The sequence below is a fragment of the Skermanella aerolata KACC 11604 genome (assembly GCF_000936425.1).
GTDB lineage: Bacteria > Pseudomonadota > Alphaproteobacteria > Azospirillales > Azospirillaceae > Skermanella > Skermanella aerolata.
This window is the reverse complement of sequence record NZ_AVFK01000014.1, coordinates 56,555-112,875: the sequence shown is the minus strand read 5'-3', so window position 1 is coordinate 112,875 and position 56,321 is coordinate 56,555. Positions and strand designations below refer to the sequence as shown.

Sequence of the window (56,321 nt, the reverse complement as noted above, 5' to 3'; positions counted from 1 at the left end):
CCATGCCGAAGGGTTCCGGCCAGTTGATCGGGAACAGCAGCGCCTTGGCGCCGCCCAGGAAGCCGCTCTTGTCCTTGTCCCCGATCTCGCCGATCAGATCGATCAGCGGATGGTCCAGCAGCGGCCGGATACGGTCGTGGAAGTAGTCGGCATCGGCCCGGTCCACCTTGGCGGCCAGTTTCAGCGGCAAGCCCGCCCGCAGGGCGATCCGGATGGCCTCGTCCGGTTGCTTCTCGGGCGATATCCGTCCCAGGAAGGCCAGATAGTCGCCGGGTTCGGTCGAGGGCCGGTAAAGTGCCGCCGGGACACCGTGATAGATGGTGCCGGCCCAGTTCGCGTCCGGCACCGGACGGCGCTGGCTGTTGGAGATCGAGACGACCGGCATGTCGTCGAACTCGTGGTAGAACGGATAAAGGTCCGGGAGATCCAGCCGGCCATGCAGCGTCGTCAGGGTGCGGTCGGCGAGATGACGAAACAGGGGAAACTGCACGCAATCCATATGAAAATGGAGGATGTCGAAGTCATCCGCCATGCGGCGGACGCGGTCGAGCATCAGCATGGTGCTGGCCGTAGGATCCGGGCAAGCCGGGTCGAGCCGGGTGGCGCGGAAACGGCCGGGCACCAGCGTCGCAGACGTTAACGAATCGGCACTGGCGAAAAGTGTGACGTCGTGGCCCTGGCGCACCAGTTCCTCGGTCAGGTAGGAGACGATACGTTCGGTTCCGCCATAGAGACGCGGCGGTACGCTTTCTGAAAGCGGCGCAATCTGTGCAATTTTCATAGGTTTATTTTCCTCTTTCTTTAGGCCAGAAGCCGATGGCGAAAGAGTGGCCTTTGGCCTGCCAAACGTATTTCCAGATGTTTCAACAAACCGAGTTGCCTATAACTCTCGGTTTTTCGTAACGATGAGCGTCACTATTCAGGCTGGTTCACCACCCGCATTTTCAGCATTCTCAAAAAATCCAATAGGAAAATTCACAGATGCTGCACCGCCACACAGCACAGTACACTCTTGGTCACAAAAATGGTTAAGAAAAAGTTAATTATTTGCATTGACCAGGAAACAAAATCCAGTCATGGGCATTCCTCGCATGTCGAAATTAACCATATTGGGGCTGGTTTTATGCATTTTAGCGGTAAAACGGGGGCGGTATCACGGCGGTCGCTGATCGTGGGCGGAATTTCCGCTGCTGTTCTGGCAACGATCAAACCGGCGGCGGCCGCTGTTGCACCCCTCAAGGACCGGACGCTTCATCTGTACCATCGCCAGACCGGCGAGTTTTTCAAGGAAACCTACTTCCAGGACGGTTTCTACGTGGTCGATGCCCTGGACCGCGTAAACTGGCTGATGCGCGACTGGCGTACCGACGAGACCAAGACCATCGATCCCGGGCTGCTGGACCTGCTCTACAATGTCGGAAACAACGTCGACGCGGCCAAGCCGTTCGAGATCCTTTCCGGCTACCGAACCCCTGAAACCAACGCCGCGCTTCGCCGTCATGGCGTCCGAACGGCGTCGCACAGCTACCACATGGTCGGACAGGCGGTCGATATCACGCTGCCGGGCGTCAGCCTGCGCAACATGCGGAAAGCTGCTTTGGCGCTCGGGCAGGGCGGTGTCGGCTATTACCCGAACAAGGGCTTCATCCACGTCGATACCGGCGACGTCCGCCAGTGGAACGGTCGCTGATCCGAGACGCGCCGGCTTTTACCGGCGCATCCCGTTTGGACCTGAATGTTTCCTTGTCGTTTCCTGATCAGGGAATGCGCAGGACCTGACCCGGATAGATCTTGTCCGGGTGCTCCAGCATGGGGCGATTGGCTTCGAAGATCCCATTGTAGCGGTTCGCGTCGCCGTAGAACTCCTTGGAGATCTTCGACAGCGTATCGCCCGACTTGACCGTATAGAATTTTGCCTGGGCTTGGCCCTGTGCCGGAACTGACGCCCCGCTTGCCGACGCGTCAGCGCCCTGGGTCGAGCCGTCGAGCGCCGCGACCGTCAACTTGTCCTCGACCTTGGCGACGCCATGGACGTTGCCTACCGCGAGCACGATCTTTTCGCGCAGTTCCTGGCTGGGAGCACTGCCCGAGACCGTGACGGTGTCTCCCTGCACATCGAGCGCCAGATCCTTGGCGTCCAGACCAAGCTTGGTCACTTCGGCCCGCAGTTCGTCCGGCGTCGGCGCATCGCTGCCGATGCCAAGCTTGCGGCCCGCTTCCTTCACGAAGTCGAAGAGACCCATGATCCGTTCCTTTTCTCAATTTAACCGTAAATGCAGCCTCCGGTGAGGCACAGGAGATGGAACATCGGGCATAGCGCTCCGGTTGCGCCAATTGCCTAAGATAAGTTTTTTAGGTCATAAGAGCGTCTGTCCACTAATCCTCCCTACGGTTGACCTATCTTTAGCCTTTTTGGTTACTTAATTTTCTCTCGGTAACGTATTATTAACCACATCGAGCAGGGCGTGGGGCGCCCAAATTTCCTGGGGGAACGAGATGGCGACGTTGCGGGGCGGTTCGGTGGCGGACAGACTTTACGGCACCAAGGGGAACGACGTTCTCTACGGCAACGGCGGCGACGACCATTTGGTAGGCGGCGCCGGGTACGACCAGCTTCATGGCGGTGCCGGCAACGACCGTCTGTCCGGCGGCGAGGGGACCAACGACCTTTACGGGGACAGCGGCAACGATACCCTCGTGATGGAGGAATACGGGCTGGTGTCGGAGTCCGCGTCGCTGTTCTCCGGCGGCACCGGCACCGACACGCTTCATATCATGGCCGGCAAGACCGAAGTCCGGACCGACCCGTTTTCGGACTCGCTCGATACCGCGCCGGCTCGCATCGCTATCGATCTCGACGACTATGGACCCGGCGGCTTCCTTTATTTCCAGGACAACAACCGCGCTCCCACAGTGTTCGAGGGCGCCGGCTCCTTTACCGGGATCGAGGCGTTCACGGTGTCGTCCAGCACCCGCCTGGACTTCTACGGCGGCAAGGACAACGCAACGGTGACGGGCGGCAATTACGCCGACCTGTTCCAGGGCGGCTCCGGCAGCGAGACCTTCAAGGGCGGCGGCGGGGCGGATGTCTTCTACATGCCCTGGAACGACCCTGCGACGAAGCTGGGCAACGACAAGATCGTCGGCTTCAACGCCGCCGAGGGCGACCGGATCATGAAGGCCTATTTCACCGGCGCCCATGGCATCGACCTGAAGACGACGGCGGTCGAGAAGAACGGCCATACCATCTTCACCAGCAGGACCGCCGACGGCACCGTGATCCACACGCTGGACGTCGACGCCGTGGGCCTGCCGCCGGGGACCTTCGCCGACCATGTTTGGGCGTGACGGATCAGACCGGCTTCGGGAACCGGTAGATCGTGGTCGAGCGGAAGACCTCGCCGGGGTTCAGCCGGGTCGAGGGAAATTCCGGCCGATTGGGAGAGTCGGGGAAGTGCTGGGTTTCCAGGCACAGCGCGTCACCCTGCCGGTAGGTCCCGCCGCCCGAGCCGACCAGCGTGCCGTCCAGATAGTTGCCGGTGTAGACCTGCACGCCCGGCTCCGTCGTCAGCACCTCCATGATGCGGCCCGACACCGGATCGACCACCCTTGCCGCCAGCACCGGCTGGTCTCCGCCCTGGTGATCGATCACGAAGTTGTGGTCGTAGCCGCGCGTCGTGACGAGCTGGGGGTGGCCGGCCCGAAGCCTCTCGCCGATCCGGGTTGGTGTGGTGAAGTCGAACGGGGTCCCCGCGACGGGGGCGATCTCTCCGGTGGGGATCGATGTCCGATCGACCGGCGTGTAGCGCGACGCGTTCAGCATCAGTTCGTGCCCCTCGATGCTGCCCGATCCCTCGCCGGCCAGATTGAAGAAGCTGTGGTTGGTCAGGTTGACCACCGTCGTCCGGTCCGTCTCCGCCCGGTAGTCGATGTGCAAGCCGTTGTCCGGCGTCAGCGAGTAGGTCACCGTCACGTCCAGCGTTCCGGGATAGCCTTCCTCGCCGTCGGGACTGCGGTAGGCCAGGACCAGCCGGCCGTCGCCGGCGGAGTCCACCCGCCAGAGCCGCTGGTTGAAGCCGCCCGGCCCGCCGTGCAGCGCGTTCGGCCCGTTGTTGGCCGCAAGCCTGACTTCCGTTCCGTCCAGCTCGAACCGGCCACCCGCGATCCGGTTGGCGTAGCGCCCGATGATGGCGCCGAAGTAGCGGCCCGGGACCGCGTAGTCCTCCAGCCGGGGCAGGCCGAGGACGACGTTGGCGAATTTCCCATCGCAGTCCGGCACCCGCAGGGCGGTGACGATCCCGCCGAGCGGGATGATCTCCACCTCGATCCCGCCGTCTCCGGTCAGGCGGTAGCGGTCCACGGCGGAGCCGTCGGCCAGGGTGCCGAACGGCTGCTTGTCGATGCTGCTGGCGGGCATGGTCGCGGCCTTATCCCTTCGCCGGGTCTTCGATCAGGATCGCCCGGAAGTCGTTGACGTTGGTCAGCGTCGGCCCGGTGACGACTTGGTCGCCCAGCGCCTCGAAGAAGCTGTGGCCGTCGTTGTCGGCAAGGCTTTCTTTGGCGCTGATGCCCTTGGCGGCGGCCCGCGCGATGGTATCCGGGGTGATGATCGCTCCGGCGACTTCCTCGGCACCGTCGATCCCATCGGTGTCTCCCGCGATGCCCCAGATGCCGGAACGGCCGTTGAGCGCCACGGCGGTCGCCAGCAGGAACTCGACGTTGCGTCCGCCCCGGCCCTTGCCGCGCACGGTGACCGTCGTCTCGCCGCCCGACAGCAGCACGCAGGGAGCGGGCAGCGGGTGGCCGTGCGTGGCGGCGGATGCCGCGATGCCGGCCATGATCTTGCCGACCTCGTAGGCCTCGCCCTCCAAGCTGTCGCCGAGCAGGAGCGGGGTCACGCCGGCCTTGCGCGCGACTTCGGCGGCGGCTTCCAGCGAGAACTGCGGTGTCGCGATCATCACGTTGGTCACGTCGGCCAGACGGGGGTCGCCGGGCTTCGGCGACTCTTCTTCGGCGCGTTCCAAGTGCTGCTGGACGGCTGGCGAGGGCTTGATGCCGTAGCGCTTCAGCACGGCGCGGGCGTCCTCGAAGGTCGAGGGATCAGGGACCGTCGGGCCGGAGGCGATGACCGAGGGATCGTCGTTCGGCACGTCGGAGATCAGCAGGCTGACGACCTTCGCGGGATGCGCCGCCGCGGCGAGCCGTCCGCCCTTGATCGCGGACAGGTGCTTCCGCACCGCGTTCATCTGGCCGATATCGGCACCCGAGGCCAGCAGAGCCTTGTTGACCGCCTGCTTGTCCTCCAGCGTCAAGCCGGGAGCCGGCAGCGCCAGCAGGGCGGAACCGCCGCCGGAGATCAGGCACAGCACCAGATCGTCCGGCCCGGCGCTCTCGGCCAGTTCCAGGATTCGCTGGGCCGCTGCGTGGCCTGCGGCATCCGGAACGGGATGGGAGGCCTCGACGATCTCGATGTGGCGGCAGGGCACGGCATGGCCGTATCGGGTGATGACCAGCCCCTCGATCGGGCCGGGCCAGTGGTCCTCGACCGCCTTCGCCATCGCGGCGGACGCCTTGCCGGCACCGAGGACGATGGTGCGGCCCTTGGGCGGCGGCGGCAGGTGCTTGGGCACGACCTTGTCGGGCAGCGCCGCATCGACGGCCGCATCGAACATCGCCCTCAGCAGGTCACGCTGCTGTGTCGCCATGATGAATTTTCCTTTCCCTTTGAAGATATGCCCGTTCGGGCTTTTTGGGCATCGCGGTCAATCCGTGCCGGTTGCGGATTGGGGCGCGGATGCGGGTGCCGGCCAGTCTTCCGCCATCAGGATCGTTTCGACCTCCGCTAGATGGGCGCGCATGGCGTCTCTGCCACCCACCGCGTCGCCGCGCTCCAGGGCTTCGAAGATCCTGATATGTCCGGCCAGTGCCGCTCTCTGATTCTCAGGAAGGCCGGTACGCCGGCTCAGGCCTTCGAAGATCGGCTCGAATGTGCTGTCCCAAAGCTGCTCCACGATGGCGGACAGCACCGTATTGCCGGTTGCGGCCGCGATGCGGGTGTGGAACAGCCGGTCGGCTGCCTGGACGCCCTGCCCGGCATCAATGCCGGCCCGCATCAGGTCGAGCGTCTCGGCGATCCCGGCCAGCACGCCGGCATGCATGCATCCGGCTGCGGTGAAAGCGACTTCCGGCTCGATCAGCCGGCGCGCCGCAACCAGCTCGAACGGGCTGGGGCCGATGTCGGGCGGCGCGAACGGCATGACGCCGCTGGAGGGAGCCTTGCGGACATAGGCGCCGGAGCCCGTCCGGACATCGACCAGACCGGCAATCTCCAGCGCTATCATCGCCTCGCGGACGGTCGGGCGGCTGACGCCGAGCTGGCGGGCGAGGTCGCGTTCCGGCGGCAGCCGGTCGCCCGGCAGGAACTCACCTTGCCGGATCAACTCGCCGAGCTGGCCGGCGACCTGCTGGTAGAGCCGCTGGGACGCGACGGTCTGGATCGGCACGGGATGCCTGCCGTCTCAGCCGGTTGTATCGTCGGGCGTCAGCGGCCCCGGCCGCTCGTCCTGCGGCGTGTAGTCCATGGTGACGAAGCTGCCGCCGTGGTGGCGCTGGGCGATCGGATCGAGCGGGTTGGGCTGCTTGAGGATCTCGGCGGCGAAGTCCTCCGCGTTCTGGGTAGGCTCGTAGCCCAGCCGCTCGGCGCCGGTATTGTCCCAGTAGCTGCGGGTATTGGCGGAGACGCCCCAGACCGTCAGGTAGCCGACTGAAGGTACCGTGATTACCTGCATGATCATGTGCAGGAAATCGTCGTGCCCTAGCCAGGTGCTGAGGTGGCGGAATTCCATGGGGCGCTCCTGGTAGGAGCCGATCCGGACGCTGATGCCCTCGATCCCGTGCTTGTCCCAGTACATCCGGGCCATCGCCTCACCCCAGACCTTGCTGAGGCCGTAGAAGCCGTCCGGCCGGAACTCGCAGTCGAGCCCCAGCGTCTCGTCCACCGTATGCATGCCGATGGCGTGGTTGGAACTGGCGAACAGGATGCGCTTGACGCCGTGACGGCGAGCGCCCTCGTAGACTTCGTGAAGGGCGCGCAGGTTGTTGTCAATGATTTCGGGAAGCGGGCGTTCGACGCTGGTGCCGGCCAGATGGATCAGCACGTCGACGCCCTGGAGCAGCCGGTCCACCACATCAGGGTCGCGCAGGTCGCCGTGGCAGATGTCCTCGCCCTCGACAAGCGGCTCAAGCGGCCTGGAGCCGCCGGCGGACCTCAGATCGACGCCGCGTTCCAGCAGTTGCGGACGCAGCACGCGCCCGATATTGCCGCCGGCTCCGGATAAGGCGACCTTCGTCATGTGGCAGTTCCCCCCATCCCGTTGTTTCGATTTTGCGGGGAGTGTCAATCATAAGACGACGAAGGTCAACCGGCTAAAAGGTCGGGTGGCCTGACCAATTTTGCCCGTAAAAAAGCCCTGTCCGGAACCGGTCCGGACAGGGCGACGACCGAAGCGTCCGTCAGATCTCCCGCTTGCTCATCTGGTCGGCAATGAAATCCGCCTGCCGGATCGCGAGGGAGACGATCGTCAGGGTCGGATTGCAGGCGGCCCCGGTCGTGAACTGGCTGCCGTCCGAGACGAACAGGTTCTTGATGTCGTGCGTCTGCCCGTTCTTGTTGACGACGCCGTCGCGGGCGTTGGCGCTCATCCGGTTGGTGCCGAGGTTGTGGGTGGAAGGGTAGGGTGGCGTGTGGATCGTGCGGGTGGCGCCGACGGCCTCGTACAGGGTCGAGCCCTGGCGGAAGGCGTGGTTGCGCATGGCGACGTCGTTGGGGTGGTCATCGAAATGGACGTTCGGGATCGCCATACCGAAGGTGTCCTTTTCGGATGCGTGCAGTGTGATCCGATTGGTCTCCTGCGGCATGTCCTCGCCGACGATCCACATGCCGGCCATATGGTCGTAGCCGTCCATCGCGGAGGTGAAGCTGCGGCCCCAGGCTCCGGGGTTCAGGAAGGCCGCCATGAAGGGCAGGCCGAGCGACAGGGTTTCCAGCTCGTAGCCGCCGGCGAAGCCGCGCGAGGTATCCAATTTGGCCTCGTCGCGGACGATGCCGGCCATGGTGGTGCCGCGATACATGTGGACGGGTTTTTCGAAGGTCGCGTAGACCGACCCGGTGGTGTGGCGCATGTAGTTGCGCCCGACCTGACCCGAGCTGTTCGCCAGACCGTCCGGGAACATCGAGGAGGCGGAGTTCAGCAGCAGGCGCGGGCTCTCGATCGAGTTGCCGGCGACCGCGACGATGCGGGCCTTCTGGCGGTGGACGTTGCCGGCCTTGTCGCCGTAGAGCACGCCGGTCACCTTGCCGGAAGCGTCGTGCTCGATCTTCAGCACCTGGGCGTCGGAGCGGACTTCGAGGTTGCCGGTGTCCTCGCCTTTGGGCAGTTCGGCGACCAGGGTCGACCACTTGGCGCCGGATTTACAGCCCTGGAAACAGAAGCCGATCTGTTGACACGAACCGCGGTTGTCCCGCTCTCGCGAGTTGATCGCCATGTTGCCGCTGTGGAATTCCTTGTAGCCCAGCGCCTTGGCACCGGCCGCCAGGACCTTGTAGTTGTTGTTGCCGGGCAGGCGCGGGATGCCGTTTGTCCCCGTGACGCCCATCTTCGACTCGGCCTTGGCGTAGTACGGTTCGAGTTCCTGGAGTGTGATCGGCCAGTCGAGCAGGTTGGCCCCGGACAGGTCGCCGTAATGGGTGCGGGTCTTGAACTCGTGCTCCTGGAAGCGCAGGCTGGCGCCCGCCCAATGGATGGTCGAGCCGCCGACCGCCTTGACGATCCAGGCCGGCAGGCCCGCGAAGTCCTTGGCGACCCGCCAGCTTCCCGAGGTGGTCCGCTTGTCGAGCCAACTTATCTGGGAGAAGGCCTCCCACTCGTCGTTGATGAATTCCTCCATCTCGACGCGTGGTCCCGCTTCCAGGACCACCACCTTGATGCCCTTCTGGGCCAGTTCGTTGCCCAACGTGCCGCCGCCGGCCCCGGAGCCCACGATCACCACGACGCCGTCGTCGTTGAGGTCGAATTTCGCAGCCATCTTTCCCGTTCCTCCCAACCGCCGTTTGGTGACTTGCTTGGTGACGCGCTTGTTTGCTCAGGCGTCTTTCAGCCAGTCGATGTCGTCGAAGCCGCGATGCAGGTAGCCGCCATGCTCGGCGGACGAGCCTTCGTAGCCGAACTTCGCCCAGACGGCCGGCTGGTTGTAGAGGGCCACGACCATGTCGCCGCGTACCTTCTGGAAGAACGGGGTGGTTTCCATCGTGCGAAGCACCGCGACCCGGTCGCCTTCTTCGTTGACGGCGGCGTAGGGCATCGCGTACTTGGCCTGGGATGCCGTGTTCAAGTCGGAGACGCCCTGCTCGAGCAACTGCTTGAGCGTGGCGTCGGCGCCGGCCTTGCCGTCATAGGCTTCAACGGCCTTGGCGTAGTAGGCGTCGCCCAGCCGGTCGTGGGGGTAGAGGTCGCGCGCCATCTTGACGAGCGTCACCATGGTTTCGGGCTTCAGGTGCTGGGTGGTCATCGCCCAGGCGCCGTTGGGATCGACCGTCACCGTAGCGCCGCCGGCGATGGCGGTAACGCCGGCGACGGCAGCGCCCGATTTCAGGAAATTGCGGCGGGTCACCTTGGCCCGCTTGTCGATGGTCCTCATGCGTGTCTCCTCCCTAGGGGGACGGGGTTCGGACTGCCTTGTTCGGCTTTGGTCTTGTTGGTTTTCGTCGATGGTGGTTCAGCGGTAGCGGCCATGCCGCTGGAGCACCTCCACCTTGTAGCCGTCGGGGTCCTGCACGAAGAAGAAGCGCGCCATCAGCGCGCCCTCGCGCATGAACTCCTTGATCGGGTTGGGATTGAGACCGGCTTCGGTGAAGCGTCGGTGCTCGGCTTCCAGGTCGTTCACGGCGACCGCGATGTGCCCGTAGCCGTCGCCTAAGTCGTAGGGCTCCGTACGGCCATGGTTGATGGTCAGCTCGACCTCGAAATCGGCCTCGCGGTTCCGCAGGTAGACGAGGGTGAAGCCGTCGAACTCGTAACGGTCGGCAGCCTCCAGCCCGAACGCCCTGGCGTAGAAGTCGCGCGACCTGTCCTCATCGATCACGCGGAACATCGCGTGGATGACTTTGGCCATTGTTTCGGACCCTCCCCCTGGTTTCGCCTTGGTTTCACGTCGCTTGTTTCAGGCGCTTCCGCGAAATCCTAGGGCGGCGAAACGGGGTGGTGGTAGTATCATGCTACTACAGCATCGATTTCCCTGGCCCGGCGCGCGGCCACCGCCGAGGCATGGGCGACGGGATCGCGCAGGTACAGCGCACAGGTTACGCGCAGCATGGATGCGAAATTGGGGATGTCGCCCTGGTGCTGAAGCACCTCGTCATGCAGCGTGCAGAGGAAACGCGACAGCGGGACGCCCTCGCGGGCCGCGATCTCTTCCAGGATCGCCCAGAACTCGGCCTCCAGGCGGATGCTCGTGGTGTGGCCGTGCAAGCGGACGGCTCGCGTCTCGCATTCATACGACGCCGGGTCCTGCATGACGAAAAGTCTGCACATGGTCTGTCTCTCTCCCATTCCGCCTCTTTGCCGCATTTTCAAGGATCGATGCGGTGGCTCTGTTTTGCTTGGGATTGATCATAAGCCGCTTTCGCGGACTTGCCATTAGTCCAAAACTACGAGGGAGGAGACAACAAAGGCTGACCCTTCCGGCTGCGTCGGAGAAGCAGGGAAAACGACTGCGACGATTCAACGCTGCTGACTTTCGTCAGCGTTCTTGAAACGCCCAGTATCCGGGTAATAGCATTACGGAAAATAACAGCCTCAGACGGCAGCAAGGCAAGTTTCTTTCCCGGCGCCGGACGCGGAAACACTCAGGGAGGGCAAGGAATGTATTGGGATCGCCTCAGCCAGGTTCAGAAATCCGTCCAGACCCCACAGGCGCTTGCCGGATTCGTGGTCATCTTCCTGAGCGTCCTGCTCAACGCCTTCTGGATCGACATGGCGATCGGAGGTTTCGGCCTGGTGATCGCCGCCGCCATGGGTGTGGTGGGTTTCGCGCTGTTTTACCGGGGCTGGACAGTGGATGACCGCTGATTGCCGGTGCGGGATGTCCATCGGCAAAAAGACCGCTTTTTCATCGCATTTTATCATAAAATAGCTGAATAGAAGAACGGTTGACGGGTTGATTTTCCAAGCTTTTCTCAACGGAATTACCAAGAATTCTTTTGGTTCTTTAAAGATCGTCAACTTGCTTTTTTAATTGGATATCTCCGAGCAGGTGAGAGATATTGAACGCTCCACTTCCGCTATAGGTAAGAATGGCGCGGCAATTTTCTCTCGTTTCTGACAAGGGCGGATCGTCCGGCCCTTCGGCACGATCCACGGGATCGCGGAGCGGCGCCGGAGCCAAGCCGCCGCTTCCCGTGCGCACCGTGCTGATCGTCGAAGATAATGCTTTCAACCTCAAGCTTCTGGACGACCTTCTCCAGGCGGCGGGTTACAATACCCTCAAGGCTACCGATGGGGAACAGGCCTTGAGCATGGCGCGCGAGTTCACTCCCGACGTGATCCTGATGGACATCGGCTTGCCGGACATGTCCGGTATCGACGTCACGCGCGAGATCCGCGCCAGCGGCGACCTGAAGGATATTCCCATCATCGCGGTGACCGCCTATGCGGCGCCGGAGGACGAGGCGGCTATCCGCCATGCCGGATGCGACGACTACATCGCGAAGCCGATCTCCGCGCCGGTGTTTCTGAGGATGGTTCGGCGCCATGCCAGTTTCAGGCTGGTCGATGGCGGAGATGATGGGGCGGGACTTGATCGGCGTCGGCCGTAGCAACAATCCCGATCCCCGCGAAGCCGGAGCCGAGGCGGCGCACCGGGCCGCCGACATGCTCCGTACCGCCGACGAACCGGCCTGGGTGCTGATGTTCTGCGGCGGCAAGCACGATCCCTCGGCCGTGCTGGCGGGACTGCGCTCGGTCGTCGGTTCGGTACCCGTCGTCGGCGGTTCCGCCGCGGGGACCGTCACGTCGGCCGGTTTCGGCTACAGCGGTTTCGAAGTCGCGGTCGGGCTGTTCCCGGCGACGCTGGGCCTGCCCGACATCCTGGTGGACGACGGCCTGCTGGAAGGCGAGGCGGCCGCCGGGCGGCGCCTTGGGGAAAGCCTGCGCGGGCTTGCCGGCGACGACCGGGTCGTCCTGCTGTTCTACGACAGCCTGGCCGCCACCGATCCGCCGAGACTGCATCCGGCCAGTCCGCTGGTCGATGGAATCTATGATGGCATGGGCGAAGGTGCGGGCGAGGGTGGACGCCCCTGCCGCCCGCATCTGGTCGGAGCCGGCGCCCTGACGGACATGAACCTGTCGGACGGGTATGTCTTCGATGGAACCAGACCGAAGAAGCACTCCGCCGTCGCCGTGGTGCTGCCGGCCGCGATAACGGCCGAGACGGCGATCCTGCACGGCTGCGTCCCGGTAAGTTCGTTCATGACGATTACCGACATCGATGGCGCCGAAGTGTTCGAACTGGATGGCAAGCCGGCCCTTGACGTCATTGAGACCATGCTTGGCATGGATATCGCCGATGACGATGGCCGGAACTTGTCTCTTATGGTTACGTTGGGTGAAAAGCATGGCGATCCGTTTGCCGATTACGACGAAAACCGCTATGTGAATCGCCTGATTCTCCAAGTGGCGTCGGATCGCCGGTCAATTACTTTGTTCGAGCCGGATTTTCGTCGCGGATCGGTCGTTCAGATCATGTCTCGCGACAATGGGTTGATGGTGCAGAGCGTTCGCGACGGCGTGCGATTGATGAACCGGCGGGTATCCGGCCAGCGTCCGCTGATGGCGCTCTATATCGACTGCGCAGGCCGGGCCAGCGCGCGGAGCGGTTCGGAGATCGAGGAGGCGGAAGTGCTGCTCGACGAGATCGATATACGGGCGCCTCTGCTTGGGTTCTATTCCGGCGTGGAGATAGCGCCGGTCGACGAGATGCGCAGCCGGCCGCTCGACTGGACAGGCGTGTTGACCGTTCTCTGCTACAACGGATGAGGGGCTGACGGACAGGGAATGACCGACCGCTCGACCGAGGACCTGGAACGCGAACTGGCTTTCTATCGCCGGCAATGCAACGACCTGGGCGCCAGGGTGCTGCGGATGCAGGAGGAACAGAGCCGCGCCCATCGGGAGGCCCGCCGGTCGCGCACCGCCGCCCGGCTTCTGCGCAGCGCCTTCGGCCTGGTGAACGTCGAGGCATCCGACGAGGCCATCGGCGACCGGATGCTCGAGATCGTTCTGGACAATCTGGTCTGCGACCGTGCCGCCATCCTGCGGCGGGACAGCCGGCAAGGGGGCTTCAGGATCGTCAATGCCCTCGGCTTCGCCTATCCCCGTGCCGTGGGCGAGATCCCGCTCGACGATCCGCCCGAATTCTTCTTCACGTCCTCGCGCGAGGCCGGCGACGGCATGGCGGCGGCGCTGGTCCAGGCGCTGGGCCTGCCCTACATCATGTGGGCCTACGATCCGGCCGCCGGCATAGCGCTTCTGCTCGGCAACCGGGGGGAGGCCAACGTGTCCCGCCCCTTCGGTCCCGACGACCGCGAAGTGGTGGAGGCGGCCCTGGGTGTCTTCGTCGATATCATGCAGCGCCGCCGGGTGGAGGAGGAGTTGCGGGTCGCCAAGATCGTGGCTGAGGAGGCCAACTCGATCAAGGCCGCGTTCCTGGCAAACCTCAGTCACGAACTGCGGACGCCGCTCAACGCCATCATCGGCTTTTCCGAGATCATCCGCGACGAGATGTACGGGATCGACTCCCGCGAGAAGTACCAGGAATACGCCTCCGACATCCATGAGAACGGGCAGCACCTGCTGAGCCTGATACAGGACATCCTCGACTTCTCACGTCTTCAGTCCGGACGTGCGACCCTGCGGGAAGAGAGCGTCGATCTGGCCCAGGCGGCGGGCGCCGCGATGGGGGCCGTCTCGACCATGGCACGCGAGCGCGGTGTCAACCTGACGATCGGCATCCGTCCCGGAATGCCGCCCATCCATGCCGATCCGACCCGGATCCGCCAGATCCTGATCAACCTGATCGGCAATGCCGTTAAGTTCACTCCGGCCGGCGGGCGGGTGGAGATCCGTGCCGGTCTTTCGGACGATGGCGGCGCCGTCCTTCAGGTGATCGACAGCGGCATCGGAATGGCGCCCGAGGATATTCCACGGGCGCTCGAACCGTTCTGCCAGTTGGAGAACACCTATACCCGGCGGTTCGGCGGCACGGGTCTCGGGCTTCCGCTGTGCAAGACCCTGGCGGAACGCCATGGCGGCACCCTCAGCATCGACAGCCGCCTTGGGGTCGGAACGACCGTGACGGTCCGGCTGCCCCAGCAGCGGGTTGCCGACGGGTCGGCATCGATCTTCTACCGAGCCTGACCCTGGCACGTGGGCTTGACCTGCGAAGCTTAGGCTTTACTTTGGGGAGTTCAGATGCGGGACGCCGTGCTGAGCGAGGCGAGGTTCTCGTCGATCGCTTGTCTCAGGCCCCAGGTCTCGATGTAGCCGAGAGGATAGGTCGGGCAACCGCTGTCGGCATCCTTCTGGCGGGCGTGGATGTAGTCGGTCCAGCGGCGCGATGCCGGCCGGCGATGATGGAAATCATGGCAGGGCGCATCGCCGACCAGCACGAAGACGCGGGCGAAAAGATGGACCGTCAGCATGGCGGCCCACCAGCCGGCCCAGGCGGCCAGACCGCTGGGGGTCATGGCGGATTTTTCGGGAACGGGGGCGCCGGGGAAGACGCCGGCGGTGGCGAGGCAGACGAAGGTCTTGCCGCGGGCATTGATCACTTCCTGTTCCGGAAAGCGGTGTTCGCACAAGGTCCTGAGCGCCGTCCCGACCTGGAGCAGGATAACGACCGGGATGAGCCAGACGACGGTCATCTGCACCCAGGTTTCCGTCAGCCATGTGACGTAGAACAACCCTCCCCAGGCCGCCCAGCCGATCAGGTTGTGGACCGTGGAATGGGACAGCAGGCACGACGAGATGCGGGCCAGCAGGAAACGCAGGTGAAAGAATGGAGAAACGAAACTGATCATGACGCGCCTCCACAGTACCGCCTTGGGGAGGCCCGGCCGCAATCCGGCGAGGTTCATCACGAACTGCGTGAACTCGTCCTCGTGGGTCAGGAGCTTGTTGGGACTGTGATGAAGCATGTGCTCGTGCTGATAGACGTCGAAATGCTTCATCAAAAGCAGGATCGAGATCGTCTCGCCGACACGGCGATTGGTCGAACGTTCGCGGAATACCGTGCCATGGGCGCAATGATGGAAGACGACCGCCTGTAGCTTGCCCATCCCGGACGACGAGAGGATCATCATGAAGGGCAGGGCGATCAGCCAGAAGCCACCCAGCTCGAGTGCCGCGAGGCTGAAGGCGACGCCTGCTATCAGGGCGGCGAAGGCCGTGACGACATGGTAATGGGAGGAATGCGCCTTGGCGGTTTCTCCCGGTGCCGGACGGGCCGTCAGCCAAGTAAGGAAAGGCTGCACGAATCCGGGTAGCCGGTGGTGCATTCCGGCCCTCGGATCGGCGAAACGGGCAGGTGCCCGCTCCGCCTGATCGGATGCGATCCGATCCTCTTTTGCGGAGATTTCACGTTCGTACGTAGCAATGGACATCCCATGTCTCCTTTGGGGTTTGATCCTATTGCTACAGATATTCTCCGAAAAAGAACAGAATCTACACTATAACTGACGATAAGGGGCCGATCGCGGGGGTTGTTCACTATATACCCCAAGTCATTAACGCGAATTGGAAATAATCGTACAATACAGTGTGGCGTACCGGATTTACTGGAAATTGACCGGAAACTTACTATCCGGCAAATGGCGGCACCTCCATGCCGGTGACTCCTGTTCCGGTGATGGCGAAGAGGCAGCCTGCGAGCGGATCGGGCTCTTCTCCGCTTTTTTGCAGGGAGGTCACGTAGATCACGTCGAGTCCACGCCCGCCGAAGGCGATCTTGGTCGGGGTGCGGCACGGCATCTTGACGGTCATGTCCAGCACGCCCTGCGGCGTGAAACGCAGCAGTTCCCCGCCGAAGATCCCCGCCATCCAGTAGCATCCGTCCGCGTCGCACGCACCGCCGTCGGGCCTTCCAGCCATGCCGTGGGTATCCACGAAAACCCGGCGGTTGCTTGGGGTGCCCGTAGCGGCATCGTAGTCGAATGCCCAGATGGTCCGCACCTTGGCGTTGCTGTCGGACAGGTACATAGTCTTGTTGTCGGGGCTGAAAGCCAGCCCGTTCGTGGTCCAGAGCCCATCGATCATGGGACGGCAGCTCAGGTCCGGATCGATCCGGTACAGCGTACCCTGCGGCTGGTCGAGCGGCGTGCCCATCCGCATCGTCCCGGCCCAGAAGCGGCCGGCGCCGTCGGTTGTGGCGTCGTTGAACCGGTTGTCCGGCTTATCCGCCTCCGGATCGAACAGGCGGGTCAGTTCGGCCGAAGCCGGGTCGAAGAAGGCAAGGCCGTTCCTCAGCCCCAGCAGCAGGCCGCCCCTGCCGCGCACTGCGATGGACCCGATCTCCTCGGGCATCGACCAGCTTTCATCCCGGCCCGAAGCCGGGTCGAAACGGTGGAGGGCCGGGGCTTCGATATCGACCCAGTACAGTTTCTGTTCGGCGACGGACCACATCGGGCTTTCACCCAGCTTGGCAGGCTCCGCCACGACGCATTCGACATTCATGCCGCTTCTCCTTTGCGAGTCAGTAGTTTAGGGTGCGAAGACTACGAGACGCCAAGTGCTTTCCGTATGGCAGGACCGCTTTCAGGAAACGGCCGGGCGACGGTTCACGAGGTATATCCCAAAGCACACCAACAGCATGGCGGCCACCATGGCACCGCTGATCCTCTCACCAAGCAGCACGCCGCCCGCGATCAACCCGAACAAGGGTGTCAGGAACGAGAAGGCGGTCAGCTTGCCGGCGGGATACGAGCTTATCAGCCAGAACCAGGTGAGATAGCTGGCGAATGCGACGATGACGATCTGGTAGGCCATCGAGGCCAGGACTGGACCCGTCAGAGCCGTAATGCCGCTTTCTCCCAGCGCCGCCGAGAGGATGGGGAGGGTGACCGCGGAAACGCCGAGCTGATAGAACAGCACCTTGTTCGGACTGATCGAAGCCAGCCGGGACGCCTTGATGATGACCGTGGTGGCGCCCCAGGCGACTGCACCCAGAAGGATCATCGCGTCGCCGATCAGTTCTCGGCTGGTCGGGAGCCGCAGGCCATCGGCGAAGGCGACCGCGACACCGGCGAAGGCGCAGAGCAATCCCAGCGCCTGGATCAGGCGCATCCGCTCGTTCGGCACGAAGAGGTGTGCGCCCAGCGCCACGATGAACGGAGAGGTATAAAGGAAGATCACTCCGCGCGAGGCCGTCGTGAACGTCATGCCGGTGAAGATCAGCAGGAATTCGACCGCGAACAGCAGGCCCGCCGCCAATCCGGGCCACAGCGAGCCGTCGCGCCCGAACAGCCGGACGCCGTTCCAGGCCGACCAGCCCCAGAGCAGGATCAGCGATCCAATCGACCGGATGCCGGCCTGGAGCGTGGGGGATATTCCCGGAATGGCGATCTTGATGGCGACCTGCTGGAGACCCCAGCACAGGCATAGAACCGTCAGCACCGCCATTGCGGTGCTGTCCAGATGATGTTTCGGCAAGACTACTCCGGCATGGATCGGCGAGGAACGAGCAGCACCGCGGTCATCCGCTGAACCACTTCGTCTTTTTGATTGTAGGTCAGGGTGCGGATGCGCACCGTGCCACGATCCGGCCGCTTGGTCGAGGGGCGTACTTCCAGTACCTCGCTTTCGATACGAAGATCATCGCCGGGGCGCGTCGCCTGCGGCCATGAGATCTCCTCGACGGTGACACCGATGAACCCGCCCGCCAGCTTGGTCTCTCCGTCCACGATCATGCGCATCGTCAGTGCGGCGGTATGCCATCCGCTTGCGGCCAGTCCGCCGAAGACGCTGTCCCTGGCGGCGACAGGGTCGAGGTGAAACGGCTGCGGGTCGAAGCGTCGGGCGAAGTCCACGATATCGGCTTCCGACAGCGTCAGCGGGCCGCCGGCGTAGCGGTCGCCGGGTTTCAGGTCGTCGAGCATGCGCATGGGTGAGTCACCTTCATGTAGTAAGTGTTCGTTGATGACGGGGAGTGTCTATATCGGGTACAGGAATGATGGAGTACCAAGAGAATGCTTTGATATTCGTTATTCCAAGAATTGACTTTGGCATCTCCTGACGGAAACTGATCAGTTGTGATGAATTTTTAATTCAGATCCTCAATCGAAATCTTCGTAACGCGGGTAATTGAAGTATCGCGCGGGTAACTGATACCAACGGCATTGCAGATTGACCGGTGAGTTCCGACATCTAACGCTTCAGACCGGTCAATGTTTAAGTAGCGCTCAAGCAAGTGACCCCTACGCCGCCTCGCTCGCGACCCGGGCGGGGGATGTCGGTTGCCGCCCGATCATCAGCGACATGGCGACCGCGACGAAGCAGGCAAGGCCGGCGAGCAGGAAGGCTTCCAGATAGCCGTCCATCGCCGTGCGCAGCACGCCGGCACCGAATGCCGCGACGGCGGCGCCGAGCTGGTGGCCGGTGAAGATCCAGCCGAACATCATCGGCGCCTTTTCCCGCCCGAAGCTGTTGGTGGCGAGCCGGACGGTCGGCGGGACGGTGGCGATCCAGTCCAAGCCGTAGAAGACGGCGAACAGGGACAGGCCGAAGAACGACAGGTCGAGCGCGAAGGGCAGCCACAGCAGCGACAATCCCCTCAGCCCGTAATACCAGGCCAGCAGGTAGCGGTTGTTGTAGCGATCGGACAGCCAGCCGCTCAGCGTCGTGCCGACCAGATCGAAGATGCCCATCATCGCGAGCAGCCCGGCGGCCTTGACCTCAGGGATGCCGGCGTCGAAGCAGGCCGCGATCAGGTGGGTCCCGATCAGGCCGTTGGTGCTCAGCCCGCAGATGAAGAACGTCCCGAAAAGCAGCCAGAAATCGCGGGAGCGCGATCCCTCGATCAAGGCTCCGAACGCCAGGGCGAAAGGATTCCCGGTCGGACGGGACGGCGCCGCCTCCATCTCCGTCTTGCCGAAGGGGGCAAGGCCGACGTCGCGGGGACGTTCCCGCATCAGCAGCATCACCAGCGGGACGATGACGAGGGCGGCGCAGGCGACGCCCAGGACGGCGGTGCGCCATCCCAGATCCTCCACGATCATGGCCAGCAGCGGCAGGAACAGCAACTGCCCGGTTGCCGTGCTTGCGGTCAGCATTCCCATGACGAGACCGCGCTGTTCGGAGAACCAGCGGTTGACGACCGTGGCGCCGAGGACGAGGGCTGTCATGCCGGTGCCCGTTCCGACCACCACGCCCCACAGCAGGACCAGCTGCCAGGGGGCGGTCATCAGCGGTGTCAGCGCCACTCCTCCCGCCACCAGCACCAGCGACATCACGATGGTCTTGCGGACGCCCAGGCGCTCCATGAAGGCCGCCGCGAAGGGACCCATCAGACCATAGAGGACGAGGTTGATCGCGACGGCGAACGAGATGGTGGCGCGCGACCATCCGAACTCCTGCTCGACCGGGAGGATGAGGATGCTCGGCATGGAGCGGATACCCGCCGCCACCAGAAGCGTGACGAAGGTAATCCCGGCGACGTACCATCCGTAGTGGATACGTCCGCGCGCCAGCCGGTCGGACAGGAAAGACATGGAAGAGCTCCGGGCGTTAACGAAGACTTGCGATGATAGAGACCGTTCTGTATCATCTGTCAACGAGAATTATCCGATGGGACTTATGCAGGACCAAGCCGCCAAATCCGCCCGCACCCGCATCCTCGAAGCCGCTGCCGAGCTTTTCTACCGCGAAGGCATCAGGGCGGTCGGCATCGATGCCGTCATCGCCCATTCCGGCGTCGCGAAGATGAGCCTGTATAGAAACTTCGCCGGAAAGGACGAGCTGGTCGCGGCTTTCCTGGAATATCGCGACCAGATCTATTGGACATGGTGGGACAAGGTGACGGCGCGTCATCCGGGCGATGCGCGGGGCCAGATCAGGGCGATCTTCGAAGCGGTCGGAAAGCGGACGGCCAACCTGGACTATCGGGGTTGCCCCTTCATCAATACGGCGGTCGAATTCCCGGACCTCGATCATCCCGGCCGCATCGTCGCCCTTGCCAACAAGCTCGAATTGCGCAAGCGCCTGGGCGGACTTGCCGAGATGGCCGGCGCCCATGATCCGGCCATGCTGGCCGATCAGCTTCTGCTCCTGATCGAGGGGACCTATGTCAGCGGCCAGACCATCGGGGCGGAAGGTGTCGGGCAAAAGGCGGCCGCAGCGGCGGCCACCGTCCTGGTGGAGGCGGCCTGCGCGGAGCGAAGAGCCACTGATTCTTAACTATAAATCAATGAAACGCCGTTAATCCTTCGATGAGGTGAAGCACGTCGCGCAGGATGGTTTGCGCGGCTGGACTATTGCGGGAGGTTGATAGGCTTGGATGGCTGGGCTGTTTGACCACCTGTCCAACATGATCGCCCGCTTCCGCGGCAAACCGGAGGTTTCTTCCGCTGCCGAAACCGCGTCGGTGGCGGCGCGCCGGCTGGGGATCGGAGGACATCCGGCACCGCCGCCGGTACCGGAAACCGAGTTCCGAACCCAGGACGGGCGTCCGTCCGGCACCCGCTCCACCGAAGGCGCCATCGCCGACCTGCGCCATGCCATGGCTGAAGCGGACAAGCGCCAGGCCCGGACCGATACCGACGCGGCGCTCCTGCTGGCGGTGCTGCTGACAAAGGGGCACGGCCTCAACCGTGCCCAGGCGCTTCAGCTTCATGACGACCTGATGCGTGGGAGCCTGCGGGAGGCGGATCGCAAGTCTTTGCGCGTTCTCTACAAATCCCTGCATGGCCGCGAGTTCACCTGCCGCGTCCCCGCGGCATTGATGGACTGAGTCTTAATCTAAAAGTATACACAAAAAAATCAAATATTTACCGGTCTGGAACGTTAGATGTCGGGCTGAAGAGGCCCGACCTACGCGAGCGTGCTTTTGCCCGAGGATGCTTTTGTAGGTCGGGCCTCTTCAGCCCGACATCTTTGCCGGAATTCACCGGTCAAGCTTCAATGCCGGCGGCATTACCCCTTGTTCCTGTCCCGGTCCTGTTTACAGCTTTGCAGGATCGCGCCGGACACCGGCCGTTCGATCTGAAGCCACTCCGGATGATGGCGTGCCGCGTGAGCCAGCATGGCAAGCAGGCAGTCGACCGCGTCTTCGGGCGTCAAGTTGCGCTTTCGCTCCAGCAGGACACGGATCGCGGCCCGATAGGCCTCACCAGGATCGGAGTTCATGCCCTTGGCACAGGCATAAGCGGTCACCACGGCTCGTATAAGCTCGTCCGAAGCGGTCTGCTCCATGGGCGCGACATCCCAGCTACGACATGTGGCGCAAGTTTGGCAGAAATATTAAAAAAAACTGAAGCACCCAATCGTACGTCTCCTGCCGGAGCGCGTACGCTTGGGGGAAGTCAGCTCACGCAGGCGCCCAGGCCGTCGCGGACGACGGTGCTCATCCGCTGCTGGATCACGTTGGCGCGGCTGGCGATGTAGCGGGTCGGCTTGGCCGGTGACCAGCGCAGCGGGTTGGGCAGGACCGCGGCCATTAGGGCCGCCTCGCGCCGGGTCAGGCCGGCGGCCGGTTTGCCGAAGAAGGCATGGGATGCCGCTTCGGCCCCGTAGATGCCGTCACCCCATTCGATGATGTTCAGATAAACCTCCATGACCCGCGCCTTGGGCCAGAGCAGTTCCATCCAGAGGGTGAACCAGGCCTCCAGCCCTTTCCGCAGATACGTCCGGTCCTGCCACAGCCAGGCGTTCTTGGCGGTCTGCATGGAGATCGTGCTGCCGCCGCGCAACTGCCCGCCGGCAAGGTTGCCCTGCCAAGCCTGCCGCATCGACGCCCAGTCGAAACCGGCATGGCTGCAAAACAGGGTATCCTCGGACGCGATCACCGCCTGTGACAGGTTGGGCGAGATCTCGTCCAGGCTGCGCCAACTCTTGTCGATACCGGCGCCTCCCGCCATCCGGATCAGCATCAGCGGCGTGCCGGGCGGCGGAACGAAGCGGTAAAGGGTGACCCAGCCGACCGAGACTGCGGCGAGCGCCACCCCCATCACGAATAGGAAGCGGAGGACCTGCCGCCCGGTTGCGGCCCTGGTGACGCGCTGGGCGAAGGTCATGGAGGCTGAGGCACGGGAAAGGACAAGGCGGGGACCGGATGGTGATCGACGGGAGCCGCATCATAACCACCCCACAGGTCGAGGCAACCTCCACCGTGCCACATCGGCACACTCGCGCGGAGCGTCCCGGCCTTCTATACTGCCGCCGCAATGGACATCGTTCAATCCTCAGCGCCGACGCGGCGCCTGCTGCTGCCGGATGCGCCGGCGCTCGTCGCCGGGGCGCGGAAGGCCGTCTGGCTGACTTCCGACGGCGAGGTCGATACGATCGACCTGGGCGAAGCGCGGCTGCGCCTCCAGCGCGACGTCCTGCTGGTCTGCCACGCGAAGGCGCTGGGACGGCGGCTCAACGCCGACCGTTTCACGGCGCTGGACCTGCTGGAACTGTTCGCCTTCGTTCATCCCGCCCGCTTCGTCGTGCCGACGCCGCGCGGGTTGGCGGAGGCGCTGGGGCTGCCCAAGCCGGACGGCGCGGAGGATGACGCGCTCACCCTGATCCGGGCCACCCGCCAGCTCCTGACCGATCTATCCGATCCAGACTTCGAGGAGAAGTCCGATCCCGTCGCCATCGCGTGGTTCATGGGTGGCGGAGGCGGTGGCAGCCAGGGCTATAGCTGGCCCTGGGCAAGCTTTGCGCTGTCGGCGCTGGGAGCGCCCAACGGGCCGCCGGGGCGCCGCGCGCTCGGCGCCTTCCAGGTCTGGAAGGCGATGCCGGAATGGGAGGACGAGGCGCCGGAGCCGCCGCCGGGACAGCTTCCGGTGCACGCCAACGACGCGCGCCGCCGGTTGGCTGATCTGTTGCAGGCGAGCATCCTGGGCAAGGTGGCGGAGCCCCGCCCGCAGCAGTCGGACTACGCCAGCGCCGTCAGCACCGCGTTCACGCCGCGCGCCAATCCCGGAACGCCCAACCTCGTCCTGGCGGAAGCCGGGACCGGCGTCGGCAAGACGCTGGGCTATCTGGCTCCGGCCAGCCTGTGGGCGGAACGGAATCGCGGGACGGTGTGGATTTCCACATATACCCGCAACCTTCAGCACCAGATTGACGGCGAGCTGGACCGGCTGCACACCGACCCGGCGGTCAAGTCGCGGAAGGTGGTGCTGCGCAAGGGCCGTGAGAACTATCTGTGCCTTCTTAACCTGGAGGAAGCGGTCGCCAGCCTGCCGAGCCAGCCGATGTATGCGACGGCGCTGGGCCTGATGGTCCGCTGGGTGGCGGCCACCCGCGACGGCGACATGCAGGGCGGCGACTTTCCCGGCTGGCTGCCCGATCTGGTCGGCCGCGCGCGGACCATGACGCTGGCGGACCGGCGCGGCGAGTGCATCTTTTCCGCCTGCCAGCACTATCGGAAGTGCTTCATCGAGAACACGATCCGGCGGGCGCGCAAGGCCGACATCGTGATCGCCAACCATGCCCTGGTCATGATCCAGGCGGCACTGGGCGGCGATGAGGCCGCCCTGCCGACCCGCTACGTCTTCGACGAGGGGCACCATGTCTTCGACGCGGCCGACAGCGCCTTCGCCGGCCACCTTACCGCGCAGGAAACGTCGGAGCTGCGGCGCTGGCTGCTGGGGGCGGAAGGCGGCAGGACCAGCCGCGCGCGCGGCATCAAGCGCCGGGTGGAGGACCTTGTCGCCGGCGACGAGGAAGGGCTGGCGATGGTCGACGCCATCGTCCACGCCGCCCGCGCGCTGCCGGGCGAAGGCTGGGGCAACCGCCTGATCGACGAGATGGGCACGGGGCCGGCGGAAATCTTCCTGCTGATGGTGCGGCGGCAGGTCCATGCCCGCGCCCATGGCCGCGACAGCTTCTACAGCCTGGAGACGGAAACCATCGAGCCGGTGGAAGGTCTGGCGGCGGCGGCCCAGGAGTTGGAGAAGGCGCTCGGGCGTCTCCAGACGCCGCTGGAGCATTTGGCGAACCGTCTGGCCGCGCGGCTCGACAACGAGGCGGCGGAGCTTGACAGCGACACCCGGCGGCGGATCGAGGCGGTCTGCCGAAGCCTCCAGCGGCGCGGCAGCGTGACGCTCAAGGGCTGGCGCGACATGCTGAAATGCGTCGGGCAGCTGACCTCGCCGGGCTTCGTCGACTGGTTCGGTATCGAACGGCAGGACGGCCGCGACATGGATGTCGGGATGTACCGGCACTACGTCGATCCGACGATACCGTTCGTCGCGACCGTCGGATCGCAGGCACACGGCATGGTCGTAACCTCCGCGACGCTGACGGACGGCACCGGCGATGTCGAGCAGGACTGGCTGGCGGCCTCGGTCCGGACGGGGGCCGTCCATATGGCGTGGCCGGCGCTCCGGGCCAGCGTGCCGTCACCCTTCGACTATCCGGCGCGGACCAGGGTCATGGTGGTCAACGATGTCCGGAAGGACGATCTGGTTCAGGTCGCGGCGGCCTACCGCGAACTGTTCCTGGCGGCCGGCGGCGGGGCGCTGGGGCTGTTCACGGCGATCAGCCGGCTCCGTGGCGTCTACCAGCGGATCGCCGAACCGCTGGAACTGGCGGGACTGCCGCTCTATGGCCAGCATGTCGACGGACTGGATGTCTCGACCCTGATCGACATCTTCCGGGGCGAGGAGCAGGCCTGCCTGCTCGGGACCGATGCGGTCAGGGACGGCGTCGATGTGCCCGGCCGGTCGCTGCGCCTGATCGTGTTCGACCGGGTGCCGTGGCCCCGGCCCGACATCCTGCACCGTGCCCGGCGCGAGGCTTTCGGAGGGAAACGGTACGACGACATGATCACTCGCCTGCGGCTGAAGCAGGCGTTCGGACGGCTGGTGCGCCGTGCCGACGATACGGGGGTGTTCGTCCTGCTCGACCCGATGATGCCGTCGCGGCTGGCCGGGGCATTCCCCGAAGGCGTGGAGATGCAGCGCGTCGGCTTGGCCGAGGCGGTCAGGGTGACGCGGGAGTTTCTGAATCCGGGTTGAACCTCATCCGGAAGGTGGCGCCCGGACTGTTCTCGAATGTCGGGGTGCCGCCGAGCTGGCCCGCCAGCGACCGGATGATCTGCATGCCGAGGCCCTTGCCTTTCGCTGCGTCGAAACCGTCGGGCAGACCTGCACCGTCGTCCATGACCACCAACTCGCGGAACCCGGCGTCCTGATCGGTCAGGGTGATGCGAATCGTGCCGGAACGGCCGTCGGGGAAGCCGTGCTTGAAGGCGTTCGACAGCACCTCGTTGACGATCAGGCACAGCGGGATGGCGTGGTTGAGCGGGAACCACGCGTCTCCGACTTCGATCCGGACCGCGACTTGCCCCTCGGTCCCGTAGGCGCTTTGCAGGTTGTCGGAGAGCTGGCCCAAATAGGTGGCGAAATCCACGTCGGTCAGCTCCTTGGAGCTGTAGAGCAGGTGGTGGACCAAGCTCATGGCGTGGACGCGGTCCACGCTCTTTTGCAGCGACTCCTTGGTTTCCCGGTCGGACGAGCGCGCGGCCTGGAGACGAAGCAAGGACGTGATTACCTGAAGGTTGTTCTTGACCCTGTGGTGGACTTCCTGGAACAGCGTTTCGAGCTGCGCATTGGCGGCGGTGAGCTGCTTCGTGCGCTCCTCCACCCGCTGTTCAAGATCCCGCTTCATCTCCCGGTCGGCCGCGGCCTGCCGGATCGCCATGGTCGAGAGCGGCCAGAGGGCCATGCCGGCGGCGCCCGCGACGACCCAGTAGATCCAGATCTCGGCGATCCAGGCGCGGGTGATATGTTCGTTCGCGACGGCGACGCTGATATAGAGGGGCAGGCGTTCGACCTTGCGGAAGGCGTGGACGGGGCTTGTCCAGTCCGCGACATGGGAGAGCGTCGTCATCCCGGCGGCGGAGCCTTGGGGCAATGGCAGGTCCGGCAGCGGATCGGGCTCGCCCGACGCCACGCGCGTCAGGATCGAACCGTCCGCCGCCCGCCGCATCGTGATGACCGGATCGAGCCGCAGGTCCAGCGAGCCATAGAACGACGTGAAGTATTCCAGGTCGATCGTCAGCGACACCACTCCCCGGAAGCCGCCGTCGTCGGCCGAAAGCCGCCGGCTCAGCAGGAAGGTCGGCTTGTTGGTGACCCGGCCGATGATCAGGGAGCCGACGAACAGGCCGCTGTCGGCTTCCCGCTGGGCCAGGAAGATGTCGCGGTCGGATGCGTTGCTCGGTGGAGTGGGGAGCGCCACCGTGCTCATCCGCAACTGGCCGCTGCTGTCGTTCAGCCAGATGTTGTCGATATAGGGAAAGCGGTCGCTCAGGCCCCGCAGCCGTTCCCACAGCACCAGATCCTTCGACAGGGTATCCCAGTCGGCCGCCTTGACCGCATTGCTGGCTTCCAGCAGGGCCAGATCGGACGCTTCGAACAGGCGGGTGGCATGGTCGGCCAGGAAGAAAGCGGCGTTGCCGGTGGTGCGCTCCGCTTCGAGCACGAGATTGCGCCGGTTGTCGTAGATCTGCCAGGAGACGGCGGTGACGATGACCAGCATCGCGAAGATGCTGAGATAGATGGCGCTGGCGGTTCGTCCCGGCCGAACCAGCGCCCATCGGCCACCGGCCTTAGCCGGTGCCAGCGATGATGTCGGCAACTGCTTTGCGAAGGTTTTCGACGCGGAAGGGTTTTGCAATGAAGCGGGCAGTCCGGATCTGCGGGTTGGGGGTGAAGGTGTGGTTGCCCGAGACGAATATTACCGGAACTTCCCTTCTCCCCGCTATGCGTTCCATCGCCCGGACGCCATTTCCCTGCCGAAGCTGGATATCGGCGATCACGAGGTCCGGCAAGGTCGCGTCCGCTTCACGCACGGCGTCCGCTTCGGTGTCGACCACCGCGCAGACTTGATGGCCCATGTCCTCGAGCAGGATCTGAAGCTCCAGCGCCACCAGCGGCTCGTCTTCCATGATCAGGACTTGTGCCCGATGGCTGGATTTCACCGCCAAGAGGCGGGGATCCGACGAGAGTTGGCTGGAAAAGCGGTTTCGGAACATGACCATCGTTAAACTTTAAGAAGCATTGAAGGCGAAATTGATCAAAGCGGACCTCTCCGGCACTTTAAAACCTGGAAGTCTCTGATTGTTCCGAGGCCTGAACAAAAATGTGGTCACGTCGGAGCGTCCGATGTATCAATCCATAGGACTAGAATAGGTCTGCCCCGATGTCTTGTCGAGCCGGACTAACGGCGGTCTTGTTCGATCCCTGCACCGGGCCATGGACTTTCGGCTACGGACTTGAAGAACAATCCCGGCGCGGGCACATAGGCGCGGAACACCTGATAAGGCTTATCCATGATCGACCATCACGCCGCGCTGATCTACACCATGGTCCTGGTATCCGCCTCGGACGCCGACATGACCGACGCGGAGCTGAGCACCATCAGCGAGACCGTCCGCTACCTGCCCGTATTCCGCGACTTCGATACCGAAAACCTGACCCGGATCGCTGGGGACTGCACCCGGCTGCTGGGCGAGGCCGACGGTCTCGACACGGCGCTGGAGGAGATCAAGGAAGCCCTGCCGAAGAATCTGCGGGAAACGGCCTACGCCGTCGCCTGCGACGTCGCGGCGGCCGACGGCTACACGACCCAGGAGGAACTGCGGCTGCTGGAGCTGCTACGCGAAGTGCTGAAGATCGACAGGCTGAACGCCGCCGCCATCGAGCGTGGCGCCCGCGCCCGTCACATGACGCTCTAACATCTCTTGGCTGAGGCTACTTGCCCTTGGTTCCTTCCGGTTCGTTGGCGTCGGGAACTCCGGCCCGGTCCTCGACGTCCTTGGCCGACTCCTCCGCCTGCGGCTGGCCGCCTTCTCGCGTCTGGCGCTCGGTCTTCTGGCCGTTGATGCCGACGGGGTTCTCGCGCAGGTTCTTCAGTTCGGAGGCCGCGTCGTCCTGGTTGTTGCTGTCGTCCACAGGGTCGGGTGAGCGCGTGCCTTGCGGCGTCGAGCCGGGTTCCAGGCTGCGGGTGACGTTGGGGTCTTCCGTCAGCGTCTCCTTCTTGATCCCCTGGGCCTGCGCCGCGTAGGCGGCCAAGGCGAGCATGGCGGCGCCTATCACGATCGGTAACCTGTGCAAGATATGGCTTCCTTCCCGAAGTCCCTGATGAATATGCCTTCCAGACAGCTTTAAACAGCGGCGCTGCCCGTTGGTTTCTTATGCTTTCGAAGATGCGACTTTTCGTTCCGTGGCGTGTTGACCTCGCGTCAGGGCGCGAAGCGCTTGAGTGAGCATAGGGACGAGTGGATATGGCATCGGATCAGAAGAAGACCGGAACGGTGGAACGCCGGGACTTCCTGAAGGCCGTTGGATTGGCCGGAGGCGCTGCTGCGGTAGCGGTGCCGCTGGCGGTGACGGGCGCGCAGGCCGAGGAGAGCGGGGAGGAACGGGTCAAACCCCGCTATCAGGAAACCGAGCACGTCAAACAGTTCTATGCGCTGAACCGGCTTTGAGGAGGAGAACCGTCCGATGCTGGTAAAGAGACGCGCCGCTTCCGCCCAACGCTCCTCCCTCGCCTCCACTCTGGCGGCAGCCGCCGCCAATGCCACCGGCCCGCTCGACCGCCGGACCTTCCTCCGCAACTCCGGCCTTGCCGCCGGCGGCATGGCGGCGCTGGGCGCCCTTCCGCTCGCCACGGTGAAGAAGGCGGAGGCCGGACCGGTCGATCCCGATATCGAGGTGACCCGGCGCAAGAGCATCTGCACCCACTGCTCGGTCGGCTGCACGGTGATCGCCGAGGTCCAGAACGGCGTCTGGACCGGCCAGGAGCCGGGCTGGGACAGCCCGATCAGCCAAGGTACCCACTGCGCCAAGGGCGCTTCGGTCCGCGAGCTGACCAAGGGCGAGCGCCGCAACAAGTATCCGGTCAAGCTGGAGAACGGCGAGTGGAAGCGGATCACCTGGGATCAGGCGATCGAGGAGATCGGTGACAAGCTGCTGGAGATCCGTGAGAAATCCGGCCCGGACAGCGTGTTCTGGCTGGGCTCAGCCAAGTTCTCCAACGAGGGAGCCTACCTGTACCGCAAGTTCGCAGCCATGTGGGGGACCAACACGGTCGACCATCAGGCCCGCATCTGCCATTCCACCACGGTTGCCGGCGTCGCGAATACATGGGGCTACGGCGCCATGACCAACAGCTACAACGACATCCAGAACGCCAAGGCGCTGATGATCATCGGCGGCAACCCGGCCGAGGCGCATCCGGTGTCGATGCAGCACATGCTGCGGGCGAAGGAGCATAACCGCGCTCCGTTCATCGTCATCGACCCGCGCTTCACCCGCACCGCCGCCCACGCGACCGACTATGTCCGCATCCGTCCCGGCACCGACATTCCGCTGATCTGGGGCATGCTGTGGCATGTCTTCGAGAACGGCTGGGAAGACAAGGAATTCATCCGCCAGCGCGTCTACGGCATGGACGAGATCCGTGCCGAGGTCAAGAAGTGGAACCCGCAGGAGGTCGAGCGCGTCACCGGCGTTCCCGGCGACCAGCTCCGCAAGGTCATCGAGCTGATGGCTAAGAACAGGCCATCGACCCTGATTTGGTGCATGGGCGCCACCCAGAAGACGGTCGGCACCGCCAACGTCCGGGCCTTCAGCATCCTCCAGCTGGCGCTGGGCAACATCGGCGTCGAGGGCGGTGGAGCCAACATCTACCGGGGTCACAGCAACGTCCAGGGCGCCACCGACATGGGCCTGGACGTCACGTCGCTGCCGTCCTACTACGGTCTGGCGGAAGGCGCGTGGCGTCACTGGGCGCGGGTATGGGAAGTCGACTACGATTGGGTCAAGAGCCGCTTCGCCTCCAAGGAGCTGATGGAGACCAAGGGCATCCCGACCACCCGCTGGTTCGACGCCGTGCTGGCGAAGCCGGGCGAGCTGGACCAGCCCAACAGCATCAAGGCCTTCGTCACCTTCGGCCACGGCGGCAACACGGTCACCCGGATGCCGGAGATGCGCCGGGGCCTCGAGGCGCTGGATCTTCTGGTCGTGGTCGACCCGCATCCGACCACCTTCGCGTCGGTCAGCGGGCGCAAGAACGGCACCTATATCCTGCCGGCCTGTACCCAGTTCGAACTGGCAGGCTGCCGCGCCGCTTCCAACCGGTCGCTCCAGTGGTCCGATCCGGTGGTCGATCCGATCTTCGAGTCGAAGGACGACTACGAGACCATGTATCTGCTGGCCCGCAAGCTGGGCTTCGCGGATCAGCTGTTCAAGAACATCACGGTCGACGGCACCAAGCCGCGCGCCGAGGACATCCTGCGGGAGATCAACCGGGGCGGCCTTGCGACCGGCTATACCGGCCAGTCGCCCGAGCGGCTGAAGCTTCACATGGAGCATCAGGCCGACTTCGACAAGATTTCCATGCGCGCGACCAAGGGGCCGTGCGAAGGCGAGTACTACGGTCTGCCCTGGCCGTGCTGGGGCACGCCGGAGATGAAGCATCCCGGCTCCGCCGTACTTTACGATACCTCCAAGCACGTCATGGAAGGCGGCACCACCTTCCGCGCCCGTTTCGGCATCGAGCGCAACGGCGTCAGCCTGTTGGCCGACGGCGCCTACACGGTGGGGTCGGAGATCACCGATGGCTATCCCGAATTCACCATGGCGGTGCTGAAGAAGCTGGGCTGGGACGCTGACCTGACGGCCGACGAGATGGCCGTCATCAACGCGATCGGTGGTGAAAGCGTCGATCAGGCCAGCTGGATGACCGATCTGTCCATGGGCATCATCCGGGTAGCCCTGAAGCATGGCTGCGTCCCGCACGGCAACGCCAAGGCGCGGGCGGTGGCCTGGAACCTGCCCGACCCGGTGCCGGTCCACCGCGAACCGCTCTATACGCCCCGGCGCGATCTGGTCGCCCAGTATCCCGCGATGGACGACCGCCGCGACTTCCGCATGACGCAGCTCGGCAAGAGCGTGCAGGCGCGCGACGTGTCGAAGGACTTCCCGATCATCCTGACCTCCGGCCGTCTGGTCGAGTACGAAGGCGGCGGCGAGGAAACCCGGTCCAACCCGTGGCTGGCCGAGTTGCAGCAGACCATGTTCGTCGAGGTCAACACCAAGGACGCCGAGCGCCTCGGCGTCCGGCACAAGTCCGACGTCTGGGTCTACGGTCCGGAATACAACAGCAAGGTCAAGGTGATGGCCTTCGTCACCGACCGCGTTGGGACGGGCGTCGCGTTCATGCCGTTCCACTTCTCGGGCCACTGGGAGGGCGAGGACCAGCGCGACAAATACCCGCCCGGAACTGACCCGATCGTGCTCGGGCACCCGGTCAACGCCGTCATGACCTATGGCTACGACCCCGTGACGTTCATGCAGGAAACCAAAGTGACCCTCTGCCGCATCGAGCCGGCTTGAGCGGAGAGGGGAGAGATATAGCCATGGCAAGAATGAAGTTCCTCTGTGACAGCGACCGTTGCATCGAGTGCAACGCCTGCGTCACCGCCTGCAAGAACGAGCACGACGTGCCCTGGGGCATCAACCGCCGCCGCGTCGTGACCCTGAACGACGGCAAGCCGGGCGAGAAATCGATCTCGATGGCCTGCATGCACTGCACCGACGCGCCCTGTGCTGCGGTGTGCCCTGTTGACTGCTTCTACACCACGGCGGACGGCGTGGTGCTGCATTCCAAGGAGCTGTGCATCGGCTGCGGCTACTGCTTCTACGCCTGTCCGTTCGGAGCGCCGCAGTACCCGCAGACGACCAACTTCGGCGGCCGGGGCAAGATGGACAAATGCACCTTCTGCGCCGGTGGCCCGGAAGAGGACATGAGCATGGTCGAGTACCACGGCTACGGCACCAACCGGCTTGCCGAGGGCAAGCTGCCGCTGTGCGCCGAGATGTGTTCGACCCGAGCGCTGATGGCGGGCGACGGCGCGATCATCGCCGACATCTACCGCGAGCGGGTGGTGCGCCGCGGCTACGGCTCCGGCGCGTGGGGCTGGAACACCGCCTACGGCCAGACCGACCAAGGCGTTTGACCGGAACGGGAGGGAGAAACCACGATGCCGATGTTCTACAGGTTGCTTCAGTCCGCTCTCATGGCCGTTTTTCTGGCCATGTTCCTGGTGGCCGCATCTCCGGCGGCCTATGCCCAGCTCGATCAGGCCCCGTCGCCGGCCTCCCCGTCGGCCAAGGAAGAGGTCGAGCTTTACCAGCAGCTCCAAGGCAAGGTGCAGGGCTATGTTAGCATCCCGGACGGCAAGCTGGCGACGCTGGTCCAGCCGGAAGGCCGGGAGTGGCGGGAGTTCCGCAACTACTGGGCCCGCATCATCTCCGGCGTGATGATGGTCGGCATGCTGGCGGGTCTGGCTGCGTTCTACCTGTTCCGGGGTAAGATCCGCATCCAGGCGGGCCGGGTCGGGCGGACGGTGACCCGGTTCATGCCGGTCGAGCGCTTCGCCCACTGGCTGTCGGCGTCGAGCTTCGTCGTCTTGGCGCTGACCGGGCTGATGCTGGCGTTCGGCCGTCCGGTGCTGATCCCGCTGATCGGGCACGAGGCCTTCACGGCGTTGGCGCATTACGGGAAGATCTCTCACAACTACCTGAGCTTCCCCTTCGTGCTCGGCATCCTGATGATGTTCGTCGTGTGGCTGCGGGACAACATTCCGGAGAAGGCGGACATCACCTGGATCAAGCAGGGCGGCGGCTTCCTGAACAACGGCTTCCACCCGGAAGCCGGCCGTTTCAACGCCGGTCAGAAGATGATCTTCTGGACGGTGGTGCTGGGTGGCATGGCGATGGCGCTGAGCGGCTACATGCTGATGTTCCCGTTCTACCTGACGGGCGTCGGCGGCATGCAGATCGCCCACATCATCCACTCGTTGGGGACGGCCGTCATGGTGACGGTCATCTTCGGCCACATCTACATCGGCACCATCGGCATGGAAGGCGCCTTCGACGCCATGGGCAACGGCGAGGTGGACCTGAACTGGGCGCGCGAGCACCATGCGGGCTGGCTGAAGAGCGAAGGCATTTCGACCGACACGCGCGACGGGCCGAGCAAGGTGCCGACGGGCGCTGGCCGGATCGCCGGGCAGGAGGCCGACTGAGGCTTCCGTTAGTGTTGAGGGTGATCACAGGCGCGCGGCGGAAATTTCCGCCGCGCGTCGTCGTTTGTCACTCAACGTCACTTCGCGTCACTGGCGGAGAGCGGTGGTGAGGGGCGGGTAGTGGGCTTGTGACCATGATCCTATGCTCCAACTGTGGTGAAATGTAATTAAACGACATGAAACGTCGTGGTGCCGGGGCTGGCTTTCTTCTGATTTGAATGTCAAAGATCCAGGGGGCGAGGCCATTGCCGGGGTCGGGCACCGCATTGCGGTTCTTATTTTAGCATGTGAAGATTAAGAAAATTTTCCTTTGTTTCTGTTTCTAGCGGCATTGCCATCTGGCGCACCGAGGCGGCGAGTACCGTTTTGACGCAACGCCTCCACACGTATATTCATACGACGCCGCATAGGAGGTCATTATGCCAATGGTCGCTTACAGAAGGTCGATTACTACGACCGGAACGTTGGAAGCCTTCTGCTTCGATAAGGGATTGCTCCGGCAGAACCCTGAATTTCGACAAAAATCGACTGTCGAAGGTGCATATCATCGATCGTGGCACGCTGCTGGTGCATGTTGTGGATGACATGTCCCAGCAAGAGCAGGAACAGCGCGGAGATCCCATGATCGGAGCCTTCCTTACATTCATCGAGCGTGATGCCATCGCTCATCCTGACCGCATCACGCCTTTGTCGTCTTCGCAAATCTCCCACGGCGTCGAACTCACCCGCGACGTTGTCGTTTCGGACGATGACGAGATTCCCGACGATATAACGCTTTAACCGTGAATTCATTATCCAGGCCGGGACGGCATGTGAACCGTCCCGGCCTTCTTGATTGCGGCGTTTCTCCAGAAGGCCCGCATTCATGCCGAACTCTCCTTTCGACACTCGTAACGGTTGGAGACTATTCACGCACCTCACATTCAAAACTGTTTACGACGGCCTTGTCGCGGATGTCGACCACCTTGCCGCCAAGAACCCCACCGACTACACAAGCCATCCCAAGGCCAAACTTCTTGCTCGTATCAACACCTTGATTCTCGAGGAAATCCCGGCTGATCCCAATCACAAGGACTATCGGCAGAGCACGAAACTTGGCGACCAGTACAAAAACTGGTTCAGGGTCAAGTTTCTGAAAAACCGCTTTCGGCTCTTTTTCCGTTTCGACAGCACGTCGAAGATCATCATCTATTGCTGGGTCAATGACGAGAACTCCTTGAGGAAGGAAGGGGCAAAGAGCGATCCCTACATGGTGTTCAGCAAGATGCTCAAGTCGGGCAACCCTCCCGGCAAGTGGGACGATCTCGTCAGGCAGGTTGTTGGCTCCGATTAGAAAACACAGGCTCTCATCGAGTTTCAGGGTGATGAACCTGCATCGCCGACAGCGGCCGTAGACGCGGCTGGAAGCCGCGCAACATCAGCGCTTGACCGGTTTTGGCGGATACGCAAGCGTCTCGTAATACCAGATGCCGAAGACATCGACCTTTGGTGAACGTGCTTGGCAGGCTGTGGCACGACATTGCCGGAGAGCCGGTCGTACTCTCCGGTATTCGGTATAATAGGGTGTCTCCCTTGATGGAGCGTGCGCTGAATTTTGTCGAACTGGTCAGCTAATCCGGCTTCGTCACCGTGCAGCGCGAGCCAACCGGCAGCATGCTGGTTGCGGGGATGGATGCGGCCGGCGTCGATGACGATCAGGCTCGCGCCATCTATCGGGCGATGCTCGCCACTTCCGACGACGAGGAGGTGGTGGCGTAGGCGCGGCCTCCGGCCGCGCTTCTTCCACACTCGGGTATCTGAACGCGGTCGTAGGCTGCGTCTATAGCGAGCTTGGCCCGCCTTTATTTCAGGGCGGAAACACTCGGTTTATGCCGGTTGTCATATGACGTGCGAGACGTTATCCTGACGCCTCTACGTACCATTACGGGAATATCGTAGTATTCAATAAACCGTGACGTTCCGGCCGCTCCGCCATGGCGCTGGCCGACGGATGGTTGTTGCCTGATTTCCCGCCAATAATCCCATTCATGGGGAGTGTCATTGTGTCAGGCTTTCGCAGGCAATCATTGATCGAATCAGGCCAGGGACTGGCCGGGGCGGCTGCCGCGCTGGTGCTTCTGGCCGCCGCATCTGGCGCATCGGCGCAGGACAAGCCGTTGAACCGTGTGTTCGGCAATCCGCCCGTGCTGGGGCAGCCTTCGGCGGCTACCGGCGCGGCGTCGCTGCTGCGGCTGCCGGCTCCGGGGCCTCGGGTCAGCAACGAGCGCTCGTACAACCTGGATATCAAATACGTCGAGAGCAGGCTGTTCGATCCCAGTACAGGGCATGACCAGAAGGTCAGGCTGCGCGGCTATGTCGGCACCGATACCGATCCGAACCGGCCCTATATCGCGCCGACGATCGAAGTGGCGCCGGGCGATACCGTTCGGGTCACGCTGAACAACAAGCTGCCGGTCGATCCGACCTGCACCGACAGCAGCCTGCCGACCGATACTCCGCATTGCTTCAACGGGACCAACCTGCATTCCCATGGGTTGTGGGTCAGCCCGACCGGCAACAGCGACAACGTGCTGCTGAAGCTGCTGCCTGGCAATAGCTTCCAGTACGAATACAACATCCCGTCGGACCATCCGTCGGGCACCTTCTGGTATCACCCGCACCTGCACGGCTCGACGGCGCTTCAGGTAGCCAGCGGCATGGCCGGCGCGCTGGTCGTGCGCGGCAACCGTCCGCCGACGCCTGTCGCCAACGGCGATCTCGACACGCTGCTGGTCGATGCCAAGGGGGCGTCGATTCCTGAAAAGCTGCTGGTGTTCCAGCAGATCCAATATGCCTGCGAAGGGCCGGACCATAAGGTCCAGATGCTGCCCAATGGCATCGTCGATTGGACCTGCCTGCCGGGCGATACCGGCGTCATCGAATCCTATGCCCAGTTCGGCCCCGGCACCTGGGCCGCGTCGGGCCGCTGGACCAGCATCAACGGCCAGATCCTGCCGCATTTCGAAGTGCCGAAGAGCGGTCTGGCGGAACGCTGGCGTCTGGTCCATGCCGGCGTGCGCGAAACCATCACCGTTCAGTTCCGCAAGCTGAAGTCGAGCGTCGGGCCGATCGACGAATTGCATCTGCAAGCGAAGGATTCCGACCAGTTCGTCCAGGACTCGTGCGTCGGCGATCCGGTACCATATCAGATCGTCGCTTCCGACGGCCTGACAATGGCCAAGGCGCAGGAGGTCACGGCGACCACCTTGCAGCCGGGATACCGCAACGACCTGCTGGTGATCTTCCCCGAAGCCGGCGAATACTGCGTCAGCGAAGTGGCTACCCCCGCTTCCGGCAACGTCAGCGATGCGGCCAGCGGCCGCGAGATCCTGGGATTCGTGTCGGTCGGGAATGGTACGACCCTGTCCGGCGCCAATGCCATCCGCAAGGCGCTGACCGAGCAGCTCGTCGCCACGGCGGAGCGGGTCTATGCCGATCCCGTGGTCAAGGGCAAGGTCGTCAAGGATCTGAAGGAAGGCTTGAAGCTGACCAGCTTCGTGCCGCGTCCGACGATCACGGACGACGAAGTCAACGGCTATCAGGATCTGGTCTTCTTCATCGACACCACGTCGTCGGCGAATGTCACCTTCGAGGTCGGCAACGACTTCACCATGACCAAGAACGCCGCCGGAAACTACGTGCCGACGAGTGCCGAACCATATTCGCCCAGCCGGATCGACCGGGAACTGCCGCTGGGCGGCGTCCAGCAGTGGGAACTGAGGTCGTATTTCGTCAGCCATCCCTTCCACATCCACGTCAACCCGTTCCAGATCGTCAAGATCGTCGATCCGAACGGCAAGGATGTCAGCGTGTCCGGGGCGGTGGACGATGCGGACCCGACCGGCGTCGATCCGCAGTATCCGGGTCTTCAAGGCGTCTGGAAGGATACGCTCTGGGTCAAGAGCCTGATCAAGTCGCCGACCGGCCTGACCGACCCGCCGACCGGCATCTACAAGATCGTCATCCGGACCCGGTACGAGCGCTATATCGGCCAGTTCGTCCTGCACTGCCACATCCTGGACCACGAGGACCAAGGCATGATGCAGAACATCAACATCGCCATTCCGGACGGACAGGGCGGCGTGACGCATGGTCACCACTGATGGGGCGAATTAAAACAACTGGTTCGCCGGCATGACGGAAGGCCCGCCACCCTGGAAGGGGTGGCGGGCCTTTTCCTGTCAGCGAGAGGGTTGCTGCCGTCAGCGGCGGGTGGTGTAGCCGACTGGGGAGACGGTGGTGCCCTTGCTGCTCTTCATCGCCATGACAGCGCCGGTTCCGGGGGCTGCCGCGTTGGTGACCCGGATGTCGAAGGCGCCCGTCGCATCGACCGCGGCGCTGCCAAGCGTCGTCCCGTTCAGAGTGGCGGTCATCGTGTTGTTGGCGACCGCGTTGGTGGTTCCACGGATGCGCCAGCTCCGGTCGCCACTGCGGTATTCGGCTTGGGTGACGTTGATCGTCTCGTTGATGATTTCGACGGAGACCTTGGCGGGCGTCGACCGGTTGCCCTTGGTGTCGGCTACCGTGTACTCGAAGGTGATGATGCCGGTATATCCTACCGCCGGTCTGACCTGGATGCCGGCGATATCGATCAGGCCGATGGTGCCCATGGCGGCGGTCGGCGGGGTCGAGATCTGGATGCTCGTCGGGTTCAGCCCGTCCGGATCGCTGTCGTTGGCCAGCACGTTGACGACGACGTTGGTCGCGATCGGGGTGTTGGTGGTGTCGGGGGCAACAACCGGAACGCTCTCGGCCGGCTGCGGAGCGGGCGTGCTGTCGGGGGCGGTGGGGGCGGCCGGGCTGGAACTGGAAATGGTGACGATCTTCAGTTCGGAGCCCTTGTAGTTCGACGTGACCTTGACGTGGGCCGGCGGAACCGCGATGCCGGTGATCTTGGCCCTGTAGTCGGACGGGATCGTGGCGCCGAACGGTTCCACCTTAAGGACAGCCGAGCCCGAAGCCTCGGACGTCACGGACATGCTGGACTTCGCCCCCACGATCAGGATCTTGAGGTCGGGGTCATAGGTCGCTTCGGTGATGTTCACGATGTCGGTGACATCCGCCACCAGCGAGTTTTCCAGGTTCCCGTTCTTCGTCGACCGGATCGTCACCGTCTTGGGCATCGGCGTGACGGGGGTCGAAAGATAGAAGAAGCCCCGGCCGTCGCCGACCAGCGGGTTGGTGGTCGTGCCGTAGGTCGCGGTCACCGTCGCGGTCGGGGCGGAGGTCGCCAGCACTTCCAGCCGGTAGCCGTCATAGGTGACACGGCGCTTGTCCAGCGGCGTTTCGACCTGGCCGGTCCATTTCTTGCCGGAAACGACGAACTGGTCGGTCTCGGCCACCGGGCCGCCGCCGACCTTTTCGACGCGGAATTTGTTGAAGCCGCCGGGCGATCCCTTGACCGCATGCGGCGTGGCGCCGTCGCCGACATAGCCTGCCGGAGCTCCCGTGTCCCACTCCAGGAAGGCGCCGATCCTGCTCTTCAGCGGACCGCTGTTGTCGGGGGAAAAGGCGCCGGTGTCGAGGGTCGTGTTGATCGCCTTGATGCCGGGGGCATCGACGGTGAAGGTCTCCTCGCCGAAGGGGTATGTCACCTTATAGGTGCCGGCCTCGGGGACGTCGATCCGCATGCGGACACGGCCGAAGGCAAACTCGTCGCCGGGGATCGGGTCCTCGGCGGAGAACGCGGCTTCGACGGCCAGCACCAGCGATGCGGTACCGGTGCCGAAGGGCATGCTGGCGTCGGCGGCCCACCAGAAGGCTTCGGCGCCGAAACCGATGCTTTCGGAGAAGGTGTTGCCGACGATTACCGGATCGTAGATGCACGCGCCGGCGATGTCGTTCTTTTCGGTGCAGAGTTCCAGGGCCACGCCATTCCGGTCGGAATAGTATTGCGGAAAGGTCGACTCGCCGTACTTGCCGCCGAAGCCGGTCAGATGCGCGGGCTGGTCGGGCTCCAGCAGGATCTGCTGAGCCGAAGCCGAGCCCATCATCGAAATGAGCGCCACGGTCGCGAGTGCGGGTAGCGGCCTACGCACCCGTGTCTTGAATTCGAACAGCATTGGAGTCCTCCGAGCGGCCTTCTGGCCCCTAGATTTATTGCAGGACGGTACTTTGTCAGGAGACTTAGGTCACCTGGCTCTTGGCATCGAAGAGTTTAGACGATGGTGATTGCCTGAACTGGGGATGAGTTCTTTAAGTGTGCCGGTGATGATTTTGGGTGTCTTGTACTGTCGTCTGTCTGCATGACGGGCGGCCAGTCCAAAATAATCCCGATCTTTCGAGTTTCGGAAGGATTAGCGCTTTATGTGAAATGAATGCCAACGGGAGAAGTCCCGTTGGCGCGTCACATCGCGATCGAGTTCATGCTGAGAATCGCCAGCACGACGGAGGCGATGATCATGGCGATCACGCCGCCGAGGCCAATGGTCAGCAAGGGCGCCAGCAGGGAAATGCCGCGCTGGATCTCGTTCTCGGCTTCTTCTTCAAGGATATTGGCGGCGTGGCCCAGCACTTCGCCCAGACGGCCGCTCTCTTCGCCGACGCGGGCGAGGTCGAGCAGGACAGCCGGGAAGATGTTGGCGGTCGCCAGGGGCTCGGCTATGCCCCTTCCCTCGATCAGGGCGCCGCGTACATCCTGGAGCGCTTCGGCGAAGGCCATGTTGGTGGCGCCGCCGCGGGCGAGGTCGAGCGCGCTGGCGGCGGGCAATCCGGCGCCGATCAGGGTGGAGAACAGGCGGGCGAACCTGCCGCCCTCGATCTTCCGGATCAGGCCGCCGACCATCGGCGTGCGCAGAAGCAGGCCATGGAAGGCGCGGCGGGTTTCCGGCGCGTTGAGCGACATGCGGATCGCCAGCCCGGCCATGATCAGGGCGCCGAGCGCGAACAGCCCGTATTCGCGGAACAGGCGGCTGGCGGTCAGGACGACGACGGTCACGGTCGGCAGCCGGTCGCCGGCGCCGTCGAACAGCGGTTCCAGTTGGGGCAGGACCACGGTGAAGAGCGTCGCGATGGAGACGCCTGCCGTGACCGCGAGGATCGCCGGGTATGTCAGGGCGGCGCGGACGGATTTGGCGGAGCGGGCGCGGCGGTCGGCCAGATCGGCGAGGCTGCGCAGGATGACGGCGAGCGCTCCCGCCGCTTCGCCGGCACGGATCATGCCGATGGCGTAGGGTGGAGCGATCTCCGGCCGCCGTTCGAGGGCGTCGCTGAAGGGGACGCCAGCGCGGACTTCCTCAAGCACGACGGTCAGGGCGGGGGACAGGGCGCGGAGGTCGCGGGAGCGGGCGACCGAGGCCAGCGCCTGATCCAACCGCAGGCCGGCTTCGAGCAGCAATGCCAGCTCACGGGCGAGGCGGGCGAGTTTGGCCGATGGAAGCGAGCGGCGCATGCTGGCGACGCCGGCGGTGGAGGACTGACCGGACTCGATGCGGAGCGGCACCGCGCCCCGTTCCTGAAGCTGGCGGGCGACGGCGTCGCTGTCGGCGGCGGTGAGGGTGCCGATGGCGACCTTGCCGTCGCGCTCGACCGCCTCGAACTCGAATACCGGCATCAGGCGCCTCCCTGGAGCGTCGCCCGCAGGATCTCCTCGACCGTGGTTATGCCGTCGGCGACCTTGCGCATGCCGTTCTCGAACAGCGGCTCCATCCCTTCGGACTTCGCCAGTTCGGCCAGCTTGGCGGTCTCGCCCCGCGCCATCGCGGCGGCGCGCATGCGGTCGGTCATGACCAGCAGTTCGGTGATCATGGTCCGGCCACGCCAGCCGCTGCCCCGGCAGCTTGGGCATCCGGGCGCGTGCATGGGGGTCGGAGTGCCGCTGGTCGCCAAGCGCTGGAGGTCGAACCGCTCGATCAGCGCCTTGGAATAGGGATGCGGTTCGCGGCAGTCGGGGCACAGGGTACGGACGAGCCGTTGGGCCAGGATGGCGTTGATAGTGGACGACAGCAGGTAGTCCTCCACCCCCATCTCCAGCAGGCGGGTGATGGCGCCGGCCGAGTCGTTGGTGTGAAGGGTGGACATGATGAGGTGGCCGGTCAGCGAAGCCTCGATCGCGGTCTGCGCCGTTTCGCGGTCGCGGATTTCGCCGACCAGAACCACGTTGGGGTTCTGGCGGAGGAGGGCGCGGAGGATCGAGGCGAATGTCAGCCCGATACCTGGCTTCACCTGGGTCTGGTTGATGCCGGCCAACTGGTACTCGATCGGGTCCTCGATCGTGAAATATTTCCGCGCCGGGTCGTAGATCTTCAGCAGCGAGCTATAGAGAGTGGTGGTCTTGCCGCTGCCGGTCGGACCGGTGACGAGGACGATGCCGTGCGGGCGGTTGGCTGCCTCGATCCAGGTGTCGAGAACGGGGCCGGTGAAGCCCAGCTTGCCGAAGTCCAGCTCGACCGAGCCCCGGTCGAGCACGCGGAGCACGACGCTTTCGCCGTGGAGCGTGGGGACGGTGGCGACGCGCAGGTCGATTTGCCGGCCGCCGACGGTCATCTGGATGCGGCCGTCCTGGGGCAGGCGGCGCTCGGCGATGTCGAGTCCGGCGAGGATCTTGATGCGGGACACGACGGCGCGGTGAAGCTGCGGGGCGGGTGGTTCGATCGGGCTGAGGTCGCCGTCGATCCGGAGCCAGAGCAGCGGTCCGGCCTCGTGGCTTTCCAGATGGATGTCGGAGGCGCGGCTTTCGACCGCCTGGATGATCATGCGGTTGACGAAGCGGACGACAGGGGCCTCGCTTGCGAGGTCCTTCAGGCGCTGAAGGTCGTCGTCGGCCGCCGAGGTCGTGACATGGGTGTCGGAGGCGGAGCCGTCGTGGAGCTTGGCGACGGCCTTGCGGATGTCGGAGTGGGTCGCGACGCGCACCTTTACGGGCAGGTCGAACAGCAGGCTGGCGGCATGCAGCGCCGCCGCGTCGGTCGGGTCGGCGGAGGCGACCACGACATGGTCGTCCTCCAGCCGGAGCGGCAGCAGGCGGGCCTGTTCCATCCAGCGGGTGCTGGCGTCGCCGATCGCCTCGGTCGGCCACTCGTCCGCCTCGACCAGCGGGAGGGAGAGGGTGCGGGCGAGCGTTTCGGCGACGGTGTTCTCGGGAGCGATGCCAAGGTTGACGACGGCGCTGGGCAGGCCGATGCCGCTTTCGGCGGCGGCCCGGCGGGCACGCTCCAGCGAGGTGGCGGTGAGATGGCCGGACTCCAGCAATCCTGCGGCGAAGTCGTCCCCGGCGGTGGCCAGGGAGTAGCTGCGCCCGGAAAATGCTGACGGCGTGTCGGCGAGGCTCGTCATGGCTGCACCAGTTGGGGAGCGAGGAAGACGACCCAGAGGGCCGCGGACAGGGCCGGAACGAACGGGATGCGGTCGCCCCAGGCGACCCAGCCCCTATGGACCAGGAATGCGGCGGCGAGAAGGCCGAAGATGCCGGACAGGAACAGGACGCCGGGAAGCGCCGCGAGCCCGACCCAGGCGCCGGCGACCGCGAACAGGCGGACATCGCCGCCGCCGATGCCGGCATAGCCGCGCAGGCGCCGGAAGACTTCCCCGAGCAGCCAGATCGCCCCGGCGCCGGCGGCGGCGGCGGCGGCATGGATCAGGATGGCCTGCGGCTCGACCCACCATGTGGCGGCAAGACCGGCCGGGATCAGGGGAAGCGACAGCGCGTCGGGCACTTCCAGGTGGCGCAGGTCGATCAGCGCCAGCGTCAGCAGGACCCAGCCGAGCAGTGCCGCGAACAGGGACAGAGGAGCCGGCAGCGCCAGGACAGCGGCGGCTCCGGTAAGGGTGGCGGCGATCTCCACTCCGGGGTGGAGGCTGCGCAGGACGGCGGGCGCCGTGTCGGGTTCATAGGCGTCGTCCTGGTCTTCGGGGTCCGGTGGCGGGTAGCGGTCCACGGCCATTCCGATCAGTCCGCCGACCAGGGGTCCCAGTGCGATTATCAGCAGTTCCATGCCTTCCATCATAAACATACCCGACCGTTCCCGGAATACAGATGCGTGAGGCGTGAGACTGCCCTGTGGTGAGACTGCCTTGTGGTAAGACTGCTCTGTGGCGCGACTGCCCATGAAAGGACGGTCCAAAATGGGATTTATTGCATAGTTATGACTTATTGGCATTTGGGTCGGCCTAACGATCAACTGCACTTTCCCGTAGGAATGGGGCAGTGTCGAAAGTGGTGGAGCCGGATCATTCCTCGCAACCACCCGGATGCGCTTTTCAGGCAAACCGGGTCGGAGTGTTAGGAAAATGGCACTGGATCTATCGATTAACGAAAGTTTCAGCAAAAGATTTAGATCACCTGTTTCGTCACGGTTCTGGATATCGGGCAAACGTTCCATGAAGACACATAACAGGCCGACCCATTCAGGTCTGCGGCTCAGCATTACGGCATGCGCCATGCTGGCGCTTCTGGTGGGATGTGCGCAGCAGCGTGAATCCCAGGCGAGGATCGACGAGCGCTTCGCCAAACTGATGCAGAGCGATGCCGGCACGGCCGGTAACCAGCCGACCGCACTGGTTCCGGGCGGTGGCACGGGCGCTTCGTCGAGCGTCAGGCGGGACGAGCCGCCGCGCCGCGCGGCGATCGTCGAGCGCGGCGGCCTGCGCATCCAGGTACCCCAGACCTCCACGCGGCCGACGCTGACCGGCGAGAACGTCGAACTGAACTTCCCCGAGACCGATATCCGCGAGTTCTCCCGTGCCGTGCTCGGCGACATCCTGGGGCTGAGCTATTCCGTCGATCCCAGGATCGAGGGCACGGTCAGCATCGACACGCGCGGGCCGATCCCTCGGCAGGACGTGCTGAACGTGGTGGAGCGGGTGCTTCAGATGCACGGCGTCTCGCTGGTGCCGTTCCCCGGCGGCTATCAGGTGGTGCCGGCCGAGGCCGCGCTGGCGAACGGACCGTCGATGGTCGGCGGCATCGGTACCGGCGTCCGCATCCTGCCGCTGCGCCATATCGAGGCGTCCAAGGCGGCCGAACTGCTGGCGCCGCTCACGCCGCGCGGCGCCCTCGTCTCGGTCGAGACCAAGCGGAACGTGCTTCTGCTCGCGGGATCGCGGCCGCAGCTCGACCTGCTGGAGGCGACGGTGCAGGCCATCGACCTGGACCAGCTTCAGGGCATGTCCTTCGCGCTGAAGCCGCTGCGCTACGCCTCGCCGGCGGCGCTGGCGGAGGAACTGACGTCCATCTTCGGATCGGAGGAGGGGACGCAGGATGTCCGCTTCGTGCCGGTCGAGCGGATGAACGCCCTGGTCATCGTCACGCGCAACGCCGGCAGCATCGACCGCATGCTGTCCTGGGCGGAACGGCTGGACCAGGAGGGCGGCGGGTCCGATCCCGAGCTGTTCGTCTACCCGATCCAGAATGGCAGGGCGGCCGACCTTGCCACGGCGCTGGGCCAGATCTTCGGCGCGGAACCCACCGGGCAGCAGATCGGCGGCGTGGCGCCGGGCCTGCGGTCGCGCCAGCTCGCGCAATCGACCCTCCAGCGCAACCAGGGAGGGTTGGGGCAGGGCGGCGGACTGGGCCAGGGCGGGCTTGGCCAAGGCGGCTTGGGCCAGAACGGGCTTGGCGGGCAGGGCGGCCAGGGAGGACTGGGCGGAGGCGGCCTGGGCGGAGGACTCGGCGGCTTGGGCGGCGGTCTGGGCGGCCAGGGCGGATCGGGCTTCGGCAGCGGCGACGGCAGCGGCGGGGCGGGGGGCCAAAACGGCAGCGGCTTCACGGCTGTTTCGGCCCCGGGGCTGCGGATCATCGCCGACGACAGCCGCAACGCGCTGATCATCCAGGCGACGCGGCAGCAGTTCCGCCGGATGGAAAACGCGCTCAGGCAGCTGGACACCCAGCCGCTCCAGGTGCTGATCGAGGCGACCATCGCCGAAGTCACGCTCAACGACCAGCTTCAGTACGGCCTGCAATGGTTTTTCAACAGCGGCAACTTCACGGCGCTGCTGAGCAGGACGGGCGGGGTCGACGTGCAGCCCGCCCTGCCGGGCTTCGCGGCCGTCTTCAACACGGCCGACGCCCGCGTCGTGCTGAGCGCGCTGGAAGCGATTACCGACGTCCGCGTGATATCCTCGCCCCAGGTGCTGGCCCTGACCAACGAGCCGGCCCTGCTTCAGGTCGGCGACAGCGTGCCGGTCCCCGTCCAGCAGGCTGTCAGCGTCGTCAACCCGGACGCGCCCATCGTCAACTCGGTCCAGTACGTCGATACCGGCGTCACCCTTCAGGTGACGCCGCGGGTCAACGAGAGCGGCATGGTCCGGATGGAGGTCGAACAGAACGTTTCGGACGCGGCGCGGACGACCTCGTCCGACATCAACGCTCCGACCATCCAGCAGCGCCGGATCGCCAGTACCGTCGCGGTCAAGAGCGGCGAGACCATCGGGCTGGGCGGCCTGATCCGCGACAGCGCCAGCGCCGGGCGGGACGGTGTGCCCTATCTGTCAGGGTTGCCGGTGGTGGGACCGCTGTTCGGCACCCGGACGACCGATATCCGCCGCACCGAACTGCTGATCCTGCTGCGGCCCCGCATCGTGCAGACTGTCCAGGACGCCCGCGACATGACCAACGAGCTGCGCTCCAAGATGCAGGGGCTGCTGCCCGTGGTGCATAGGGAACCTTGAAGGGAGAGACTTGAGGGAGAGATCGACAGTGAGAGCGCCGATGCGCCGGCGCGGGTTCGCGCTGATCGCGGTGTTCTGGATCATCATGGTCGTCGGGCTGTTCGCGGCGATCGTCGTGTCGCGGACTGGCTTCGACCTAGACCGGAGCGGCTGGGCGGTCGGCATGGGCAAGGCGCGGGCGGCGGCCGACGGCGCCGTGGAGGAAGCGGCGTTCCAGCTCGTCGGGCGCATCAACGCCGGAACGCCGGTGCTGAACCTGCTCGATCTTGCCGATTTCGAGGTCAGGATCGACGATGTGCCGGTCCGCGTGACCGTGGCTGACGAGGACGGCAAGATCGACCTCAACGGCGCCCAGCCGGAACTTCTGGCGGTGCTGCTCCAGGCCGTCATGCGGGACAACAAGGGCCTGGCGTCGGAGGATGCGGCCGTACTGGCCGACCGGATCGCCGATTTCCGCGACATCGACAACCTGCGCCGGCTGCAAGGCGCCGAGGACCCCGAGTATCTTGCGGCGGGAGTGGCTGCGGGGGGCAAGGACGCGGCGTTCGACAGCATCGGCGAACTGGGGCAGGTGCTCGGCATGACCCCGGCGCTGGTCGAGGCGCTGACGCCCTACGTCACGATCTACAACGGCCGCTCGCAGTTCGATCCGGAGTCCGGGCCGTTGTCGCTGAAGGCGCTGTCGCTGGGCCTGGAAGGCGCCGGCCTCGCGATCGCGGTGGCGCCGTCGCGCCACCGGGTCTTCACGGTCGCCGCCGTCGCCGAGCTGCCGAACGGCGTCCTGTTCGAGCGCCGGGCCGCCCTGCGGATCACCGGCGACGCGCGCCAGCCCGTCACGTGGATCGGCTGGCGGCCGGGCGGGGCGATGTGACGCCCGAGCCTTCAGGTCACATATGCTGCCCGTTGGCCAGCCGCGCGCCGTCGGCGTCTTCCTTCTGCGCCACTTCGGAGTCGTGGCGGGTCGTTTCGACCCGAGGTTCTTCGCCGGGCTTGCCGAGATAGGCCTTCGCCTCGACCGTGTCGGTCTTGAAGACGACGCTCTCGCGCTGGATCGCGCTGACGCGCCAGCCGCCGATCTCGCCGCCGAGAGGCACGCGGTGCAGGCGGTGGCTTTCGGCCTCGAGCGCCACGATGGCGATGGAGCCTGGGCCGGACAGGGCGATGCCGCGCACGGTCGGCACGGGCAGGTCGGTGGCCGCTTCCGGCTCCGCTGCATCGGCCAGTGCCAGGACGGGCTGCTGCGGCGGACGGCGGCCGGGAGTGAAGGGCGGACGGTCGCGCAGGGTTTGCAGCAGGGCCGTGTCGCCCGACGGTGCGGCGGCGGCGGTCTTGACCGGTTGCGGCGCCGGAGCGGAAGCAACGTCGACGGTGCCGGGATCCGGTTGCCAGTTCAGCCCGGTGGCCAGTGTCGCGCCGCCGGCGCCCAGCGTCACCAGCGACAGGAGGAGTGCGGGGGAAAAGCGCATCACTTGTGTTCCTCAACGGCCAAAATCTCGAAATCGATCTGCATGTCCACCTGCGTCGCCTCGCGCTCCCCGTACCCGGTGCTCGCCGCCGCGATGTTGAGGTTGCGGACGGCGAGGGACGGATCCTGCCGGCGGGCGGTGTCGAGAAGCTTGACCAGCGCCTGTTCGTCGCCATAGGCCCTGACCCGCATGCCGAGCTGCAGCATACCGTGCTCGTGCCGGGGGGCAAGCGCCTGGACGCTGCGGGCCTGACTTCCGGAATCGGCCATGACCTTCTGGATCAGCTTCTGGAATTCTGCGGTGCCGAGCGCCTCGTTCTCGATACGCAGGACGCCGCTGCGCTGGGCCGCCATTTTCTCCGCCTCGTCCACGGCTTGCTTCAGGGCGGGGATGCGATCGACCGTCGCGGTCAGGCGGGCGCGCCAGCCCGCCGCGTCGGCGAGCCGGTCCTGCGCCACCGTCCAGCGGTCGAGCAACGGGAGCACCGCCAGATTGACGGTGCCCGCCGTCACGCCGGCAAGGATCGCCAGAGCCAGGAGCTTCGACAGCCGGGGCGACAGCCTGGGCGACGACATCCGGGAAGACAGGTGGGGGGACAGGGTGTTCATCGTGCCTCCGGACGGCGATTTGCGCGGTGTTCGGGCTGCGGACGCTGGGCGGGCGATCTGACGGCCATGACCGGCGGCAGCGCCGAGGCAGTCCGGGTGTCTCCTTCGACCTCGAAGCCCAGGGAGAACTGCTCGCCGCCGTTGGCGACCGGCGTCACCGCCGCGCGGAAGGTCGGATTGCGGAACAGGGGCGAGCCTTCGATCACCTCGGCGAGGGCGGCGGCGGACGCGCCGTGCCCGTCCACGTTGATCGTGCCGCCATCGAAGCGGAAGGCCGTGAAGTGCGTATCGTCGCCGGCGACGCGCGCCAGTTCGGCCAGCAGAACGACGGGGGCGGTGCCGGCCAGGAAGGTGTCCAGCGCGGTTTCCCGCGTCGCTATCTCGGTCAGCCGGTTCTCCATTTCCACCGCCTTGATCGCCTGGGTGCGCAGGGCGGCGACATCTGCTTCGACGCTGTCGGCCATGGACTCCAGACGGAGCAGCGGGATCAGCAGACCGGCGACCACCATGCCGACCCCCAGCACCGAAGCGAAGGTCGCCGCATGGCTCATGCGGGTTGTGGCCTGCCGGCCGCTGTGCCGGGGATCGCCGTCCAGCGTCAGCTCGACCTTGCCGGCGCCTGAACCGGCGCCTGCTTTATCCGTGCCGAAATCGACGGCGATGCTGTCCAGCGTAGCGCCGGCACCGTGCAGGACCTCACGCAACGGGTCCAGCAGGCGCTTGGGCACGCAGACCATGTCCACCCTGAGCTTGCGGCCCGCCGTGTCGCGTTCCCGGATGCGGTAGCCGAGATGGACGTTGCCGGCCTTGAACGGGGTTCGGCGGTCGACCTCGAACCGGAGAGCGGCAGGGACGGCGCGTTCCGCCGCCAGCGGCAGTTCGACCGACGCCACCAGGGCGCGTCCGGCGTCGAACACGACGGCCGCGTGGCGGCGCTTGAGCCGGTGAGCCAGAATCTCGCGGTCCTCTGCCGAAAGCGGCAGCGGAAAGCTTCGCACGGAGCGGGACGAACGGCGCAGCGTGATGCTCCCGGCGGAGATGTCGATCCGAAGGGTCGAAGGCGCCATCAGCGCGCGAAGCCGGCGGGGGACGCAGCCGCGCAGTTCTCCGGTCCACCATGTCCATCCAGCGGCTGCCGCAGCACCTATCTCGGGCAAATTCATGTCAATATCCCTGGTTCTTCAATACGACGAGGATTGGGGGCCACGCTTGCGCGGCGCCTCCTTCGAAATTCATCTGGATCATGGTCGGCAGGCGCGGACCCGGAGCCCATGAGTCGTGCCATCCCCGGTCGTCCGATCCGTCCCAATAGCGGAACGAGACACGGGTTACGCCTTCGAGCATCAGTCGTTGGTCAACGGGCGCCTCGCCGCCGGGACGCAGCGGCTGCCAGGTCGCCAGCAATCCGCCCGGCGCCTGGGCCAGGGTCATGACATGGGGGCCGGCCATGCCGAAGCGCTCCGGCAGATCGGTCACGAAGCGGACCGATGCCGGTTCGCCGGCGAATACCAGAGGGGCACGCTCCCGCCGGCTGGAGCGGATGGGCATGGATGTCTCCAGCCAGTCCGCAATCTGGTGTCGGACCAGGAAGGAGTGCCCGCCGTCGCCCCGGGGAGCCGCGGCGCGGGCGGCCAGCGCTATGGCCTGCTGGCCGGCGACCATGATGAAGGCGAGAAGCGTCATCGCCACCAGCATTTCCAGCAGGGTGAAGCCCGGGCGGCGGGTCATTTGGCCGCTCCGGGAACGATCCGGCGGCCGGTCAGCGTGATGCTCTGGCTGCCTCTCATGGAGAGCCAGGAGACATCGGCCCTGATATCGACGATGCCTGCGGCGGCTTGGCCCGACAAATTGGAGACGGTCCTGACGCAGCAGGTCGAGACCCGCCACGAGAACCCGGCCGGGGTGCGGCCCTCCGCCGCTTCCTTGGCCGGAAGCGGGATGGTGCGCCCGGCCTCGGTCAGCAGCTGTTCGGCCAGCAGCACGGCTTCCTCGGTCCGCGACGCGCGCTCGGCCACGAGGCTGCCGAGCGAAATACGCGGCATCAGGGCGCCCAGCGCGATGCCGAGGATGGCGAGCGCCACCAGCACTTCGATCAGGCTGAAGCCGGGGCGGGCCGTGCGGAGGGGCAGGGCGGCGTCAGTCACGGACTTCGACCCTCCCGCTCAGCCAGTCGGCGGCTATCCGCGTCGGCTTGCCCCCGCTTCCCGGCATGTCGAGGAGGATGGTGCCGCCCGACGACCCGCCGTCCGGATAGAACCGGATCGCGGATGTCGCCGCGTCGCGCACCGTGGCGCCGTCCACCCCGAGGACGCTGATGCCGGCATCCGGCAGCCGGCCCCTCGGCCCGGTCGGGATGGTCCGCCATGTCCGGTCCTTGACGTCGAACAGGACCTCCACCGGGCTGCGCGTCGCAACCGCCATGAAGCGCGCACGCGACAGTCCGGAACCCAGTTCCTGGATGGCGGCGCGGTCCCTGGCCCCGTCCGCCCAGGCGCCGCCGAGACGCGGGGCCGCCAGCATCGCCAGTCCCATGACCGTGATCACCACGAGCAGTTCGAGAAGGGTGAAGCCAGCGGGCCGGGTCATCTTACCAGCTACCCAGGTCCTGGTTTTCACCGGTGCCGCCGGTAGCGTTGTCGGCGCCCAGCGTGAATACCTCGACCTCGGCCCGCTCGCCGGGGGTACGGTATTGGTACTCGCGGCCCCAGGGATCCTTGATCATGTCGGGCTTGCGCAGGTAGGGGCCGTTCCAGCGCTGTGCCGCGGCAGGACGCTGGACGAGCGCCTTCAGGCCATCCTGCGGCGACGGGTAGCTGCCGGTGTCGAGCCGGTACATGTCGAGAGTGGTCGAGATGTTCTGGATCTGAAGCTTGGCGGCATCCACCTTGGCACCGCCAAGATAGCGTGCCACGGCCGGAGCCGTCACCGAAGCCAGCAACCCCAGGATCACTAGAACCACCAGCAGTTCGAGAAGGGTGAAGCCGGCGGCGGCAGCCGGGCGTCTACGGTTTGCCCGGCGCGCTGCAGTCGGATTGTGGCCGGCCGGGTGGCGGCACGCCTGTAGTCTGGCGGTCCTCATTGTCTGTTCTCCAGCATTCTATCTGCAAGCTATCTGCAAAGCGATGTGCAGTGTCCCTAATGGCAGGACGGGCTGGAGAACAGCATATTCCAGAATGAAGCGGGTTTGTGCCGGATTACCGCTAAAGAAAAACGACTATTCAAGCCGGGTGTCAGACTGTACCGAAGTGATGCCTAACCTGTTCCGCCAGAGTTCCCAGTTCCGGTTTCTCCAATGCGCCCACCACGATATAAAGGTAACCGCCTGCGTCCCATGCGGCTACTCTAATACCTTTGCCCGGATCATATTCGACCGGCTTGGTTTCGGGCTGATCCGACTTCGTGATGCAGACGGCGATCGGCTGCCGGCCCGGCGCCGTATAGAGGAGCTGTGCTATGGCCTGTCCGTCTTCCGCCAGCAGTCGGCCGCCTTCGAAGGCCCATCCTTCCCGCGATAGGTCGGGCACGGACAGGGTGCGTTGCAGCCTGGATCCCAGCCATTCCTCTATGTGGTCCTTGCGGGAGGCGGGTACCTCGGCCAGATGCTCGGTTTCCCTTGCATAGACCTCGTGGTATGCCGCGACGTCGGCCATGAATCCGGCCCGCTCGTCCGCTACCGAAGGGTTCATGAAAAGGCCGGCGCCGACAATCAGTGCTATCGCCGCCGCAACCGCCAGTCCTGAGATCATGGGATGGTTCCGGATGACCCTGTGCCGGAACGAAGGCTTCAAGGGAACGACGTTGTTCCTGATGTCGCCATCGTTCAGGGTGCCGTCGCCCAGAACGCCGTCTCCCAGGGCGCCGTCTCCCGGCGCGCCGTCGCCGAAGGCGGCGCGCAGCAGGGCGGCGGTGTCCTCCATGTCCTTTACCTTACCCTGGGCAACAGGGTCCTGCGCCACCCGCGCCTTTACGGATGCGCGCGTTTCCGCGGACAGTTCGCCATCCACGTACGCTACGAGCAACTCGTCGGTCAACTCGATCATAGCTGTTTCGTGCCGCGCCACATCGCCGGGCATGGTTCCCGGCTGGGATTCGGTCGCGCCTTTCCGTTCGTTACTTTGCTCGTGTCTGTGATCCATGGTCGCTCTGCCGCTCATAGTTCCGGCCAAGGTACTTTGCTGGATCAGCCGATATTCTGTACAAGCCTGGACCCTTCTCCCGCTTGCGATTGCCGCATTCGGGAAGCAAGGGCCAGCCGCGCCCGCGCCAGCCGGCTCATCAACGTGCCGACCGGTATCGCCAGCACGCCCGCGGCTTCCTGGTAGCTCATCCCCTCGACGCAGACCAGCATCAAGGCCGCGCGCTGCTCTACCGGAAGCTTCGCCATTTCCAGGCGCACCTTGGCCAGCGTGGACCTTACGCCGATCGTATGCTCACCGTTTTCACCGGCGATTTCCAGACCGGCCTCGATCGGTTCCGAGAGCTTGTTGCGCATGCTGCGCTTCTCGTCGATCCAGGCATTGTGGATCACTTTGTACATCCAGCTCTCCAGGCACAAGATGCCGTCGTAAGCTTCCGGTTTTTTCAGCAGTCGCTCGCACGCCTGTTGCACCAGATCGTCAGCGGCATCTCTTGAACCAGTCAGGATGCGCGCAAAACGTTGCATCTTCGGCAAGATTGTTATGAGTTTTTCTTTCACGGCCTTGCCATCTATTTGGATCGCCCACCAGCAACACTAACTCCATCCCCCCCTCCCACCGGCGCCCCCATAGAGCCAGCGGGTATTTCTGAAAAGACATTATGACAATTACCGAACTTTTCCATGGGCAGATTCAGGACAATACCAATGGTTGGTAACGGCATCAGTTTTTCGGGGTAGGGGAGTTTGGGGGATCTCCAAAAGAACGGCATATCCAAAGAAGTAAAAGGCGAACTGAAATCGGACAGGGTCATGGTGTCGATCCCCAATCGGACTTGTCAAAATTTGGTCCAGCGACAATGCAAATCGTTCGCATCTAGCCGGACAATGGCCAAAAAGACATTCTAGCAACTTGAAGTTTTACTTATGGATAGGCTCAGGATGTAGTCCTATCTCTATGACTATGCATGAGCGACAATATACTGTCACCACTGACATCCTGGCCGACCGACATGAAACTTAAGTTATATTTCTCCACCCTCCGCCAGTTTGACCAAGCGTTTGGCAAGCTGCTCCGGAGACATGGACGGATAGATGTATTTGACCATCTTCCCTTCGCCTGAGAGAAGGTAGAGATGGGTGGTGTGAGCTATCTCCATCCCATGGAAATCCTGCTCGCCCTGCTGCCCGAATGCGACGACTGGACGGCCGCCTTCGGGATCGGCGGCATCCATGGCCTCCAAAGCTGGTGATTGAGCGGAAGTCGGTGTCGCGGATGCCTGGGCGGAGTGGGCAGGGTCGTGAGGACCCGCCTGGTCGTCGCCGTCGGTAACCAGCGTATTCTGCGGAATATGGTCGCGGCGTACGCGGAACTTGGCGGCGACATCGTGGATCTGCTTGCGTGTCCCGGACAGTCCGATGAGCTTCGGGTGCATCTCCGCGACGAAGCTGGCGAGGTCGTCGGTGCCGTCGTTCCAGACGTCGATGCTGATGAAGGCGGCCCGAACGGTATCCGCCTTGTCGCCCATCATGTCGAGAGCCATTCCGATCTTCTTCCCGATCAGCGGGCAGGCGTCGCCGCATCGGGTATAGCCGAAGAACAGCACGAGCGGCTTGCCATGAAAATCCGCAAGGGTGACGGGGCGCCCTGTGTGATCGGTCAGGCTGAAATCGCCACCGAGGCTGGCAGGTTCAGGCCAGCCTCCATGGCCATAGGCATGGCCGCCGCCGGTGCTTCCTGCATCGCCCGAACGACCCTCCGGGTCGGATGCAGCCGGAGCGGCCGCATCCGTCTGGGCGACGGCTGCGGAGGGTTGGCCGTGGCGGTGCGCCGACGCATCCGGCTGCGCTGCCTGCGGCCGGCTTTCGAGCGCCGCCAGCGACGTGCCGGCGAGGACGACACCGACGGCCATGGCGAGCTTGGCGTGGTTCGGGATGGCGGGCTTCCACATGGTCGCGGTCCTTCGTTAATGCTGGGCCTTTTACCGGGCCATTCTACTGGGCGATGATCTTGGCGATCGCCTGTCCACCGGGATGCATCTTGTTGGTCACCCAGTGCCGGAAGGTTCCGGTAATGGAGTGGCTGCCAGCGGCGATGTTGGGAATCCAGAGGGCGTAGCGCTGGGCGGTCGCCAGTTCGATCTCGGTATTGGCCGAAATCTTGTACGGCTTGGAGTAGGAGCCGAGGTCGGGATTGTAGCGGAGCGGCCGACCGTCGATTTCCACGACCCAGGCATCAACCGGCAGCTTGACGCCGACGCGGCTGTAGGACGCGTTTGCAAGCCGGACCAGCACATTCGTCCCAACCTTCGCCTTGATGGCTGTCTTGGCGTCGGTCTGCGTCTTGTTGTTGGGCACGCCGCTGATGACGAAGTATTTCGGTTCGAAGCGGTCGAGGCCGACATCGTCGCCGCACATGCCTAAATTGTGGTCCATCGTGTGCCAGCGCGGATCGATATCGTCGAACACAAGGATGGATTCGGCGGCGTAGGGAGCGCCCGGCTGGATGCCGTCGGCGCTGTCGCCCGGACGCGGATCATAAGCCAGCTTCGGGTTTGCGCCCGTGCCGGTGCCGACCGGATCGACGATCAGCACGCCGTACATGCCCATTTCGAAATGGAGCACGGTGTTCTTATGGCAATGGTAGAGATAGGTTCCCGCCTGATGCGGCATCCACTGGTAGGTATAGGCGCTCTTGACTTCGAACGACGTATGGCCGACGCCGTCGTTATAGGGACTGGGCTCGATCCCGTGCCAGTGGATGGTATGGGTGTTCTTGGCCGGCTTCATCTCGCAGTGGACGACCTGCCCCTGCTTGACGCGGATCAGCTTGGACGGCCACTCCCGGTCTCCGCCGCTGACATCGGGGTCCTTGAACCCCCAGAACAGGATGATTTTCCCATCGGCCATGGTGACGTTGAAGTCGGCGACCTGCCGGCGGATGAAGACGTTGCGGGCGACCTTGTCCGGTGTGGCCGGGCTGTCCGTGAAGGGATGGCAGCCAAACTCCTCGTACTCGGCGGGATCCACGATGGGGCGGGAGATCAAGGGCATCGGTCGGTTCTCCTGAGGGGTCCGGCGGGCCGCCGTCATGCGCACGGCAGACGAGGCTCGGCACCGGACCACTGAATTGATGGCTGAATTGATGATTGTGCTGGATGCGTGACCGGAGGGAAGCGCCGGTCAGAGTCCGTCGATGTGCCAGTCCGTAACCAGACCCATCGGATAGGAGCCGCCGGCGGCGGTCTGCGAGATCTCGTTGTGACAGTGCATGGGATAGCGCAGCGGAAACTTTTCCTGCTTCGGAGGCCACGCGCCGGGCGGGACGTCCGGGGGAGCCGTGAAGGGGAGGAGACAATCCTGGATCGTGCCCGACTCCATCCTCCAGACGTCGCGCTCGATCACGTTGCTGTTATAGGAGATGACGCCGGAAGCGCCCTTCGACTCCGACAGCATGAAGACGTGGTTGCCGTGGATATGAGGCGAGTGGCAGGCCAGTCCGGCATTCAGGCAGCGCAGCAGAAGCGGTTCGCCGATCCTGCCGGTCGGACAAGTATCCTTGTCGTGGCAGGCATCGATCCCGCACAACCCGTTGAGAGTGAAATAGCGTGGACGGAAATCGTTGGCGAATTCGGACGCGGCGACGGCATCGATCTCGCCATTGGCCGCGCGCTGGCACCAGCGTGCGTCGATCTGGTTGAATATCCAGATCTTCTCGCGGGACTCATTCCAGCGGTTGCCAGGAAATCGTGAACTGGCGCCGAAGCTAGCGAAGAGCGCCTGGATCGCCGCCGTCGCATCCGCAGGGTTATACGGCATCTTGGCGCCGCTGGACGCCGAGTCGTCGTCGGGCTCGACGACCAGCGCGCCGTGGAGACCCAGAACGCGGTTGACCGGGCTGAACATCGGGTCGAGATAGAAATAGGTGCCGGGTTTGCCGACCGTGAATTCGATCGTCGCCGAAGCGCCCGGCGCAATCGTGTCAATGGCGCTGCCGCTCATTCCCGGCACTTGAAAGCCATGCGCATGAGCGCTGAGATTGGTCAGCCTGACGGTAAGGTCACGGCCCTCTCGAACGCGCAGTACCGGCCCCGGAATCCGGGGAGGCGC

The 56,321-nt window shown here is 64.6% G+C and carries 57 protein-coding genes (2 of these 57 running past the window's edge); 20 read left to right on the top strand and 37 right to left on the bottom strand.

Features of this window, described 5'->3' with window-relative positions; translation table 11 throughout:
- Positions 1-781, bottom strand: the 5' portion of a protein-coding gene (locus N826_RS18080) for a glycosyltransferase family 4 protein (protein ID WP_044431110.1). Its footprint begins 314 nt before the window's first position; only the first 781 of its 1,095 coding nucleotides appear in the window; its start codon is at positions 779-781; its stop codon lies off the left edge, out of view.
- Positions 782-1,024: 243 nt separating this feature from the next.
- Between N826_RS18080 and mepK the strand changes: the two genes are divergently transcribed.
- Positions 1,025-1,690, top strand: a complete 666-nt coding sequence (gene mepK, locus N826_RS18075) for a peptidoglycan L,D-endopeptidase MepK (protein ID WP_211099324.1) — start codon at positions 1,025-1,027, stop codon at positions 1,688-1,690.
- Between the two features lie 67 nt (positions 1,691-1,757).
- Here the strand turns inward: mepK and lysM are convergent, their stop codons facing one another.
- Entirely contained in the window at positions 1,758-2,243 is a 486-nt protein-coding gene (lysM, locus tag N826_RS18070; RefSeq protein ID WP_044431108.1) for a peptidoglycan-binding protein LysM, read from the bottom strand.
- 253 nt (positions 2,244-2,496) lie between these two features.
- On the opposite strand from lysM, the gene N826_RS45740 reads away from it, so the two are divergent.
- Positions 2,497-3,348, top strand: a complete 852-nt coding sequence (locus N826_RS45740) for a calcium-binding protein (protein ID WP_044431107.1) — start codon at positions 2,497-2,499, stop codon at positions 3,346-3,348.
- Between the two features lie 4 nt (positions 3,349-3,352).
- Here N826_RS45740 and N826_RS18060 read toward each other — a convergent pair whose 3' ends face one another.
- The 8 genes from N826_RS18060 to N826_RS18025 form a co-directional block, all read right to left on the bottom strand.
- Positions 3,353-4,417, bottom strand: a complete 1,065-nt coding sequence (locus N826_RS18060) for an aldose epimerase family protein (RefSeq protein ID WP_044431106.1) — start codon at positions 4,415-4,417, stop codon at positions 3,353-3,355.
- Between the two features lie 10 nt (positions 4,418-4,427).
- On the bottom strand, positions 4,428-5,705 hold the full coding sequence (locus N826_RS18055; RefSeq protein WP_044431105.1) for a glycerate kinase type-2 family protein: 1,278 nt from the start codon (positions 5,703-5,705) through the stop codon (positions 4,428-4,430).
- A 57-nt stretch (positions 5,706-5,762) separates the two neighbouring features.
- Positions 5,763-6,503 (bottom strand): FadR/GntR family transcriptional regulator, encoded by a 741-nt coding sequence (locus N826_RS18050; protein ID WP_063772271.1) that lies wholly within the window; start codon positions 6,501-6,503, stop codon positions 5,763-5,765.
- 15 nt (positions 6,504-6,518) lie between these two features.
- Positions 6,519-7,352: an NAD-dependent epimerase/dehydratase family protein gene (locus N826_RS18045; protein WP_044431104.1), complete on the bottom strand. Its 834-nt coding sequence runs from the start codon at positions 7,350-7,352 to the stop codon at positions 6,519-6,521.
- Between the two features lie 160 nt (positions 7,353-7,512).
- On the bottom strand, positions 7,513-9,084 hold the full coding sequence (locus N826_RS18040) for a GMC family oxidoreductase (protein ID WP_044431103.1): 1,572 nt from the start codon (positions 9,082-9,084) through the stop codon (positions 7,513-7,515).
- 57 nt (positions 9,085-9,141) lie between these two features.
- The gene (locus N826_RS18035) at positions 9,142-9,696 is read right to left on the bottom strand and encodes a twin-arginine translocation signal domain-containing protein (RefSeq protein ID WP_044431101.1); all 555 of its coding nucleotides are present in this window, start codon (positions 9,694-9,696) and stop codon (positions 9,142-9,144) included.
- Between the two features lie 78 nt (positions 9,697-9,774).
- The gene (locus tag N826_RS18030) at positions 9,775-10,170 is read right to left on the bottom strand and encodes a VOC family protein (RefSeq protein ID WP_044431099.1); all 396 of its coding nucleotides are present in this window, start codon (positions 10,168-10,170) and stop codon (positions 9,775-9,777) included.
- 98 nt (positions 10,171-10,268) lie between these two features.
- On the bottom strand, positions 10,269-10,589 hold the full coding sequence (locus tag N826_RS18025; RefSeq protein WP_044431097.1) for a ribbon-helix-helix domain-containing protein: 321 nt from the start codon (positions 10,587-10,589) through the stop codon (positions 10,269-10,271).
- Positions 10,590-10,919: 330 nt separating this feature from the next.
- On the opposite strand from N826_RS18025, the gene N826_RS18020 reads away from it, so the two are divergent.
- The 4 genes from N826_RS18020 (at position 10,920) to N826_RS40220 (ending at position 14,471) form a co-directional block, all read left to right on the top strand.
- The gene (locus N826_RS18020) at positions 10,920-11,126 is read left to right on the top strand and encodes a hypothetical protein (protein ID WP_044431096.1); all 207 of its coding nucleotides are present in this window, start codon (positions 10,920-10,922) and stop codon (positions 11,124-11,126) included.
- Between the two features lie 224 nt (positions 11,127-11,350).
- Entirely contained in the window at positions 11,351-11,872 is a 522-nt protein-coding gene (locus tag N826_RS18015; protein ID WP_084720863.1) for a response regulator, read from the top strand.
- Positions 11,808-13,091 carry an FIST signal transduction protein gene (locus N826_RS18010; RefSeq protein WP_084720862.1) on the top strand — a complete coding sequence of 428 codons (1,284 nt, stop codon included), beginning with the start codon at positions 11,808-11,810 and terminating at the stop codon, positions 13,089-13,091. The genes N826_RS18015 and N826_RS18010 overlap by 65 nt, the downstream gene beginning before the upstream one ends.
- 18 nt (positions 13,092-13,109) lie before the next feature.
- The gene (locus tag N826_RS40220; RefSeq protein WP_052831537.1) at positions 13,110-14,471 is read left to right on the top strand and encodes a sensor histidine kinase; all 1,362 of its coding nucleotides are present in this window, start codon (positions 13,110-13,112) and stop codon (positions 14,469-14,471) included.
- 50 nt (positions 14,472-14,521) lie between these two features.
- Here N826_RS40220 and N826_RS18000 read toward each other — a convergent pair whose 3' ends face one another.
- The 5 genes from N826_RS18000 to N826_RS17980 form a co-directional block, all read right to left on the bottom strand.
- Positions 14,522-15,715, bottom strand: a complete 1,194-nt coding sequence (locus N826_RS18000; RefSeq protein ID WP_044431092.1) for a fatty acid desaturase — start codon at positions 15,713-15,715, stop codon at positions 14,522-14,524.
- 196 nt (positions 15,716-15,911) lie between these two features.
- Positions 15,912-16,784, bottom strand: coding sequence for an SMP-30/gluconolactonase/LRE family protein (locus N826_RS17995; RefSeq protein ID WP_044431090.1), 873 nt, complete (start codon positions 16,782-16,784; stop codon positions 15,912-15,914).
- An 81-nt stretch (positions 16,785-16,865) separates the two neighbouring features.
- A complete protein-coding gene (locus N826_RS17990; protein WP_044431088.1) occupies positions 16,866-17,759 on the bottom strand; it encodes a DMT family transporter in 894 nt (297 codons plus the stop codon).
- Between the two features lie 2 nt (positions 17,760-17,761).
- Positions 17,762-18,211 (bottom strand): MaoC family dehydratase, encoded by a 450-nt coding sequence (locus N826_RS17985; RefSeq protein ID WP_044431086.1) that lies wholly within the window; start codon positions 18,209-18,211, stop codon positions 17,762-17,764.
- 312 nt (positions 18,212-18,523) lie between these two features.
- Positions 18,524-19,816, bottom strand: coding sequence for an MFS transporter (locus N826_RS17980; RefSeq protein WP_044431085.1), 1,293 nt, complete (start codon positions 19,814-19,816; stop codon positions 18,524-18,526).
- A gap of 76 nt (positions 19,817-19,892) precedes the next feature.
- On the opposite strand from N826_RS17980, the gene N826_RS17975 reads away from it, so the two are divergent.
- Both N826_RS17975 and N826_RS17970 read left to right on the top strand, forming a co-directional pair.
- Positions 19,893-20,501, top strand: coding sequence for a TetR/AcrR family transcriptional regulator (locus N826_RS17975; RefSeq protein WP_244619552.1), 609 nt, complete (start codon positions 19,893-19,895; stop codon positions 20,499-20,501).
- A gap of 100 nt (positions 20,502-20,601) precedes the next feature.
- A complete protein-coding gene (locus N826_RS17970; RefSeq protein ID WP_044431084.1) occupies positions 20,602-21,054 on the top strand; it encodes a hypothetical protein in 453 nt (150 codons plus the stop codon).
- A gap of 182 nt (positions 21,055-21,236) precedes the next feature.
- On the opposite strand, the gene N826_RS17965 is transcribed toward N826_RS17970, so the two are convergent.
- Positions 21,237-21,515 (bottom strand): hypothetical protein, encoded by a 279-nt coding sequence (locus tag N826_RS17965; RefSeq protein WP_044431083.1) that lies wholly within the window; start codon positions 21,513-21,515, stop codon positions 21,237-21,239.
- A 110-nt stretch (positions 21,516-21,625) separates the two neighbouring features.
- The gene (gene mtgA, locus N826_RS17960; protein ID WP_084720861.1) at positions 21,626-22,336 is read right to left on the bottom strand and encodes a monofunctional biosynthetic peptidoglycan transglycosylase; all 711 of its coding nucleotides are present in this window, start codon (positions 22,334-22,336) and stop codon (positions 21,626-21,628) included.
- Positions 22,337-22,486: 150 nt separating this feature from the next.
- Here mtgA and N826_RS17955 point away from each other — a divergent pair, with 150 nt between their 5' ends.
- On the top strand, positions 22,487-25,276 hold the full coding sequence (locus tag N826_RS17955) for an ATP-dependent DNA helicase (protein ID WP_044431082.1): 2,790 nt from the start codon (positions 22,487-22,489) through the stop codon (positions 25,274-25,276).
- Here N826_RS17955 and N826_RS40215 read toward each other — a convergent pair.
- Together N826_RS40215 and N826_RS40210 are read right to left on the bottom strand one after the other, a co-directional pair.
- A complete protein-coding gene (locus tag N826_RS40215; RefSeq protein WP_052831535.1) occupies positions 25,242-26,900 on the bottom strand; it encodes a sensor histidine kinase in 1,659 nt (552 codons plus the stop codon). The two genes, N826_RS17955 and N826_RS40215, sit on opposite strands and share 35 nt — an antisense overlap.
- Entirely contained in the window at positions 26,872-27,243 is a 372-nt protein-coding gene (locus N826_RS40210; RefSeq protein WP_244619557.1) for a response regulator, read from the bottom strand. The genes N826_RS40215 and N826_RS40210 overlap by 29 nt, the downstream gene beginning before the upstream one ends.
- 351 nt (positions 27,244-27,594) lie before the next feature.
- Here N826_RS40210 and N826_RS17940 point away from each other — a divergent pair, with 351 nt between their 5' ends.
- Entirely contained in the window at positions 27,595-27,999 is a 405-nt protein-coding gene (locus tag N826_RS17940; protein WP_044431080.1) for a tellurite resistance TerB family protein, read from the top strand.
- Between the two features lie 16 nt (positions 28,000-28,015).
- On the opposite strand, the gene N826_RS17935 is transcribed toward N826_RS17940, so the two are convergent.
- Positions 28,016-28,378, bottom strand: a complete 363-nt coding sequence (locus N826_RS17935; RefSeq protein WP_147040563.1) for a hypothetical protein — start codon at positions 28,376-28,378, stop codon at positions 28,016-28,018.
- A 170-nt stretch (positions 28,379-28,548) separates the two neighbouring features.
- Here N826_RS17935 and N826_RS17930 point away from each other — a divergent pair, with 170 nt between their 5' ends.
- The 8 genes from N826_RS17930 (at position 28,549) to N826_RS17900 (ending at position 37,499) form a co-directional block, all read left to right on the top strand.
- Complete coding sequence (locus N826_RS17930; RefSeq protein ID WP_044431077.1) at positions 28,549-28,752, top strand: twin-arginine translocation signal domain-containing protein; 204 nt, start codon at positions 28,549-28,551, stop codon at positions 28,750-28,752.
- Between the two features lie 16 nt (positions 28,753-28,768).
- Positions 28,769-31,663, top strand: a complete 2,895-nt coding sequence (locus N826_RS17925; RefSeq protein WP_044431075.1) for a molybdopterin-dependent oxidoreductase — start codon at positions 28,769-28,771, stop codon at positions 31,661-31,663.
- A 23-nt stretch (positions 31,664-31,686) separates the two neighbouring features.
- Complete coding sequence (gene fdh3B / locus N826_RS17920; protein WP_044431074.1) at positions 31,687-32,286, top strand: formate dehydrogenase FDH3 subunit beta; 600 nt, start codon at positions 31,687-31,689, stop codon at positions 32,284-32,286.
- Between the two features lie 24 nt (positions 32,287-32,310).
- On the top strand, positions 32,311-33,357 hold the full coding sequence (locus N826_RS17915; RefSeq protein WP_044431072.1) for a formate dehydrogenase subunit gamma: 1,047 nt from the start codon (positions 32,311-32,313) through the stop codon (positions 33,355-33,357).
- Between the two features lie 585 nt (positions 33,358-33,942).
- Entirely contained in the window at positions 33,943-34,137 is a 195-nt protein-coding gene (locus N826_RS45965) for a type II toxin-antitoxin system PrlF family antitoxin (protein ID WP_425600603.1), read from the top strand.
- Positions 34,138-34,222: 85 nt separating this feature from the next.
- Entirely contained in the window at positions 34,223-34,690 is a 468-nt protein-coding gene (locus N826_RS17905) for a type II toxin-antitoxin system YhaV family toxin (protein WP_044431067.1), read from the top strand.
- A gap of 296 nt (positions 34,691-34,986) precedes the next feature.
- On the top strand, positions 34,987-35,115 hold the full coding sequence (locus N826_RS45735; RefSeq protein ID WP_280178461.1) for a hypothetical protein: 129 nt from the start codon (positions 34,987-34,989) through the stop codon (positions 35,113-35,115).
- A gap of 308 nt (positions 35,116-35,423) precedes the next feature.
- The gene (locus N826_RS17900) at positions 35,424-37,499 is read left to right on the top strand and encodes a multicopper oxidase family protein (RefSeq protein WP_052831530.1); all 2,076 of its coding nucleotides are present in this window, start codon (positions 35,424-35,426) and stop codon (positions 37,497-37,499) included.
- Positions 37,500-37,598: 99 nt separating this feature from the next.
- On the opposite strand, the gene N826_RS17895 is transcribed toward N826_RS17900, so the two are convergent.
- From N826_RS17895 to N826_RS44220, 4 genes are all read right to left on the bottom strand, one after another.
- Positions 37,599-39,458: an Ig-like domain-containing protein gene (locus N826_RS17895; protein ID WP_044431066.1), complete on the bottom strand. Its 1,860-nt coding sequence runs from the start codon at positions 39,456-39,458 to the stop codon at positions 37,599-37,601.
- 284 nt (positions 39,459-39,742) lie between these two features.
- Complete coding sequence (locus N826_RS40205) at positions 39,743-40,948, bottom strand: type II secretion system F family protein (protein WP_052831528.1); 1,206 nt, start codon at positions 40,946-40,948, stop codon at positions 39,743-39,745.
- Positions 40,948-42,669, bottom strand: a complete 1,722-nt coding sequence (locus N826_RS17885) for a GspE/PulE family protein (protein ID WP_052831527.1) — start codon at positions 42,667-42,669, stop codon at positions 40,948-40,950. Before N826_RS17885 ends, N826_RS40205 begins: the two co-directional genes overlap by 1 nt.
- Positions 42,666-43,346, bottom strand: a complete 681-nt coding sequence (locus tag N826_RS44220; protein ID WP_052831526.1) for a prepilin peptidase — start codon at positions 43,344-43,346, stop codon at positions 42,666-42,668. The genes N826_RS17885 and N826_RS44220 overlap by 4 nt, the downstream gene beginning before the upstream one ends.
- A gap of 367 nt (positions 43,347-43,713) precedes the next feature.
- Here N826_RS44220 and gspD point away from each other — a divergent pair, with 367 nt between their 5' ends.
- Complete coding sequence (gene gspD / locus N826_RS17875; protein ID WP_044431064.1) at positions 43,714-46,002, top strand: type II secretion system secretin GspD; 2,289 nt, start codon at positions 43,714-43,716, stop codon at positions 46,000-46,002.
- 28 nt (positions 46,003-46,030) lie between these two features.
- Complete coding sequence (locus tag N826_RS40200; protein ID WP_147040565.1) at positions 46,031-46,873, top strand: type II secretion system minor pseudopilin; 843 nt, start codon at positions 46,031-46,033, stop codon at positions 46,871-46,873.
- Positions 46,874-46,889: 16 nt separating this feature from the next.
- Here N826_RS40200 and N826_RS17865 read toward each other — a convergent pair whose 3' ends face one another.
- The 13 genes from N826_RS17865 to N826_RS17810 form a co-directional block, all read right to left on the bottom strand.
- On the bottom strand, positions 46,890-47,468 hold the full coding sequence (locus N826_RS17865; protein ID WP_044431061.1) for a hypothetical protein: 579 nt from the start codon (positions 47,466-47,468) through the stop codon (positions 46,890-46,892).
- A complete protein-coding gene (gene gspM, locus N826_RS17860) occupies positions 47,468-48,076 on the bottom strand; it encodes a type II secretion system protein GspM (protein ID WP_044431058.1) in 609 nt (202 codons plus the stop codon). The genes N826_RS17865 and gspM overlap by 1 nt, the downstream gene beginning before the upstream one ends.
- On the bottom strand, positions 48,073-49,239 hold the full coding sequence (locus tag N826_RS17855) for a PilN domain-containing protein (RefSeq protein WP_044431055.1): 1,167 nt from the start codon (positions 49,237-49,239) through the stop codon (positions 48,073-48,075). The genes gspM and N826_RS17855 overlap by 4 nt, the downstream gene beginning before the upstream one ends.
- Position 49,240: 1 nt before the next feature.
- The gene (locus tag N826_RS17850; protein ID WP_044431052.1) at positions 49,241-49,804 is read right to left on the bottom strand and encodes a prepilin-type N-terminal cleavage/methylation domain-containing protein; all 564 of its coding nucleotides are present in this window, start codon (positions 49,802-49,804) and stop codon (positions 49,241-49,243) included.
- Complete coding sequence (locus N826_RS40195) at positions 49,801-50,220, bottom strand: type II secretion system protein (RefSeq protein WP_052831522.1); 420 nt, start codon at positions 50,218-50,220, stop codon at positions 49,801-49,803. The genes N826_RS17850 and N826_RS40195 overlap by 4 nt, the downstream gene beginning before the upstream one ends.
- Positions 50,213-50,662 carry a GspH/FimT family pseudopilin gene (locus tag N826_RS17840; RefSeq protein ID WP_052831520.1) on the bottom strand — a complete coding sequence of 150 codons (450 nt, stop codon included), beginning with the start codon at positions 50,660-50,662 and terminating at the stop codon, positions 50,213-50,215. The genes N826_RS40195 and N826_RS17840 overlap by 8 nt, the downstream gene beginning before the upstream one ends.
- 1 nt (position 50,663) lies before the next feature.
- Entirely contained in the window at positions 50,664-51,155 is a 492-nt protein-coding gene (gspG, locus tag N826_RS17835; RefSeq protein ID WP_084720857.1) for a type II secretion system major pseudopilin GspG, read from the bottom strand.
- A gap of 151 nt (positions 51,156-51,306) precedes the next feature.
- A complete protein-coding gene (locus tag N826_RS17830) occupies positions 51,307-52,212 on the bottom strand; it encodes an anti-sigma factor family protein (RefSeq protein ID WP_147040567.1) in 906 nt (301 codons plus the stop codon).
- A gap of 44 nt (positions 52,213-52,256) precedes the next feature.
- The gene (locus N826_RS17825; RefSeq protein ID WP_147040569.1) at positions 52,257-52,772 is read right to left on the bottom strand and encodes an RNA polymerase sigma factor; all 516 of its coding nucleotides are present in this window, start codon (positions 52,770-52,772) and stop codon (positions 52,257-52,259) included.
- Positions 52,773-52,783: 11 nt separating this feature from the next.
- Positions 52,784-53,026 (bottom strand): hypothetical protein, encoded by a 243-nt coding sequence (locus tag N826_RS43105; RefSeq protein WP_147040571.1) that lies wholly within the window; start codon positions 53,024-53,026, stop codon positions 52,784-52,786.
- Positions 53,027-53,236: 210 nt separating this feature from the next.
- A complete protein-coding gene (locus N826_RS40190) occupies positions 53,237-54,163 on the bottom strand; it encodes an SCO family protein (RefSeq protein WP_052831516.1) in 927 nt (308 codons plus the stop codon).
- Between the two features lie 43 nt (positions 54,164-54,206).
- Positions 54,207-55,265, bottom strand: a complete 1,059-nt coding sequence (locus N826_RS40185; protein WP_052831515.1) for a multicopper oxidase domain-containing protein — start codon at positions 55,263-55,265, stop codon at positions 54,207-54,209.
- Positions 55,266-55,394: 129 nt separating this feature from the next.
- Positions 55,395-56,321, bottom strand: partial view of a multicopper oxidase domain-containing protein gene (locus N826_RS17810; RefSeq protein ID WP_084720855.1) — the 3' portion only. Its footprint extends 237 nt past the window's final position; 927 of the gene's 1,164 nt are visible here — the last part of the coding sequence; its start codon lies off the right edge, out of view — the gene reads right to left on this strand; its stop codon occupies positions 55,395-55,397.

Excerpts from the sequence above, each read along its gene's own strand:
- N826_RS40190 (WP_052831516.1), bottom strand. The coding sequence starts at position 54,163 with ATGTGGAAGCCCGCCATCCCGAACCACGCCAAGCTCGCCATGGCCGTC.
- gspM (WP_044431058.1), bottom strand. The coding sequence starts at position 48,076 with ATGAACACCCTGTCCCCCCACCTGTCTTCCCGGATGTCGTCGCCCAGG.
- N826_RS43105 (WP_147040571.1), bottom strand. The coding sequence starts at position 53,026 with ATGACCCTGTCCGATTTCAGTTCGCCTTTTACTTCTTTGGATATGCCG.
- N826_RS17895 (WP_044431066.1), bottom strand. The coding sequence starts at position 39,458 with ATGCTGTTCGAATTCAAGACACGGGTGCGTAGGCCGCTACCCGCACTC.
- N826_RS17985 (WP_044431086.1), bottom strand. The coding sequence starts at position 18,211 with ATGCGCATGCTCGACGACCTGAAACCCGGCGACCGCTACGCCGGCGGC.
- N826_RS18045 (WP_044431104.1), bottom strand. The coding sequence starts at position 7,352 with ATGACGAAGGTCGCCTTATCCGGAGCCGGCGGCAATATCGGGCGCGTG.
- N826_RS17995 (WP_044431090.1), bottom strand. The coding sequence starts at position 16,784 with ATGAATGTCGAATGCGTCGTGGCGGAGCCTGCCAAGCTGGGTGAAAGC.
- N826_RS17830 (WP_147040567.1), bottom strand. The coding sequence starts at position 52,212 with ATGGATCACAGACACGAGCAAAGTAACGAACGGAAAGGCGCGACCGAA.
- N826_RS40205 (WP_052831528.1), bottom strand. The coding sequence starts at position 40,948 with ATGCCGGTATTCGAGTTCGAGGCGGTCGAGCGCGACGGCAAGGTCGCC.
- gspD (WP_044431064.1), top strand. The coding sequence starts at position 43,714 with ATGAAGACACATAACAGGCCGACCCATTCAGGTCTGCGGCTCAGCATT.
- N826_RS18035 (WP_044431101.1), bottom strand. The coding sequence starts at position 9,696 with ATGAGGACCATCGACAAGCGGGCCAAGGTGACCCGCCGCAATTTCCTG.
- N826_RS45965 (WP_425600603.1), top strand. The coding sequence starts at position 33,943 with ATGTCCCAGCAAGAGCAGGAACAGCGCGGAGATCCCATGATCGGAGCC.
- N826_RS18000 (WP_044431092.1), bottom strand. The coding sequence starts at position 15,715 with ATGTCCATTGCTACGTACGAACGTGAAATCTCCGCAAAAGAGGATCGG.
- N826_RS17940 (WP_044431080.1), top strand. The coding sequence starts at position 27,595 with ATGATCGACCATCACGCCGCGCTGATCTACACCATGGTCCTGGTATCC.
- mtgA (WP_084720861.1), bottom strand. The coding sequence starts at position 22,336 with ATGACCTTCGCCCAGCGCGTCACCAGGGCCGCAACCGGGCGGCAGGTC.
- fdh3B (WP_044431074.1), top strand. The coding sequence starts at position 31,687 with ATGGCAAGAATGAAGTTCCTCTGTGACAGCGACCGTTGCATCGAGTGC.
- N826_RS40220 (WP_052831537.1), top strand. The coding sequence starts at position 13,110 with ATGACCGACCGCTCGACCGAGGACCTGGAACGCGAACTGGCTTTCTAT.
- N826_RS17855 (WP_044431055.1), bottom strand. The coding sequence starts at position 49,239 with ATGAATTTGCCCGAGATAGGTGCTGCGGCAGCCGCTGGATGGACATGG.
- N826_RS17965 (WP_044431083.1), bottom strand. The coding sequence starts at position 21,515 with ATGGAGCAGACCGCTTCGGACGAGCTTATACGAGCCGTGGTGACCGCT.
- N826_RS17975 (WP_244619552.1), top strand. The coding sequence starts at position 19,893 with ATGGGACTTATGCAGGACCAAGCCGCCAAATCCGCCCGCACCCGCATC.
- N826_RS17970 (WP_044431084.1), top strand. The coding sequence starts at position 20,602 with ATGGCTGGGCTGTTTGACCACCTGTCCAACATGATCGCCCGCTTCCGC.
- N826_RS18055 (WP_044431105.1), bottom strand. The coding sequence starts at position 5,705 with ATGGCGACACAGCAGCGTGACCTGCTGAGGGCGATGTTCGATGCGGCC.
- N826_RS45740 (WP_044431107.1), top strand. The coding sequence starts at position 2,497 with ATGGCGACGTTGCGGGGCGGTTCGGTGGCGGACAGACTTTACGGCACC.
- N826_RS17850 (WP_044431052.1), bottom strand. The coding sequence starts at position 49,804 with ATGACCCGCCGCCCGGGCTTCACCCTGCTGGAAATGCTGGTGGCGATG.
- N826_RS44220 (WP_052831526.1), bottom strand. The coding sequence starts at position 43,346 with ATGTTTATGATGGAAGGCATGGAACTGCTGATAATCGCACTGGGACCC.
- N826_RS18015 (WP_084720863.1), top strand. The coding sequence starts at position 11,351 with ATGGCGCGGCAATTTTCTCTCGTTTCTGACAAGGGCGGATCGTCCGGC.
- N826_RS17930 (WP_044431077.1), top strand. The coding sequence starts at position 28,549 with ATGGCATCGGATCAGAAGAAGACCGGAACGGTGGAACGCCGGGACTTC.
- lysM (WP_044431108.1), bottom strand. The coding sequence starts at position 2,243 with ATGGGTCTCTTCGACTTCGTGAAGGAAGCGGGCCGCAAGCTTGGCATC.
- N826_RS18020 (WP_044431096.1), top strand. The coding sequence starts at position 10,920 with ATGTATTGGGATCGCCTCAGCCAGGTTCAGAAATCCGTCCAGACCCCA.
- N826_RS17915 (WP_044431072.1), top strand. The coding sequence starts at position 32,311 with ATGCCGATGTTCTACAGGTTGCTTCAGTCCGCTCTCATGGCCGTTTTT.
- mepK (WP_211099324.1), top strand. The coding sequence starts at position 1,025 with ATGGTTAAGAAAAAGTTAATTATTTGCATTGACCAGGAAACAAAATCC.
- N826_RS17865 (WP_044431061.1), bottom strand. The coding sequence starts at position 47,468 with ATGCGCTTTTCCCCCGCACTCCTCCTGTCGCTGGTGACGCTGGGCGCC.
- N826_RS18025 (WP_044431097.1), bottom strand. The coding sequence starts at position 10,589 with ATGTGCAGACTTTTCGTCATGCAGGACCCGGCGTCGTATGAATGCGAG.
- N826_RS18040 (WP_044431103.1), bottom strand. The coding sequence starts at position 9,084 with ATGGCTGCGAAATTCGACCTCAACGACGACGGCGTCGTGGTGATCGTG.
- N826_RS18010 (WP_084720862.1), top strand. The coding sequence starts at position 11,808 with ATGCCAGTTTCAGGCTGGTCGATGGCGGAGATGATGGGGCGGGACTTG.
- N826_RS17980 (WP_044431085.1), bottom strand. The coding sequence starts at position 19,816 with ATGTCTTTCCTGTCCGACCGGCTGGCGCGCGGACGTATCCACTACGGA.
- N826_RS17885 (WP_052831527.1), bottom strand. The coding sequence starts at position 42,669 with ATGACGAGCCTCGCCGACACGCCGTCAGCATTTTCCGGGCGCAGCTAC.
- N826_RS17905 (WP_044431067.1), top strand. The coding sequence starts at position 34,223 with ATGCCGAACTCTCCTTTCGACACTCGTAACGGTTGGAGACTATTCACG.
- N826_RS17955 (WP_044431082.1), top strand. The coding sequence starts at position 22,487 with ATGGACATCGTTCAATCCTCAGCGCCGACGCGGCGCCTGCTGCTGCCG.
- N826_RS40185 (WP_052831515.1), bottom strand. The coding sequence starts at position 55,265 with ATGCCCTTGATCTCCCGCCCCATCGTGGATCCCGCCGAGTACGAGGAG.
- N826_RS17925 (WP_044431075.1), top strand. The coding sequence starts at position 28,769 with ATGCTGGTAAAGAGACGCGCCGCTTCCGCCCAACGCTCCTCCCTCGCC.
- N826_RS18030 (WP_044431099.1), bottom strand. The coding sequence starts at position 10,170 with ATGGCCAAAGTCATCCACGCGATGTTCCGCGTGATCGATGAGGACAGG.
- N826_RS17840 (WP_052831520.1), bottom strand. The coding sequence starts at position 50,662 with ATGACCCGGCCCGCTGGCTTCACCCTTCTCGAACTGCTCGTGGTGATC.
- N826_RS18060 (WP_044431106.1), bottom strand. The coding sequence starts at position 4,417 with ATGCCCGCCAGCAGCATCGACAAGCAGCCGTTCGGCACCCTGGCCGAC.
- gspG (WP_084720857.1), bottom strand. The coding sequence starts at position 51,155 with ATGAGGACCGCCAGACTACAGGCGTGCCGCCACCCGGCCGGCCACAAT.